The following is a 56,489-nucleotide window of genomic DNA, read 5'->3' on the forward strand; positions in this document are numbered from 1 at the left end:
TCCGCTTGCGCGTCCGCCTGGCGCGGCGCACCACGACGGCCGTACCGATACGCCGGCGCAGCACGCACGGCACGACGGACACCGCGCTTGACGCGCGTCAGCCGCCGATCGTCCCGCGATCGATCTTGCGCGACAGGATGATCGACGTCGTCGTGCGTTCGACGCCTTCGAGCGTGCCGATCTGGTCGAGCAGGTCGTTGAGCCGTTCGGGGGAATCGGCGCGCAGCCACGCGACGTAGTCGTACTCGCCGCTCACCGCGCACAGCAACTGCACTTCGGGCATCCGGTCGAGCTTGCGCAACACGTCCTTGCCGAACTTCGGCGTGAGGATGATGCCGACATACGCGTAGATGCTCGCGTCGAGCACGTCCTGCCCGAGCCGGACGCTATAGCCGGCGATCACGTTGGTGCGTTCGAGCCGCGCGATGCGTGCGACGACCGTCGTGCGCGCCACGTCGAGCTGGCGCGCGAGATCCGCGACGCTGGCGCGCGCATCGGCTTGCAGCAGCGCGACGAGTTGCCGGTCGAGATCGTCGAGTTGGTCGAGGCGGGGTGGACGCATGAGGCTGGGCCGGGGCACGACGCGCCGGCTGAGTGGAAGGTGACGCGATGATAGCGCCGAACGCCGGCGCGCCCAAACGACCTTGCCCGGATCCGATACGAACCTTTCAATTTCGATTCGTATCGGATGTAAGCAAGTGTCGCATTCACTGCTGCGCCGCACGCAACGTGCTACTAATAACGGGCGACGCGAGAAGCGCGCTTGCGGCACTTGCCGCCGCGCCCGCTCGCAAGACACCACCCCGGAGAGCCAACCATGAAGAAAATCTCGCTCACCCTCGCTACGCTCGTCGTTGCAGCCAGCGCGTTCGCGCAAACCCCGGCGCAGCCGCAAGCGCCCGCCCAGGCCACGACGGCCGCGGCTTCGGCGCCGAGCGCCGAGCAGCGCGCGGAACGTCACGAAGCGCGCGTCGAGCAACGCATCAAGTACCTGCACGACCAGCTGAAGATCACGTCGGCGCAGGAACCGCAGTGGAAGACGTTCGCCGACACGATGCGCGACAACGGCGACACGATGGGCCGCCTCTATCGCGAACGGATGGCGAAACACGACGTCTCCGCGCTCGACGACATGAAGCAGTATGCGGAACTGTCGCAGGCGAACGCCGACGGCGCGAAGAAGCTCGCCGACGCCTTCGCACCGCTGTACGAGAGCTTCCCGGCCGACCAGAAGGCGCTGGCCGACACGACGTTCCGCAGCTGGCTGCACCACGGCGGCGAGCACCGCGGCAAGGGCAAGACGAAGGGCAAGGACGGCAAGGCGGCAGCCGCGCCGGCCGCCAGCGCCCCTGCGCAGCAGTAACACCCGCCCCGCCGGCGCCGTGCCGCCCGTCCGGGCCGAACGGCGCCGCGCCCTAACGGTGACCGGCGCGTCACACGGCGCGCCGGATTCGGGATAAGCTGCCGGCTTTTCCAGCTTTCCCGCACTTCCCCGCCATGCTCGAACTCAAGCACATCGACCTGCGTACCGACCCGCAGGCCCGTCGCGTCGTCAAGGACGAAACCGTCGCTGTTTCCTTCGCGGATGCCGACGGCGAACTGATGAGCCTCGAAGGCCCGAACCGCTATGTGGCAGGCGACGCGCTGATCACCGGCTCGACCGGCGACCGCTGGGTCGTGTCGCGCGCGCGCTTCGACGCCAAATACCTGCCCGCCGATCCGGCACTCGCACACGGCGCACCGGGGGCTTACCGGAACCGGCCGGCCGTCGTGCTCGCACGCCGGATGGACGAGCCGTTCACGATCGCCCGCTCGGAAAACGGCGACACGCTGCGCGGCGTCGCCGGCGACTGGGTGATGCAGTACGCGCCCGGCGACTACGGTGTCGTACAGGCGCAGCGCTTCGCGCAGGTCTACCGCGACGCATGATGCGGCGCGCCGGCATCTCGCCGGCGCAAACCATCACGCGAAGTCTTCGTCGAGTTCGAGTTCGGCATCGCGCTCGACGGCCTCGCCGGCCGCGTGCCGCTCCTCGAGCGACCCGAGCATCGCTTCCGTATACGCATGCAGCACCGCATGGCTGCGTGCCCGCTGCATCGGCTTGAGCGCCAGATAGCGCGCGAGCGCGGCCGGCACGATACGGATATCGAGCGTCATTCGCTTCGGCGCCGAGCCGAAACGCATCGCGAGCCACTGCACGGACAGGAACCGCCCGCGCGCGTCGCTGCTTTCGGCGAAACGCGTCTGCTCCGGAAAGAGATCGCAGATCACGCGTGCGAGCGCATCGAATTCAGCGCTCTGGCATTCGATCAGATAGTCGTCCATCCCGTCTCTCCCGTCAGGCTGCCGCTTGCGACGGCCGGCACGTCTTCACCAGCACGACGACCAGGATCGCGGCCAGCACGAAATACGCGGCCTCGACCCAGCCGGCCGGCAGCACGCGCACCTGGTACAGCAGCGCCGGCGCAGCCGCGAGCGCATGCAGCACGATCGCGAGCGGCAATACGCCCGCACGGCCGGCGCGCACGCCGCGCCAGACCAGCACCGACAGCGCGAGCTGCAGCACGAATGCCGCGCAGCGTTCGAGCAGCAACAGCAGGATCGACTGTGCCGACAACGTCGCGAGCATCACGTGCAGCCGCACGACGGTATCGCCCGGCAGGTCGGCGAGCTGCGTCTCGAGCTGGCCGCGGCTCGCGAGCCACGCGAGATACGACCACTGGCCCCACACAAGCACGCCGACGAACCACGCTTCGGCACCGCCGTGACCGATCCCGTAGCCGATTCCGCGGCTGTCGCCGGCCGACGGGCCGTAGCGACGGCTTAGGAAACGCATCCCGAGATAGCGACCGACTTCCTCGAACACGGCGGTCGCGAGCGCGCTGTACGCGACGAACGCGAGCGGCTGCGTGAGCCAGCCATCCGGCGGCGTCTGGCTCAGCACGAGCCCGTGGAACGCGCGTTCGAGGATCATCGCGAACAGCGTGAAGACGGTCACGCCGACGATCGTGTCGCGGCGGTTCAGCGCCAGCGGCTTGCGCAGGAGTCGGTAGAGGACGAGCGGCAGGAGCGCGATGATCAGCGTGGCGGCGATCAGCACCGCCAGCGTGACGGGAGCGACAGTCATGTATTTCCTTGTTCGGGGCAGCGCACCTGGCGCGCTGCGTGCCCCGAATGATACTCAGCTTGCGGTCGACGCGCGCGCAACCAGCTCGCCCGGCAACAGCGAGACGCGTACATCGCCCGCCGCGCCGTCGATCCGCTCGTGCACGAATTCGACGGCCTTGTAGCCGATATCGTAGGTCGGCTGCCGGATCGTCGTGATGCCGATCAGCTCCGCCCACTCCGGATCGTCGATCGACAGCAGCGCCGCCTTCTGCTGCCATGCGGTGCCGAAACGCGCGCGCAGGTGGCGCGCGATTGCGAGCGCGACCGGCGCGTTCGCGGCGAACAACGCCGCGCGCACGCCGCGCCGTGCCGCGTCGTCGATGCGGACATCGATGTCGGCAAGCGCCGCCGCGGTCGCGTCGGACTCGTTCAGGTCGAGCACGACCGTCGACGGCACCGTCAGCCCGCGCGCCGCCAGTGCCGCGCGGAACGCGGCCTCGCGCAAGCGCCGCGAGCTGACGCGCTCGAACGGCTGCACGACGAAATGGATCGCGTCGAAGCCGTGTTCGACCAGGTGCGCGAGCGCGGTCTCGATCGCATCCGCGTTGTCGAGGCCGATCAGGTCGGCCTCGAAACCTTCGACCGTCCGGTCGACGAGCACGGCCGGGATGCCGGCGCCACGCAGCGGGCGCAGCACGTCCTCGTCGGCGCCGAGCGCGTTGACGATCAGCCCTTCGACGCGGTACGTCGTGAGCAGCTGCAGGAAGCGGCGCTCCATCTCGACTTCGTTTGCCGCGTGACAGATCAGCGGCATGTAGCCGAGCGCGTGGCATGCGGCCTCGACGCCCTGCAGCACTTCGATGGTGTACGGATTGGTCAGGTCGGCCGCGAGCATGCCGAGCAGCCGGTTGCGGCCGCGCTTGAGCCCGCGCGCCATCTGGTTCGGCCGGTAGTTGAGCCGCGCGATGGCCGCTTCGATCCGCTGGCGCAGATCGGTGGACAGCACGTGCGTCTCGCCGTTCAGGTAGCGCGACACGCTGGTTTTGCCGGTGCCGGCCTCGCGCGCGACATCGCTGATCGTCGCCGGACGCGTCGTGGTTGGTTGCGAATCGGTCACTGTCGTGCCTCGCGACGTACGATCCGCGCCGCTTCGTGAGCAGACGGACCTTTGTTGTTGGAAACGTAAGCCACCCGGTGGAATCTCCTGTCGGTCAGCGTTAGCGCTTTAGCGCTTACGCTGACCCCATGCTTCACGGTCGACCAGCGTTAGCGCTTTAGCGCTTACGCGGGCCCCATGCTTCGCGGTCGGTCAGCGGTAGCGCTTTAGCGCTTACGCTGACCCCATGCTTCGCGGTCGACCAGCGTTGACGCTTCAGCGCTCACACCGCCCCCCATGCTTCGCAGTCAACCAGCATAGCCCTTCAGCGCTTGCGCCGATCCCCTGCTTCGCGACGATCGGCGCCGGCGCGTCGGCACCCGCCCCGGTCACGTGCAAAAGCAGTCGGCCGCACCGGACCTGGCGCGGATACCCGTCGCGGGACGCGGCCGGCAGCGATGCCGGCCCGTCGATGCGACGCGCGGGCGATCATAACGCAGCCAGCCCTCCGGCACCAAGACCATCGACTCTAACGAAGCCGGCGCCCTGCCGGCCGGACGTCGGCCCGTGGTTGGCCCGTGGTTGGCCCGTTACCCGCCGCCGCTCAGGCGCGCGCGAGCGCATCCGGATTGACGAGATTCGTGCGCAGCGTGCCGGCCAGCGCGCCGACCAGGTTTTCCGCGGCGCAGCGCGCCATCGCGTGGCGTGTCTCGTGCGTCGCCGAGCCGATATGCGGCAATGCGACGACATTGTTCATCTGCAGCAGCGGCGAATCCGCCGGCAGCGGCTCCTTCTCGAACACGTCGAGCCCCGCGCCGCGGATCGCGCCCGCACGCAGCGCATCGACCAGCGCGGCTTCGTCGACCACCGGCCCGCGCGACGCGTTGATCAGGATCGCGCCGCGCTTCATCTTCGCGAATTCGGGCGCACCGATCAGGTGACGCGTTTCCGGCGACAGCGGCACTTGCAGGCACACGAAATCCGATTGCGCGAGCAGCTCGTCGAGCGTGACGCGCCGCGCGCCGTATTGCGCCTCGGCTTCCGCATGCGCGGACCGGTTCGCGTACAGCACCTGCATCCGGAAACCGAGCGCTGCGCGGCGCGCGACCGCGCCGCCGATCCGCCCGAGCCCGACGATGCCGAGCGTCTTGCCCTGCACGTCAGTGCCGTACAGGTCGGGGCCGATGCTGTGATGCCAGTTGCCGGCCTTCACCCACTCGGCCAGCTCGACCACGCGTCGCGCCGACGCGAGGATCAGCGAGAACACCGTATCGGCGGTCGACTCGGTCAGCACGTCCGGCGTATGCGCGAGTACGATCCCGCGCCGCGTGAGATCCGCGACGTCGAAGTTGTCGTAGCCGACCGAGATCGTCGACCACGCCTTCAGCCGCGGCGCGCGGTCGAGCATCTGCGGCGTGACCTTCAGGCTCGCGCCGATCGCGCCGTCCACGTCGCCGAGCGCATCGGCGAGGGCTGCGGCGCCGTCGGCCTGCACGACGTCCGCATGCTCGCGCAGGTACGCGAGGACGTCATCGGGCAGCGGCTTGTACGCGACGATACGGGGCTTCATCGGATTCATTTTCCTTGCAGCGGCGTCGCGAGCGGATGCGGATCGCGCGCCTGGGGTTTGACGGACAGCGTGAGGATCACCGCGGCGACGAGCGCGGCGCTCATGAATGCGTACGACGCGACGGGCGAGCCGGTCGCCCCGTTCAGGTAGCCGACGAAGTACGAGCCGACGAACGAGCCGAGCGCGCCCATGCTGTTGATCAGCGCCATTGCGCCACCGGCGACGTTCTTCGGCAGCAGTTCCGGCACGATCGCGAAGAACGGGCCGTACGGCGCGTACATCGCGGCGCCAGCCACGACCAGCAGCGCATACGAGATCCAGAAATGCGACGAGCCGAGTGCGTACGATGCGGCGAACGCGGCCGCGCCGATCAGCAGGAACGGCCACACGAAACCGCGCCGCGAGCCGACCTTGTCGGACGCCCACGACGCGGCGAGCATCGCGATCGTCGCGGCGAGATACGGCAGCGCGGACAGCCAGCCGGTCGCGACCATCCCGAGGTCGGAGCCGTTCTTGACGATCGACGGCAGCCACAGCACGAAGCCGTACACGCCGATGCTCCAGCAGAAATACTGTGCGCACAGCTTGATCACGGCCGGCGAGCGGAACGCCTCGCCATAGTTGCGCATGGGCTTGATCGCGGCCTGCTCGGCCGCAAGTGCGGCGTCGAGGTCGCGCTTTTCCTGCGCGTTGAGCCACGGCGAATCGGCGGGCTTGTCCTGCACGAGGAACCACCAGCACACGGCCCAGAGCACGGCCGGCACGCCTTCGGCGATGAACATGTGGCGCCAGCCGAATTCGTGCACGAGATAGCCCGACAAAATCGACATCCACAGCACGGTGACCGGGTTGCCGAGAATCAGGAACGTGTTCGCGCGCGAGCGCTCGTTCTTCGTGAACCAGTTGCTGATGTAGATCAGCATCGCCGGCATCACGGCCGCCTCGACCACGCCGAGCACGAAGCGGATCGCCATCAGCGACGGGATGTTGCTGACCACGCCCGTGAGCGCCGCGCAGGCGCCCCACAGGATGAGGCTGACGAACACGAGCTTCTTCACGCTGCGGCGTTCCGCGTAGATCGCGCCGGGAATCTGGAAGAAGAAGTAGCCGAGGAAGAACAGCGCGCCGATCAGCGACGACAGGCCCTTGCTGATCCCGAGGTCCTGGTTGATGCCGGCCGCGGCCGCGAACCCGTAGTTCGCGCGGTCGAGGTAGGCGAGGCTGTACGTGATGAAGACGATCGGCATGATCGTCCACCAGCGGCGGGCAGCAAGCGTATTGGCCATCAGAATGTCTCCTATGTCGACCGGAGTTAGCGCTTTAGCGCTTACTCCGGTCCCATGCTTCGCGGTCGACCAGTGTTAGCGCTTCAGCGCTTACTCTGGTCCTATGCTTCGCGGTCGGAACGCACGCTTCGGCGCGCGTCCCGGTCCCGGATGTTGCCGTGCGCAAGCACGACGAATTGAGTCCGAGGATTGTGCCGTGTCCGGCCTCTCATTACGCGGTGAAGGTTTCCTCTAAGCGATCCGCGCGATTGCTGACGTTTTCGATTCGATCGAGCGCGGCGCGGGTCGGCAGCCCTTCCGAGTCGCCGATCACCTGGATCGCGAGCGCGCCGATCCGGTTGCCGCGCGCCACGGCCTGCTCGATCGTCTTGCCTTCCAGCAGCGCGCTGACCACGCCGACCGCGAAGCCGTCGCCGGCACCGACCGTGTCGACGACGTGCTGCACGCGCTCGCCCGTCACGGTTCCGTCACGGCCGTCGGCCGTCCGGTAGTACGCGCCTTCGGCACCGAGCTTGATCACGACGCCGCGTGCGCCCTGCGCCAGATAGAAGCCCGCGATGTCGGCCGGCGTGTCGTGCCCGGTCAGTTGCCGCCCTTCGGCGATGCCCGGCAGCACCCAGTCGGCCAGCGACGCGAGTGCGTTCAGCGTCTTCGCCATCACGTCGGCGGACGGCCACAGCGTCGGGCGCAGGTTCGGGTCGAACGAGATCGACTTGCCGGCCGCGCGCATTTCACGCGCCAGCCTGAACGCGAGCTCGCACGACGTCGCGGAAATCGCCGGGGCGACGCCCGTCAGGTGCAGGTGGCGTGCGCCGAGCACGTAGTCGGCCACATAGTCGTCGCACGACAGGTGGCTCGCGGCCGAGCCCTTGCGGAAATATTCGACGGTCGGGTCGCAGCCGTCGTCGTTGCGCGACTTGAGCTGGAAGCCGGTCGGGTAACGCGGGTCGACGGTCACGCACGACGCGTCGATGCCCTCGCGCGCCAGCGTGTCGAGCACGTAGCCGCCGAACGAATCGCGGCCGACGCGGCTCATCCAGCCGACCCGGAAACCGAGCCGCGACAGGCCGATCGCGACATTCAGGTCGGCGCCCGCGATCCGCTTCGCGAATTGCGTCGCATGCGCGAGGTGGCCGGGCTCGTTCGCGACGAACATGGCCATCGCTTCGCCGTAGGTCACAACATCGAGTGCTGCTTTCATGAATGAACTCTCCAGGATCCTGCCGCCGTCACGCGGTGGCGAGCCACGCGACGCGTCGGCACGCATCGCCCGCCAGGTCGGCCGCGTCGAACGGAAACTCGATGCCGCGCGGCGCCTGCTGCGGCAGCGCCGCGAGCACGCCGGTCACGAGCGGATCGTTCGGCGCCGGTGCGGCGGCGAAACGACGCGCACCCTCACCCTCGACTGCCTTGCAATGAATGTATTCCACATGCGGCGCGAGCACTTGTGCGCAATCAAGCGGCGCTTCACCCGGCCACTGCCAGTTGCCGATGTCGAAGGTCATCCCGAGCGCATCGGGCATGCCGGCCGCGGCCAGCGCGTCGAACAGCCCGCGGAACTGCGCGAGCGCGCCGCCGACCGGAAGCTGGCCGTTCTCGACCACCACGCGGGCCCGCGCGCCGCGCGACAGCGCGACGATGTCGGCCGCATGCGCGTCGCCGGCGAAACCGCCGAGCTGGAATTTCACGAAACGCGCGCCGAGCGCGTCGGCTTCCACGAGTGTGCTGCGTAATGCGTCCGCATCGAGCGCGCCCGTTTCCGTATACAGGTTGGCCGGCGTCGAATAGACCGACCACAGCCCGTGGCTGGCCAGTTGCGCACCGAGCGCGGTCAGCGCGCCGGGTGCCGCGTCGTCTTCCGACGCGAATAGCTCACGCCGCACCTCGAAACCGGTCGCACCGGATGCCGCCGCGGTCGCGACGAATGCGCTGTGGCCCTCCTGACGCACGCGGTCCATCCCGAATGCGCTCGCCACGATCACGATGTCTGTCATGTTGCCCTTTTCACCGGATTGGAACCGGTTCCATTTGCTTGAGACGGATGGTGCGCTTCGTGTCGGACCCACACCATAGAGGAAATCCCTAAGACGGAACCCGACGCGAACGCGCACCCGATGGCCCGCATCGCGCGTGCCCGGGCCGGGTTCGGCCGCTCAGGCGAGGTCGTGCGCGAGGCTCATCTCGAGGAATTGCGCGGCGACCCGCGACGGCGCGCCGCCGTGCGGCACGAGGATGGAGAAGTGACGTGTGAGCGGCGCGGGCGCGAGCGAGCGCAGCACGAGCGCGGCATCGTCGTGACGCAGCGACATCGCGGACACGAACCCGACCCCCATCCCGGCGCGCACGGCTTCCTTCACGGCCTCGACGCCCGCGATCTCGAACGCGACGCGCATCGGCGCCGCGCCATGCGCAAACGCGCGCTCGACGAGCTGCCGCACGGCGGAGCCCGCCTCGCGCAACACCAGCGGATGGGCGGCCAGCGCTTCAAGCGTGACCCCCGACGCGTATTCGGGCGCGGCCAGCGGATGCCCGGTCGGCACGATTGCCACGATCTCGTCCTCGCGCCACGCATGCACCGCGGTGCCCGGCGGCAGCGCCTCGCCGGGCGGCCCTTCGATCATCGCGATATCGAGCGTCGGCAGCGCCGCGACCACGTCGGCCGTATTGCCGCTCATCGTGTGGATCGCCACGCGCGGCGCGCGCGGCTGGAACGCGGCGATCAGGTACGGCAGCAGGTAGCTCGCGGGCGTCGTGCTCGCACCGATGCGCAGCGTGCCGGCCTCGAGGCCGCGCACCGCGTCGCGGAACGCGCGCGCCTGTGCAAAGGTGTCGCGCTGCGCCTTCGCGTACTGCGCGAGCTGTTCGCCAACCGGGGTCAGGCGGATGCCGCGACCTTCGCGCTGGTACAGCGGCTCGCCGAATTCGTCCTGCAGCAGCCGCAACTGGCCCGACACGGCCGGCTGCGAAAGATGCAGCGCCACGGCGGCGTGGCTGATGTTCAGGTGCTCGGCGACGGCGGCGAACGTTATCAGTTGATCCGGGGTCATGGGGATAAATTATCGGCTTTCCGGATAGTTTACGTCACAAATCACAATTTTTCATATCGATATAACGAAATTAGGATTACAGCATCGCAACACGCTCCATCACGGTGCTTCCATGTCCACTGCTCCGACTCCCCATCTCAGCCCCGCCGCGCCGTCGATGCGCGGCCAGTTGAACGGCGTGCTGTTCGTCGCGCTGTTCGCCGCCGCCGTCACGAGCCTGTCCCAGCTTCCCGCGATCGCGGGGCTCGGCCTGTCGCCGCTGATCGTCGGCATCGTCGCCGGTGCCCTGTACGGCAACGCGCTGCGCGACGGCATGCCGGCCAGCTGGGCGGCCGGCGTCAACTTCTCCGCGCGCAAGCTGCTGCGCATCGCGGTCGCGTTCTTCGGGCTGCGCGTGAGCCTGCAGGAAATCGCGCAGGTCGGCCTGCCGGGCCTGACGGTGTCGGTGCTGGTCGTCGTCAGCACGCTCGTGATCGGCACCTGGGCCGGCATGAAGATCATGAAGCTCGACCGCGATTCGGCCCTGCTGACCGCCGCCGGCAGCGCGATCTGCGGCGCGGCCGCGGTGCTCGCGTTCGAGTCGACGCTGCAGTCGAAGCCGCATCAGAGCGCGATGGCCGTGGGCAGCGTCGTGCTGTTCGGCACGCTGTCGATGTTCCTGTACCCGATCGCGTATCACGCCGGGCTGTTGAATCTCGATCCGGCCGGCCTCGGTCTGTTCTTCGGCGGCACGATCCACGAGGTCGCGCAGGTGGTCGGCGCGGCGAGCGACATCAGCCCGCAGGTCGCGCACATCGCGACGATCGTCAAGATGACCCGCGTGATGCTGCTGGTTCCGGTGCTGCTGGTGCTCGGCTGGTGGCTCGCCCGCTCGGCACGCGCCACCGCCGGCGGCGCGCAAGGCAAGCGCAAGGTGGCCGTGCCCTGGTTCGCGCTCGGTTTCCTCGGCTTCGTGATCGTCAATTCGCTGAACGTGCTGCCCACCGACGTCACCCACACGCTGAACGTGCTCGACACCTTCGCGCTGACGATGGCGATGACCGCGCTCGGCATCGAAACCCGCGTCGCGCAAATCCGCGCAGCCGGCCCGCGTGCGCTGATGACCGGCCTGATCCTGTACGTGTGGCTGATCGCCGGCGGCTACGGGATCACCTGGGCCGTGCAGCACTGGCTTGGCTGAGTTGCCCGCCCGTGACACTTCGCGCGCCGCGCCCGACGGGATGGTCCCGCGGGCGCGGCGCAGTGCTATGCTTCGCGTCGTTTTCCATCGCCCTCGTTCAGCCGTGCTCTCGTTCCTGCTGAAGCTGCGCACTCGCGCCCAAACGCTGTTCCGCCTGTCGGACGCCCATACGATGCTGATCTGGTCAGCCATCGTCGGCGTCGGCGGCGCCTTTGCCACGATGGCGTTCCGCGAAGGCATCGACCTGATGCAGCACCTGATCTCAGGGCAAAGCGGCAGCTTCGTGCAGATGGCCAAGCGCCTGCCGTGGTACGTGCGGTTCTGGATGCCGGCGGCCGGCGGCTTCCTTGCCGGCTGCGTGCTGCTGCTCGCGACCCGCGGCGACAAGAAAGCCGGCAAGACCGACTACATGGAATCGGTCGCGCTCGGCAACGGCGTCGTGCCGGTCCGCCAGAGTCTGTGGCGCAGCGTCTCGTCGCTGCTGACGATCGGCAGCGGCGGCTCGATCGGCCGCGAAGGCCCGATGGTGCAGCTCGCGGCGCTTGCCGCGTCGCTCGTCGGCCGCTTCGCGCACTTCGACCCGCCGCGCCTGCGCCTGCTGGTCGCGTGCGGGGCGGCGGCCGGCATTACGTCCGCGTACAACGCGCCGATCGCCGGCGCCTTCTTCGTATCGGAGATCGTGCTCGGCGGCATCGCCATGGAAAGTCTCGGGCCGATGATCGTCGCGTCGGTCGTCGCGAACATCGTGATGCGCGAATTCGGCGGCTACCGGCCGCCGTACGAGATGCCGGTGTTTCCGGCCGTCACCGGCCCCGAAGTGCTGCTGTTCGTCGTGCTCGGCGCGCTGTGCGGCGTGCTCGCGCCGCAGTTCCTGCACCTGCTCGATGCCTCGAAGAACCAGTTCAAGCGGCTGCCCGTGCCGCTGCCCGTGCGGCTCGCGCTCGGCGGCCTCGTCGTCGGCGTGATCTCGGTATGGGTGCCGGACGTGTGGGGCAACGGCTACAGCGTGGTGAACCACATCCTCCATTCGCCGTGGACCTGGCAGGCACTCGTCGCGGTGCTCGTGTTCAAGGTGATCGCGACCTCCGCCACCGTCGGCTCCGGCGCGATCGGCGGGGTGTTCACGCCGACGCTGTTCGTCGGCGCGGTGTTCGGCTCGCTGTTCGGGCTCGCGATGCAAGCCGTGTGGCCCGGCCATACGTCGGCGTACTTCGCGTACGCGATCGTCGGGATGGGCGCGTTCCTGACGGGCGCCACGCAGGCGCCGCTGATGGCGATCCTGATGATCTTCGAGATGACGCTCAGCTACCAGGTCGTGCTGCCGCTGCTGGCGTCCTGCGTATTCGCGTACTTCGTCGCGCGCGCGACCGGTACGACGTCGATGTACGAGATCACGCTGCATCACCACCAGGATGCCGAGGAACGCAGCCGGATCCGCACCACGCAGATGCGCGAGCTGATCCAGCCCGCGCAGACGGTCGTGCCGCTCACGGCGAGCGTCGCCGACATGACGCGCGTGTTTCTCGAATATCCGGTGAAGTATCTGTACGTGACCGACGACACCGGGCGTTTTCGCGGTGCGGTCGCACTGAAGGACATCACGTCCGACCTGCTCGACAAGCGCGACACGACCGACAAGACGGCCGCGCATTACGCACACACGCCGTTTCCGCTGCTCACGCCCGACATGCCGCTCGCCACCGCGCTCGAACGCTTCATGGCGTTCCAGGGCGAACGCCTGCCGGTAATCGAAAGCGAAGCCGAGCCGACGCTCGCGGGGGTCGTCTACAAGACGTCGCTGCTCGATGCGTACCGGCGGATGACCGGCGAGCGCTGACCGGGCGATTCGCCCCCGGCAGCGCGAGCACGGCTCGAGGCCGGGGCTGGCTCAGTCCGGCGCGCGCCCGAGCACCACGCGCGCGAAGAACCCCGCGAGCACCGATTCGGCCACCTCGGCCGACACGTGCTGCGGATCGGCCGTGTAGTACGACTGCACGCCGTCACACAGGCACATCAGCCCGAATGCCAGCGTCTCCGCCGGCAACAGCAGCGGCGTGCCCGCGCGCTCGGCGAAACGCTTGATGAACTCGGCCATCTGCAGGCGCTTGCCGTGCAGGAACTGGTTGAAGCGCACGCGGAACTTCGCGTCGCGCGCCGCCTGCAGCTTCGCCTCACCCCACAGCAGCGAATATTCGTCGTCCTGAAACAGCGTCCGGTAATACGCGAGCGCCATCGACTCCATCTGCTCGCGCGATCCGCCCCCGTCGAAGATCGCCTGGAAGTCGGCCTGCACTTCCGCGTGGTCGCGCTCCAGCAACTCCAGCAACAGGTCGGACTTGCTGCTGAAATTCGAGTAGAACGCGCCGCGCGTATAGCCGGCCGCTGCCGCGATGTCCTCGACGCTCGCGGCCACATAGCCTTTCTTCAGAAAAATACGGTGCGCGGCAATCAGCAGACGTTCGCGCGTCTGGTCCCTGCTCTGCTCGCGAGTTAAGCGCTGTGGTTTCATGGCGCGCAGTCTAGCACTATTTACCTTTCGGATTCATCTTTGCATTCGGATACAGGTGTGTATTAGAATTCGCCACAGTTTCCGAAAGATCTTGTCCGCGCGCCCGTGCCGGCGCCGCTCGGGGCAAGCGCCCGTCGCGCTTGCCGGCTTCGTTCCGCTCTCGCTCTCACCTCATCTGGGGGTTTCGTGAATCGCTCCGGTTCCCGCGCCGCGCTGCTGATCGGCGCCGCGCTCGTCCTGTCCGCCTGTCATCCGAAAGAGTCCGCGCCGCCCGCCCCGCGCCCGGTCGTCGCGCTGCCCGCCCATGCCGACGACGCCGCGGTCGCCCGCACGCTCCCCGGCGAAATCCAGCCGCGCTACGCCACCCCGCTGTCGTTCCGCATCGCCGGCAAGATCATCGAGCGCAAGGTGCGCCTCGGCGATACGGTCAAGGTCGGCCAGGTCGTCGCGCTGCTCGATCCGTCCGACGTCGAGAAGAACGCCGCGAGCGCGCAGGCGCAACTCGATGCCGCGACGCACAGCCTCGCGTTCGCGAAGCAGCAGCTCGACCGCGATCGCGCGCAGGCACGTGAAAACCTGATCGCGACCGCCCAGCTCGAGCAGACGGAAAACAGCTACACGTCGGCGCTCGCGCAGCGCGACCAGGCGCAGCAGCAGCTCGCGCTCGCGAAGAACCAGCTCCGCTACGCGACGCTCGTCGCCGATCACGCCGGCTACATCACCGCCGAACAGGCCGACACCGGCCAGAACGTGTCGGCCGGCCAGGCCGTCTACCAGCTCGCGTGGTCGGGCGACGTCGACGTCGTCAGCGACGTGCCTGAAGCGGCGCTCGCGTCGCTCACGCCCGGCCACACGGCCACCGTCACTCTGCCGTCGCTGCCGGGCCGCCAGTTCGCCGCGAAGGTGCGCGAAGTGGCACCCGCCGCCGATCCGCAGAGCCGCACCTATCGCGTGAAGCTCACGCTCGCCGCGCCCGATCCGGCAATCCGCCTCGGGATGACGGCCAGCGTCGCGTTCGACGGCGCACCGGCCGCCGGCGACGCGCCGTCGATCACGCTGCCCGCGACCGCGCTGTTCCACGACGGCCCGCAACCGGCCGTGTGGGTCGTGCGCGCGAAGGACGACACGCTCGAACTGCGCCGCGTCGACGTCGCGCGCTTCAACGAGCGCACGGTGACGGTGTCGCACGGGTTGCAGCCCGGCGAACGCGTCGTGCTGCAGGGCGTGCACACGGTCAGCGCGGGCGAGAAGGTCCGCGCGATCGCGCCGCTGCATCCGGAGGACTTCGCATCGTGAGCGTTTCCTACGAAGAAGGCCGCTTCAACCTGTCGGCGTGGGCGCTGCGCCACCAGGCGCTGGTCGTCTACCTGATCGCGCTCGCGACGCTCGCGGGCATCCTCGCGTACACCCGCCTCGCGCAGTCCGAAGACCCGCCGTTCACGTTCCGCGTGATGGTGATCCGCACGTTCTGGCCCGGCGCGACCGCGCGGCAGGTGCAGGAACAGGTGACCGACCGGATCGGCCGCAAGCTGCAGGAAACGCCGGCCATCGACTTCCTGCGCAGCTATTCGCGCCCCGGCGAATCGCTGATCTTCTTCACGATGAAGGATTCGGCGCCCGTGAAGGACGTGCCCGAGACCTGGTACCAGATCCGCAAGAAAGTCGGCGACATCGGCTATACGCTGCCGCCCGGCGTGCAGGGCCCGTTCTTCAACGACGAATTCGGCGACGTCTACACCAACATCTGGACGCTCGAAGGCGACGGCTTCACGCCCGCGCAGCTCCACGACTACGCGGACCAGCTGCGCACCGTGCTGCTGCGCGTGCCGGGCGTCGGCAAGGTCGACTATTTCGGCGACCCCGACCAGCGGATCTTCATCGAGGTCAACAACGCGCAGCTCACGCGCCTCGGCATCTCGCCGCAGCAGCTCGGGCAGGCGATCAACGCACAGAACGACATCTCGTCGGCGGGCACGCTGACGACCGCCGACGATCGCGTGTTCGTGCGGCCGAGCGGCCAGTTCGACAACGTCGACGCGATCGCCGACACGCTGATCCGCATCAACGGCCGCACCTTCCGGCTCGGCGATCTCGCGACGGTGAAGCGCGGCTACGACGATCCTGTCGTCACGCAGATGCGTGCTGGCGGCAAGGCTGTGCTCGGCATCGGCGTCACGATGCAGCCGGGCGGCGACGTGATTCGGCTCGGCAAGGCACTCGACGCGGAATCGAAGGACCTGCAGGCGCAACTGCCCGCCGGTCTCAAGCTGACGCTGGTGTCGAGCATGCCGCATGCGGTCGAGCATTCGGTCGACGACTTCCTCGAGGCCGTCGCCGAAGCCGTCGCGATCGTGCTGGTCGTGAGCCTCGTGTCGCTCGGCCTGCGCACCGGGATGGTGGTCGTGATCTCGATTCCGGTCGTGCTCGCGGTCACCGCCCTCTTCATGTACCTGTTCGACATCGGCCTGCACAAGGTGTCGCTCGGCACGCTCGTGCTCGCGCTCGGGCTGCTCGTCGACGACGCGATCATCGCCGTCGAGATGATGGCCGTGAAGCTCGAACAGGGCTACACGCGCGCACGCGCCGCCGCGTTCGCCTACACGAGCACCGCGTTCCCGATGCTGACCGGCACGCTCGTCACCGTGTCGGGCTTCCTGCCGATCGCGCTCGCGAAATCGAGCACCGGCGAATACACGCGCTCGATCTTCGAGGTGTCGGCGATCGCGCTGATCGCGTCGTGGTTCGCGGCGGTCGTGCTGATCCCGCTGCTCGGCTTCCACCTGCTGCCCGAGCGCAAGCGGCACGCGCACGAGGCGCACCTGCCGGAAGACCACGAGCACGACATCTACGACACGCGTTTCTACCGGCGGCTGCGCGGCTGGATCGACTGGTGCATCGAGCGGCGCTTCGTCGTGCTGCTGATCACCGGCGCGCTCTTCGTCGTCGCGCTGATGGGCTTCTCGCTGGTGCCGCAGCAGTTCTTCCCGAGTTCCGACCGCCCCGAGCTGCTCGTCGACCTGCGGCTGCCCGAAGGCGGGTCGTTCGCGGCGACGCTGCGCGAGACCGAACGCCTCGAGAAAGTGATCGACAAGCGTCCCGAGATCGATCATTCGGTGAACTTCGTCGGCAGCGGCGCGCCGCGCTTCTACCTGCCGCTCGACCAGCAGCTTCAGTTGCCGAACTTCGCGCAGTTCGTGATCACCGCGAAATCGGTGAAGGACCGCGAGAAGCTCGCGACCTGGCTCGAAACCACGTTGCGCGAGCAGTTCCCGGCCGTGCGCTGGCGGCTGTCGCGGCTCGAGAACGGCCCGCCGGTCGGCTACCCGGTGCAGTTCCGCGTCAGCGGCGACAGCATCGCGACGGTTCGCTCGATCGCCGAGAAAGTCGCGGCGACGATGCGCGGCGACGCGCGCACGGTCAACGTGCAGTTCGACTGGGACGAGCCGGCCGAGCGCTCGGTGCGCTTCGAGATCGACCAGAAGAAGGCACGCGAGCTGAACGTCACGTCGCAGGATGTATCGAGCTTCCTCGCGATGACGCTGTCCGGCACGACCGTCACGCAGTACCGCGAGCGCGACAAGCTGATCGCGGTCGACCTGCGCGCGCCGCGGGCCGACCGTGTCGACCCCGCGAAGCTGGCGGGCCTCGCGCTGCCGACCCCGAACGGCCCGGTGCCGCTCGGCTCGCTCGGCCGCTTCAAGCCGACGCTCGAATACGGCGTCGTATGGGAGCGCGACCGCCAGCCGACCATCACCGTGCAGTCGGACGTGCGGGCCGGCGCGCAGGGCATCGACGTCACGCACGCGGTCGACGCCAAGCTGAACGCGTTGCGCGCGCAGCTGCCGGTCGGCTATCAGATCAACATCGGCGGCTCGGTCGAGGAAAGCGCGAAGGCGCAGAAGTCGATCAATGCGCAGATGCCGCTGATGGCGATCGCCGTGTTCACGCTGCTGATGATCCAGCTGCAGAGCTTCTCGCGCGTGCTGATGGTCGTGCTGACCGCGCCGCTCGGGCTGATCGGCGTGGTCGCCACGCTGCTGCTGTTCGGCCAGCCGTTCGGCTTCGTCGCGATGCTCGGCGTGATCGCGATGTTCGGGATCATCATGCGCAACTCGGTGATCCTCGTCGACCAGATCGAGCAGGACATCGCGGTCGGCCACCGGCGTATCGACGCGATCATCGGCGCGACCGTACGGCGCTTCCGCCCGATCACGCTGACGGCCGCGGCCGCCGTGCTCGCGCTGATCCCGCTGCTGCGTTCGAACTTCTTCGGGCCGATGGCGACCGCGCTGATGGGCGGCATCACGAGCGCGACCGTGCTGACGCTGTTCTACCTGCCCGCGCTGTATGCGACGTGGTTCCGCGTGAAGCACGACGAACGCGACCCGCAGGACGGCCCGCCGCCTGGCGGCACGCCTGCCGCGCCGTCGGGAGCCTGACCATGGATCGATCGATGAACCTGAAAACCCAAGCCGTGCGGGCACTCGCCGTGGCGAGCCTCGCCGGCCCGCTCGCGGGCTGTTCCTGGTTCGCGCCGAGCGGCGAGCCGCCCGCGATGCCGTCTCCCGCGCACTACGGCACCACGCCGCAAGTCCAGCAGACGGTGTCCGCGCAAGGCGTCGCGCAGCAGTTCGAGGTCGGCGCGCAGCCGGTGCCCGACTGGTGGAAACAGTACCGCTCCGATGCGCTGAATGCGCTCGTCGATGAAGGGCTGCGCAACAGCCCGACCTTGAGCGCAGCATCGCACTCGCTCGATGCCGCGCGCGAACAGCTGCGCGGGCAGATCGGCAGCTCGATGCTGCCGTCGATCGAAGCGGGCGGCCAGGCCACGCGCCAGCGCGCACTCGGCGTGCCGATTCCCGCGCTCGGCGCGCCGACACTGCTGTACGACACGTTCGTCGGGCAGCTGCAGGCGAGCTACACGATCGACCTGTTCGGCGTGTCGCGTTTCGCGAACCGCGCGCTGGCACGACGCGTCGACGTCAGCGCGTTCCAGCTCGAATCCGCGCGGCGCGCGCTGGCCGCGAACATCGTCACCGCGTCGATCACGGTGTCGGTGCTGAATGCGCAGATCAACACGACCGAGCGGCTCGTCGCGCTCGCCAATGACCAGGCGCACGATGCCGAACGCCGCTACGCGCTCGGTTCCGCCTCGCGCAGCGACGCACTGAACGCGCGGCAAAGCGCCGACACGTTCGCGGCGAGCCTGCCCGCGCTGCGCCAGCAACGCGACTCGGCACGCCATGCGCTCGCGGTGCTGGTCGGCCGCACGCCCGACCGGCCGCCGGCCGACCTCACGCTCGCCGATCTGCACTTGCCCGAACAGGTGCCCGTCGTCGTGCCGTCGGACCTGCTGCAAAGCCGCCCGGACATCCAGGCGGCCGACGCGGGGCTGAAGGCGGCCGCGGCCGAAGTGGGCCTCGCGACCGCGCAGATGTTCCCGCAGCTGTCGCTGTCGGCTGCGATGGGCAAAGGCGGCTTCAGCTGGCCGACGATGCTGTCGGGCGCCGGTTCGATCTGGAACATCGGCGCATCGCTGAGCCAGCCGATCTTCCACGGCGGTGCCCTGCTCGCGCAGCGCCGCGCGGCGAAGGCGACCTACGAGGCCGCGGTCGACCAGTACAAGCAGGCCGTGCTCGGCGCGTTCCAGAACGTCGCCGATGCACTCGCGGCGCTCGAACACGATGCGGAGGCGCTCGACGCGTCGTCCCGCGCCGCGCTGTCCGCGCGCGGCGCGTACGACGACGCGGCGGCCCGCGTGCGGCTCGGCGCGCTGCCGCCATCGGCCGCGCGTGCCAGCGAGCTGCAGTATCGCAACGCGCGGCTCGACGAGATCCGTGCGACCGGCGCGCGGTTCGCGGATACCGCACGGCTTTACCAGGCGATGGGCACGCCGCCGGTCGACCAGGCCGACAAGTCCGGCCCGTCCGGCAAGGCCGACAAGGCGGCCGACAACGCAACCGGCCAGCAAGCACGCGCCGCCACCGCCGACACCCCGCCTGTGCCGCAATAAGCCGGCCCTGCCATCGGGTGCGCGCGAAATTCCCCCGCGCACCCGATTCCCGATCTTCCGCTTGACCCTCACGTAGCGTAACGTTCGAGACTCCAGTGTGCGTACCGAACGGAGGAACGAATGCGACTGAAAGTGGGAGAACTGGCGAAACGCAGCGGGCTGACCGTCCGCACGCTTCATCACTATCACGCGATCGGTCTGCTGACGCCTTCGGCGCGCGCCGACAACGGCTACCGGCTGTACGACCGCCACGACATCGCCCGGCTCCACCAGATCCAGGCGCTGCGTCGCTTCGGCCTGTCGCTCACCGAAATCGGCGACCACCTGAACCAGCCCGACACCCCGCTCGTCGAGCTCGTCGCGAAGCAGATCGCGCTGCTCGACCGTCAGCTTGCGCAGACCGCGCAGCTGCGCGAGCGGCTCGTCAGCCTGCATGCGCAGCTTGCCGCGGGCACGGAGCCGGAGCTGGCTGATTGGCTCACCACACTGGAGTTGATGACCGTGTACGACAAATATTTTTCCGAGGAAGAACTCGCGCGCCTGCCGATGTACCAGAAGAGCCAGGCGGGCGACGCCGAATGGATCGCGCTCGTCGATGAAGTTCGCGCGCTGCACGACGCGGGCGTGCCCGCCGAGGACGACCGCACCCGTGTGCTCGCCGGCCGCTGGATGGCGCTGCTCGTGCGCGACACGAACAACGACCCGCGGCTGCTGGCGAAGCTGAACCTGATGCACGAACACGAACCGGCGATGCAGTCGAAGATCGGCATTTCGACTGCGCTGCGCGACTATGTGCTGCGCGCGTCGTCGGAAACGAAGATGCGGATCTTCGAGAAGTATCTCGCGCCGGACGAGATCCGCTTCATGCGGGCCCACTACGGTGAAAGCGCGATGGCATGGCCGCAACTGATGGGCGACGTGCGCGATGCGATCGATGCGGGCGCCAGGCCGGATTCACCGGAAGGCCGCGCGCTCGCGCAGCGCTGGCTCGCGCTGTTCTGCAGCTATGCCGGCACCGATCCGGCCACGCATGCGAAATTCCGCCACGCGATGATGAACGAGCCGTCACTGACGCAGGATTCGTGGATCGACGACACGTTGATCGGTTTCGTGCGGGACGCGATGGCGCAGCTTGCGCCTGCGCAATGAACACGTCGAGCGCGTTGAGCGCATGACGGTACGGGCGGCGGGCGGATTGCCCGCGCGCCGCCCGCTTCACCCTTTGCAACCCGTGCACGGCGCGCGGCCGGCGCAACGACGCGCGACCGGCGCCGCCCCGCCACCTCGGCACCTGGCGGTTGCGACGTGTCAGTCCGGCTCACCGACGCCGTCATCGCTGAACGCGAGCAGGTCGCCGGGCTGGCAGTCGAGATAGCGGCAGATCGCCTCGAGCGTCGCGAAACGGATGCCCTTGACCTTCCCTTGCTTGAGCAGCGACAGATTCTGTTCGGTGATGCCGACGGCCGCCGCGAGATCCTTCGAGCGGACCTTGCGCGTCGCGAGCATCACATCGAGCTTGACCACGATCGACATGGCGCGCCTCAGACGAACTGGCGATGCTCGGCATCGAGCGTACTCGCCTGCCGGAGGATGTGTGCGATCACGGCAATGCAGGCCGCGGTGAACAGCGCGACGACGTACGGCAGGCCGAAGCCAATGCTGACCATGCGCTGGCCGACCGGTTCGAGCATCGTCGCCCACATACTGAGGAGCGGTTCGCACAGTACGCTCAGCAATACCCACAGGCCGATCGCGCGCCCGGTCTTGCCTAGATGGCCGGCCGCTTGCGCGGAGAAGTAGTCGCGGTGCGCATACGTGCGGAACAGCAGACGCAGGTGACGCAGGCCGTGCACAAGCGCGACGAGCGGTACGCCCGACAACAGAAAGCCGCCGACCTTCTGCCACCACGGGAACGCAGCGACGTCGACGTTCAGGTTGGAGATCACCGAGTCAGACAAGCCGAATGCAAACCCGGGCCCAGTACGAGTCAGGATCAACGACGGAAAGGCCCAGAACGCTGCGTTAAGCACCAACAGGCCGACGATCAACGACATCGTGACGGCAGCCATGCACTGGCTGATACGGGCAATGCGATCGGAATGCATGCGAAGTCCTCGACGGGGAATGAACGTGCGTCGAGTGTACACCGATAATTATCGTAAAACGATAATTAATCGTCGCACTGACATGATTTCTTATCGTGCGGCATGTTCGACCCTCCTCGACAGGCGCGTATCGCACGCACCGTCGCGACCGCCGAGCGCGTGCCTATTGATAGTCACGCACGCTGATCCCGTGCCAATGCTTCGTCATGTAGCGCAGGAACGCGGGTTGGGCTTTCAGGTCCGCATTCGGCACGGGCGCCGCGCCGCCGTCGAAACGCTTGCCCCGGTGCGTCAGCACTTCCTCGCCGCGCAGCACGTACTTTTTCCCCTGGTCGATCAGGAAGTACTTGACTGCATCGGGGCTGACGTCACCGCGGCAGCCGATCTTGTACGCAAACAGGAACTGCCTGCGGCCGTTGCCGAGCAGGTCCGGCATCTCGACCGACGCGGGCACGACGTCGAGCACCTTGTCCTCACCGCATTCGGTCACGTCGTCACGCACCGACCAGTCGGGCTGCCGGTTCAGCGTGCCGACCACCCGGAGATGCACGTCGTCGCCCTGTTCGGTGGTCGCGAACGTGACGGCATGTGCGCCGGCCGCGTCGGTCCACTTGGTTTCGGCAGCCTGCACCGGGTTGAGCCACGACGCGACGGCGGCAACGGCGAGCCAGCGGCTCGCGGCAAAGACCTGTTTCATGAATGAAGACGACCCCGGATTGAACGCGCCATTATCCGCATGGGCACATCGCGCCGCCACCCGTTCGATGCGCCCCGCTCACCCGCCGCGCGACCCGAGCCCGAGCGCCTTCAGGCGGCGGTACAGCGTCCGCTCGCTCATTCCCGTCCGTTCGGCCAGTGCCTTGCGCGTGCCGGCGAACCCGCTTGCGATCCGCACGAGTTCGGCATCCGTCAGCACACCAGCCGCCCCCTCCTGCGGTAGCGCCGATGGGACAACCAGCTCGGCCGGCAGATGCTCGACGCGGATCGTCCCGTCGTCCGCGAACAGGCACGCGCGCTCGAGCACGTTGCGCAGCTCGCGGATGTTGCCCGGCCACGCATACGCATCGAGACACGCGCGCGCGCGCTCGGTCAGCACGAACGGCCGGGCCGCGAACGGCCGCGCGCCCGCGTCGCCCGCACTGGCGCGCGCGTTCGCGATCCGCCGCAGGATCGACTCGGCCAGCAGCGCGACGTCCCCGCGCCGGTCGCGCAATGCCGGCAGCGGAATCGGAAACGCATTGATCCGGTAGTAGAGATCCTGCCGGAACCGGCCGTCGTCGATCATCTCGCGCAGCGGCTTGTGCGTCGCCGCGACCAGCCGGAAATCCGCGCGCAGCGCCTCGACGCCGCCGACACGGCGGAACGTGCCCGACTCGATCAGCCGCAGCAGCTTCACCTGCATCGGCAGCGGCACGTCGCCGATCTCGTCGAGAAACAGCGTGCCGCCCTGCGCGGTCTCGACGAGGCCCGGCTTGCGCTGGTTCGCCCCCGTGAAGGCACCCTTCTCGTAGCCGAACAGTTCGCTCTCGAACAGCGTCTCGGCAATCCCCGAGCAATCGACGACGACGAACGGCCCCATCGCGCGATCGCTCGCCTCGTGCAGCGCACGGGCGAACAGCTCCTTGCCGGTGCCCGATTCGCCGAGCAGCAGCACCGGCAGCATCGAGGGCGCCACGCGCTGCAGTGCGCCGAGCGCCGCATTGAACGCGTCGGCACCGCCGACGAGCCCTTCCGCACTCGGCTGCGCGGATGCGCTGCGCACCGTCGTCAGCCGCTCGACGTACGCGATCACGTTGCCGTGCGCATCGAAGATCGGCCGCAATTCGACGTCGACATGCTCGGGGCCGCGCGGCGTGTGGTGGATGTGCAGCACGCGGTTCAGCCCGCGCGATTCGAGCGCCTGCTTCATCGGGCAATGCTCGCCGGCCTGGTCGCACGGCACGTCGTAGTGATGCGAGACCTCGAAGCAGTGCCGGCCCACGTGCTCGACGCCGGCCACGCCGAACTGGCGCCGGTACGCATCGTTCGCCGCGAGGATGCGGTAGTCGGGATCGACGACGATCATCGGCTGCGGATCCTGCTCGAGATACGCAACGAGCGCGCGCACGTCGGGCATGACGTCGTGGCGCGGCGCGGGGACGATCGGGATGGTGTCGTGCGGATTCATGCGGACGCTCGGTGAAGGGGCTGCCTGACGAACTGCCAGGCGGACTGCCAATTCTGCCACGACACTGCCAGTTATGGCAGTCCACAGTGTCGGACGGATGCCGCCGACGCCCGCGCATCGCTGCGGCCGCGCCCAAAACCCGAACCAAATCAAGTCCCTGGCAGATCCGCCGGCACTGCGATGCAGGCTGGCACGCTTCTTGAATTACCGATCACGATGAAAGATGCAGAACCCGATCGAGGACACCCCGTGAGCGATGCCACCACCCTGTCGGTCGAAGGCTTTTTCGACCCGGCGACCCACACCGTCAGCTATTTGCTGCTCGATACCGCGAGCCGCGCGTGCGCGCTGATCGACAGCGTGCTCGACTACGACCCGAAATCCGGCCGCACGCACACGGCCAGCGCCGACCGTCTGATCGCCCGCGTCGCCGAACTCGGCGCGGACGTGCACTGGCTGCTGGAAACCCATGTGCACGCCGACCACCTGTCGGCTGCGCCGTACCTGAAGGAACACGTCGGCGGCCGGATCGCGATCGGTTCGCACGTGCGCCGCGTGCAGCACGTGTTCGGCACGCTGTTCAACGCGGGCCCCGGCTTCGCGCAGGACGGCCGCCAGTTCGACCGGCTGCTCGACGACGGCGACACGCTCGCGCTCGGCGCGCTGACGATCCGCGCGCTGCATACGCCGGGCCACACGCCCGCGTGCATGACGTACTGCGTCGACGACGCGACGCAGCGCGCGGCCTTCGTCGGCGACACGCTGTTCATGCCTGACTACGGCACGGCGCGCTGTGACTTCCCGGGCGGCGACGCGCGCACGCTGTACCGCTCGATCGCGCGCGTGCTCGGCCTGCCGCCCGACACGCGCCTGTACCTGTGCCACGACTACCAGCCAGGCGGCCGCGACGTGCAATTCGAGACGACCGTGGCCGAGCAGCGCCACGCGAACGTGCACGTGAAGGACGGCGTGACCGAGGACGATTTCGTCGCGATGCGCACCGCGCGCGACGCCACGCTCGCGATGCCGGTGCTGATGCTGCCGTCCGTGCAGGTCAACATGCGCGCCGGCCACCTGCCCGAGCCCGAAAACAACGGCGTGCGCTACCTGAAGATCCCGCTCGACGCGATCTGAGCCGCGCGCCCCACCCGGAGAACCCCGACATGACCATCCGCAAGCTGACCGACGCGCTGTCGGTCTCGCCGCAGATCGCGGCGGCCGACCTGCCCGCGCTTCACGCGGCCGGCATCCGCGCGATCATCTGCAACCGCCCCGACGGCGAAGGCCCCGACCAGCCGACCGTCACCGAGATCCGCGCGGCCGCCGCGCCGCTCGGCATCGACGTGCATTACCTGCCGGTCGATACGGGCAAGGTGACCGACGACCAGGCCGCGCAGTTCGGCGCGCTCGTCGCGTCGCTTGAAGGCCCGGTGCTCGCGTACTGCCGCAGCGGCACGCGTTCGGCCACGCTGTGGGCGCTGTCGCAAGCCGGCCTGCGCCCGCTGAACGACATCGTCGCGACGGCTGCTGCGGCCGGCTACGACCTGCGCGCGCTCGCCTCGCGGGTCGTGCAAGGCGGCAGGCAGGCGGCACCGGCCGTCGACGCGCGGCACGACATCGTGATCGTCGGCGCGGGCGCGGCCGGCATCGCGGTCGCGTCGAGCCTGCTCGCGCGCGACGCATCGCTCGACATCGCGGTGATCGATCCGGCCGACGTCCACTACTACCAGCCGGGCTGGACGATGGTCGGCGCGGGCGTGTTCCGGCCCGAGACCACCGCGCGCCGGATGACCGACGTGCTGCCACGCGGCGTGCACCGGATCCAGGCCGCCGTCGCGGGCTTCGAGCCCGACGCACAGACGGTCGTGCTCGACGGCTGCCGCCGCATCGGGTATCGCAAGCTCGTCGTGTGCCCGGGGCTCAAGCTCGACTGGCACGCGATCGACGGCCTCGCCGACACGCTCGGCCGCAACGGCGTCACGTCGAACTACCGCTACGATCTCGCGCCGTACACGTGGGAGCTCGTGCGCGCGTTCCGCGGCGGCAACGCCCTCTTCACGCAGCCGCCGATGCCGATCAAGTGCGCCGGTGCGCCGCAGAAGGCGATGTACCTGTCGTGCGACCACTGGCGGCGCGCGGGCCGCCTCGAGGCCGCGAACGTCGAGTTCCTGAATGCGGGCGGCGCGCTGTTCGGCGTCGCCGACTACGTGCCCGCGCTGATGGAGTACGTGAAAAGCTACGACATCGCGCTGTCGTTCGGCCACAACCTCGTCTCGATCGACGGGCCCGCACGCCGCGCGACGTTCGCGCGCGCGCTGCCGGACGGCGGCAAGGAAACCGTCGTGCGTTCGTTCGACATGATCCATGTCGTGCCGCCGCAGAAGGCGCCCGACTTCGTGCGTTCGAGCCCGCTCGCCGACGCGGCCGGCTGGATCGACGTCGATCCGGCGACGCTGCGGCACCGGCAGTTCCCGGACATCTACGCGCTCGGCGACGCGACCAACACGACCAATGCGAAAACGGCCGCGGCCGCCCGCAAGCAGGCGCCCGTCGTCGCGCACAACCTGCTCGCGTCGCTCGGCCGCGCGCACGGCGATGCCGCGTATGACGGCTACGGCTCGTGCCCGCTCACCGTCGAGCGCGGCAAGATCGTGCTCGCCGAGTTCCTGTACGGCGGCAAGGTCGCACCGACCTTCCCCGCGTGGCTGATCGACGGCAAGCGCCCGTCGCGGCTCGCGTGGCTGCTCAAGGAACGCGTGCTGCCGCCGCTCTACTGGAAGGCGATGCTCAAGGGCCGCGAATGGCTCGCGAAGCCCGCGATCGCACGTTGACCGGAGCCCGCTGACGTCATGCTGATTTCCCTCGTACTGGGCGGTTTCGTCGGTGCCGTGCTCGGCCTGACCGGCGCCGGCGGCGGCATCCTCGCGGTGCCCGCGCTCGTCGTCGGCATGGGCTGGCCGATGCAGCAGGCCACGCCCGTCGCGCTGGTCGCGGTGGCCGGCAGCGCCGCGCTCGGCGCGCTCGAAGGTTTCCGCCGCGGGCTCGTGCGCTATCGCGCGGCGCTGCTGATGGCCGTGGCCGGCGTGCCGCTGACCACGCTCGGCGTGCGGCTCGCGCACGTGCTGCCGCAACGCCTGCTGCTCGCGCTGTTCGCACTGACGATGCTGGTCGTCGCCGGCCGCCTGTTGCGGCAGGCGCTGCGGCACGCGCCGGTCGACGCCGACGCGTCGCCGCTGTGCGTCGGCCGCGTGAATCCCGATACGGGCCGGCTCGTGTGGTCCTGGCCGGTCGGCGTCGCGCTGGCGTCAACCGGCGCGATGACGGGCCTGATGACAGGGCTGCTCGGCGTCGGCGGCGGCTTCGTGATCGTGCCGATGCTGCGCAAGTTCACGAACGTGTCGATGCATGGCGTCGTCGCGACGTCGCTGATGGTGATCGCGCTCGTCGGCACCGGCGGCGTGTTCGCGACGCTCGTATCGGGCACGCGCGCACCGCTCGACGTGACGCTGTGGTTCACCGTCGCGACCGCGCTCGGCATGGCCGCCGGCCGCGGCGCGTCGCACCACCTCGCGGCGCGGCACGTGCAGGCCGGGTTCGCGGCCGTGCTCGTGTGCGTCGCGCTCGGGCTGCTGGCGAAGGCGGCGTTCGGCGCGTAACGCGGCATACGATCGGGCGCGGGCAACGAACCCGCGCACGATCGCGATGAGCCCGCCATGCCGAAATCTTCACAATTCGCCGGGAGTCCCGTGCTAGATTCGTGTCGCGTCGCCATCGCGACGGGTATCGAATCTAACAACTAGTAAGGATTCCTGTAATGGCCATCAGCACACGAGGATGCGCGGCGATTGCCACGCTGCTGTTCGCACCGCTCACCGCTTTCGCCACCCCTGCCTACACCGCCGCACTGACGCTCGCCACGCTGTCGCCATCGGTCGGCGGAACCGACAAGGCCACGCTCAAGCTCACCAACACCGGCACCGCGCCCGCAGCCGCCGGGCTGTTCATCGGGATGCCGGTCGGCTTCAGCGCGAACGGTCTCACCAGCACCTGCGGCGGCACGCTCACCGACGACGGGGCGTCGCGCGCCGCACTGTCGGGCATGACGGTGCCGGCCGGCGGCACCTGCACGCTCGGCTTCACGCTCGACGTGCCGCCCGTCGCGGCGTTGCCGCCGGCGGGGGCGCGCAGCTTCACGATCGCGGCCGACACGGCCGCGGGGCTCGCGACGCTGTCCGCCGCCACGGCACCCACGCTCTCCGGCTTCCTCGGCGCAACGCCGGGCCTCTACAGCAACACGTGGTTTCCGTCGACGGTGCGCAGCGTCGGCACGCTCGACCTGTTCATCACGCCGCAGACGGACCCGGGCCCGAACTCGAACGTGTTCTGGTCGAACCAGGTCAATTCGCTGCACGGCTATACCGGCCTGCAGTCGACCGAGCTGGTGTCGGCCAGCGAAGGCGTCGGCAAGCAATTCCTGTTCAGCCTGTGGGGCGCGACCGCCGCGAAGCCCGGCACGCCCGCGAGCGCCGGCATCGGCGCGGGCAGCTATTGCACGGTCAGCGGCTCGGCGACCGACGGCAGCGCGGGCGCGCAGTGCCGCTATCGCTACGACTGGCAGGCCGGCCACACCTACCGGTTCCGCATCACGCCCGACGCGAACCAGGGCCCCGGCTGGTTCAAGAGCAACGTCACCGACGTGACGCCCGGTTCGGCCGGCGACAGCTTCGACATCGGCAGCATCTATGTCGGCACGACGCAGACGCAGGTGCCCGTCTCGTCGATCAGCCAGTGGGTCGAATATTTCGACTGGAACTCGAGCCGCACGAGTTGCACGTCGATCGCGTACACGGACGCGCAGTTCAGCATTCGCGCGTACGACGCGATCGGCAACGCGGTGACGGTGCCGGCGCCGTCGGTCACGGTCAACAAGACCTGCCCGGCCAGCGATGCGAATGCGTCCGTGTCGAACGGCGCCGCGACGCTGATCGGCGGCCCGCAGCAATCGGCGGCCGGCCTCGTGAAAGCGAACGGTACCTGCCTGACCGCGTCCGGCGGCCTGGCCGAAGGCCATCCGGCCGTGCTCGGTGCGTGCCCGACGCTCGCATCGGTGCGCACGTCCGGCGGCACGCACTTCAATCCGCAACTGTGGGTCGTTGCGGGTGACGGTACGCTGCAGACCAAGTACAGCTACTGCCTCACCGCGCAAACCAACGGCGCGCTGCTGCGCACGTGCGCGGCCGGTGCGGCGGCTCAGCAATGGCGGGTGAACGCCGGTACGGCACCCGGTTCGGCGCAACTCGTGTCGCAGTCGACAGGCCGCTGCCTGGCGCCTGCCGCCGGCGGCGCGTTGACGCTCCAGCCGTGCACGGCCGCCACGGCAGTCTGGACAACGCCTGGCAAGAGCTTCGCGTACTGACCGGCTCAGACCAGCGCGCAGCGCCACCGAACAAAACGCCCGGCCCGACTCGTCGTCGGCACCGGGCGTTTTTTACTGCAACGGGCACCACCGGCCAACGAAACGATAGGCCGTCGTCATCAAAACAGCTGCGGCGTAACCGTCATTTGAGCCATTCACGCAGCCTGCCGGCAATGCTGGATCGCTCGACATACCCCAGTGCCGAAACCGCACACATCGCTCCGATTGCCGCATACAGCAACACCATTTCTCCGTGCCTTCCGAAGTCCGGCCATGCAGCATTGGTCAAAACCGCAAGAACGATCGATCCTGCAACGCCGCCCACGATGACCAGCATCGGCAAGACTGCCTTCCGCGGAAGTCGCGTGCCAGCCCAATAGACCGGATACGAAAGCAGCATGGCCACCGGCAATGCGACCGCGAAAGCAACCGCGGAAAAAACGATCGACACACCGCCGAAATCCCTGACGGACAAAATGCCGATGAGCAAGCCGGCCGCGATCGCGGCAGTCAGACTTGCGCCGAGCCAATCAGAAATCTTCAATTTTTTCTCCCGTGGCGCCCGCCGGCAATCCGGAGCGGCTTCGGCACTTTTGCGAGGCATATCTGCAAGCCCGTCTCGTCAAACAAAACGCCCGGCCCGACTCGTCGTCGGCACCGGGCGTTGTCCATCGCGATCACAACCTGAACGTCAGGTCGCGAATCCTGCCATCCGCTTGCGTTCCTGCCGCAGCATCACGAAGTTCGCGATCACGACGCCGGCCGTCACCGCGACGATGAACAGCGTCGCAAGCGCATTCATCTCCGGATTCAACCCGAGGCGCACGCGCGAGAACACCACGAGCGGCAGCGTCGTCGAGCCGGGACCCGACAGGAACGCCGACAGCACGAGGTCGTCGATCGACAGCGTGAACGACAGCAGCCAGCCCGCGATCAGCGCTTGCGAAATCAGCGGCAGCGTGATCGTGAAGAACACCTTCAGCGGCGTCGCGCCGAGATCGAGCGCGGCTTCCTCCAGCGACGGGTTCAGCTCGCGCACGCGCGACTGCACGATGATGGCCACGTACGAGATGCACAGCATCACGTGGCCGAGCCAGATCGTGAACACGCCACGCTCGGCCGGCCAGCCGATCCACTTCGCCAGTTCGATGAACAGCAGCAGCAGCGAGATCCCCTGGATCACCTCGGGAATCACGAGCGGCGCGTTGATCATCCCGCTGAACAGCGCGAAGCCACGAAAGCGCCCCATCCGGGCGAGCACGAAACCGGCCCAGGTGCCGATGATCACCGACGCGAACGCGGTCAGCACGCCGATCTTCAGCGACAGCCACGCGGCCGTCAGCAGCTCGTCGTCCTCGACGAGCGCCGCGTACCACCGGAACGAGAAGCCCGACCACACGGTGACGAGCTTCGACTCGTTGAACGAATAGACGATCAGGCTGACGATCGGGATATACAGGAACGCGAAGCCGGCAAACAGCGCCGCGAACTGCAGGTAACGATTCGGCTTCATCGGCGGCCTCCCTGCTCCTTCGCCTGGAAGTGCTGGAACATCGCCATCGGCACGAGCAGCAGCAGCACCATCGCGCAGGTCACGGCCGACGCCATCGGCCAGTCTGCGTTGTTGAAGAACTCATTCCACATCACGCGGCCGATCATCAGCGTGTTCGCGCCGCCGAGCAGCTCCGGAATCACGTACTCGCCCACCGCCGGGATGAACACGAGCAGGCAGCCCGCGATGATCCCGTTCTTCGACAACGGCAGCGTGATCTGCACGAACGCCTTCCACGGCTTGGCGCCGAGGTCGTAAGCGGCTTCGAGCAGGCGCAGGTCCATCTTCACCAGGTGCGCGTACAGCGGCATCACGAGGAACGGCAGGTACGAATACACCATCCCGATGTACACCGCGTAGTTGGTGCGATACAGCTCGATCGGCGTATGGGTCAGGCCGATCCACATCAGGAAGTTGTTCAGCAGCCCGTTGTTCTTCAGAATGCCGATCCACGCGTACACGCGGATCAGGAACGACGTCCAGAACGGCAGCATCACGCCCATCATCAGCAGGTTGCGGGTCGCCGGGTTCGAGCGCGCGATGTAGTACGCCATCGGATAGCCGATCAGCAAACACAGCAGCGTCGTGATCGCGGCCACCCACACCGAGTTCACGTAGGTCGCGAAATACAGGCTGTCCGTGAACAGGAACGCGTAGTGCGACAGGTTCAGCGCGACGTGCACGACGCCGTCGGTGTACGACGCAAGCTCCGTGTACGGCGGGATGCCGAGCTGCAGCTCCGCGAAACTGATCTTGACGACCAGCACGAACGGCACGAGGAAGAACAGCACGAGCCACGTGAACGGCCCCGCGACGACCGCCGTGGCGCCCGTCAGGTTGAAGCGCCGCACCGGCCACGAGAGCATGGACTTGAACGTGGTCATGACGTCAGCACCACGCCGGCCGTCGCGCTCCAGCGCACGTAGATCTCGTCGCCGAGCGACGGCGTGTCGAGCTCGGAAATCGCGAGGCTCGACACGTTCGCGATCACCGTCTTGCCCGCGTCGAGCCTCACGTGATACAGCGAGTAGCCGCCCATGTACGCGACGTTGCTGATCCGGCCGCGCGCCCAGTTGAACGCGCCTTCGGGCGGCTTGCGCGTGAGCGCGATCCGTTCGGGGCGCACCGACACCGTGACCGGCATCCCGAGCGGGCCCGAGATCCCGTGGCTCACGTACAGCCGGCTCGGCAGCTCCGGCGATTCGATGTACACGTGGTCGGGCTCGTCTTCGACGGTCACGCCTTCGAACAGGTTCGTCGAGCCGATGAATTCGGCCGAGAAGCGGCTGTTCGGATATTCGTACACTTCGTTCGGCGAGCCGATCTGCACGATCTGCCCTTCGCTCATCACCGCGAGGCGATTCGCCATCGTCATCGCCTCTTCCTGGTCGTGCGTGACCATGATGCAGGTGACGCCGACCCTGTTCAGGATGTTGACGAGCTCGATCTGCGTGCGCTGGCGGATCTGCTTGTCGAGCGCGGACATCGGCTCGTCGAGCAGCAGCAGCTTCGGCCGCTTGACCAGCGAGCGCGCGAGCGCGACGCGCTGCTGCTGGCCGCCCGACAGCTGATGCGGCTTGCGCTTCGCGTACTTGCTCATCTGCACGAGTTCGAGCACCGATGCGACGCGCTCCTTCAGCTCGGCCTTCGGCGTGCCTTCCTGCTTGAGACCGAACGCGACGTTCGACTCGACCGACATGTGCGGGAACAGCGCATACGACTGGAACATCATGTTCACGGGCCGCTTGTACGGCGGCATCTGCGCGAGGTCCTCGCCGTCGATCAGGATCTTGCCCGACGTGACCGTCTCGAGGCCCGCGAGCATCCGCAGCAACGTCGACTTGCCGCAGCCCGAGCTGCCGAGCAGCGCGAACAGCTCGCCCTGGCGCACGGTCAGGTTGACGCTGCGCACGGCTTCGGTGTCGCCGAATTTCTTGACGACGTCGACGATCTGGACAAAGGTCTCGGCGCGCGCATCGGCGCCGGAGGAGGAAACGGAGGACGGCGCGCCCGCGACCGGCGCACCCGACTGGCTATTCATGATGTGCTGCTTCTCTCCTGCGTTGAACGAACAAAGCCCCCGGGGGTACCAGGGGCTTCATGACTGCTGGGAACATCGGTGCGTGTCAGCGGCCCGACTTCAGCTCGGTCCACAGACGCGTCTGCAGACGCTGGATTTCAGGCGGCAGCGGCTTGAGCAGGAACAGCGTCTTCACGACGTCGGCCGGCGGATAGACGGCCGGGTCGTTCGCGACGTCGGGCCGCACGTACTTGCGGGCCTCGGCGTTGGCGCTCGGGTAGTACACCGCGTTCGTGATCGCCGCGTGAACCTTCGGATCCTCGATGTAGTTGATCCACTGCAGCGCGGCATCCTTGTCCTTCGCATCCTTCGGGATCGCCATCACGTCGAACCACACCGGCGCGCCGCCCTTCGGAATGTAGTACTCGATCTTGTACGGCTTCTTCGCTTCCATCGCGCGATGCTTCGCGATCACGACGTCGCCCGACCAGCCGAACGCGAAGCAGATGTCGCCGCCGACCAGGTCGTTGATGTAGCCCGACGAGTTGAATTGCGTGATGTACGGGCGGATCTTCTTCAGCACTTCCATCGCCGCCTTGTAGTCGGCCGGGTTCGTGCTCATCGGATCCTTGCCGATGTAGTGCAGTGCGGCCGCGAACATCTGGTCGGGTGCGTCGAGCACCGACACGCCGCAGGTCTTCAGCTTCGAGATGTTTTCCGGCTTGAACAGGATGTCCCAGTTGTCGAGCGGCACCTTGCCGAGCGCCTGCTGCGCCTTCGTCAGGTTGTACGCGAGACCGGTCGTGCCGTACGCCCAGGGTACCGAGAACTTGTTGCCCGGGTCCGCGCCGGCGACGAGCGCCATCAGTTGCGGATCGAGGTACTTGAGGTTCGGCAGCTTCGACTTGTCGAGCGGCGCGAAGATGCCGGCGGCGATCTGCTTGCCCGCGTAGTTGCTGGTCGGCACGACGATGTCGTAGCCCGAGCTGCCCGTCAGCAGCTTCGCCTGCAGCGTGTCGTCGCTGTCGTAGTTGTCGTAGCGGACCTTGACGCCCGTCTGCTTCTCGAAGTTCGGGATCGTGTCCTTCGCAATGTAGTCCGACCAGTTATAGACATTGAGCTGCGTATCCTTCGCCGATGCCGCCGATGCACCCACGCACAGCGCGAGCGCTGCGAACCGGCCCACTACCTTTGCTTTCATCCCGTTCTCCCTCCGACCGGACACGTTGCCCGGCTGCCGTCTGCCTCGTCATGGCGGCGCATTCTGGCGCGCCACCCCTCGAAAACCCCGAAAACTACCATCATTCGTGCCCCGTCACAAAAAAATCATGGCGGTGTCGCGCAAACGGAACAGATTCCCGCCGCCGGCCAGGCAGGCCGCCCGTGCGACGGGGCGTTCCCGGGGAATTCTATCGGTTAATCGGCGGCTGTCCACCGGGAAAAACAGGCGGCGGCTCGCGCGTTCGCCGGCCGGACGCGCGGGCCGCCCGGCGGCTGCGCCCGGCACCCGGCCGTACTGTCACGCCGCTGCACCAGTACGGCATGCTGGCCGCGCCCGCCCGACCGACCGGCCGCGATGCATTAAAATGGCGGCTGACGATTCAACTGCGTGAACCCTTCCGATGGCCTCCAATCTCCACGACCTGCCCGACAGCCCCTGCATCGGCGTGTGCTCGACCCTCTTCGACGAAGTCTGCAAGGGCTGCGGCCGCACGGCCGCCGAAGTGTCGAACTGGGTGTTCCTGAGCGACGACGAAAAGCGCGCGATCTGGGAGCGCATCTCGCGCGAAGGCACCGCGATGCGCTTCCAGTACGACAAGCTGTAAATCCGCCGCGCAAAAAAAGAGCGGCATGCCGACCGCCATGCCGCCAACCCCAACTCTGTTCTTTTCGCGCCGCGTCTAGAACTTCATCCCGACGCCCACGCCGACGATCAGCGGATCGATGTGCAGCGTGCCGATGCCCTTGTCGCCGAGCGTCGCATCGGTGCTCATCCAGATCTTCTTCACGTCGACGTTCACGAAGACCTTCTTCGTCACCTGCACGTCCACGCCGTACTGCAGCGCGGGGCCGATGCTGCTCTTGTTGATCGACACGCCCTGCCCGCCGACGTTGAGCCCGTTGTTGTAGAAGTACGTGTAGTTCACGCCCGCGCCGACGTACGGACGCACCTTGCCGGCATGATTGAAGTGGTACTGCAGCAGCAGCGTCGGCGGCAGCACGCCCACGCCGCCGAGATTGCCGACGCTCGACGTCATCTGGTGCCGCGACGTGCCGAGGATCAGCTCGACCCCGAGGTAGTCGCGGATCATGTACGTGAAATCGAGCTCGGGCACGATCGCGTTGTTCACGCCGACGTTGAGCGCACCCAGCGTGTCGCTCGCGCGTTCGTTCGGCTGGATGCTGATCGCGCGCAGTCGAACCAGGACATCGCCCTGATTGATGCCGTCGCCCGGCGAGGCCGCGTGCGACAGCGAAGGCATCGCGGCGAAAGCGGCTGCGACGGCCGCAGCGGTGACACAAGTTCGAATCGTTTTATGCATGGTACGGACCCCCAAAGAATGGTTTCCATTCTCCCTGTAGGGTCTTTTCGTCATCTTGATATCCGTCAAGCCAGCGTAAACGTGGGACGGTTTGCCGCAGGCTCCGCCGCACCGCCCGTCAGCAGCAGGTCGAGCAGATCGCGCACGCTGCGGATCGCACGGCCGAACGGCAACGCTTCGCGGCCGCGGAAGAACAGCCCGTTCGCGACGTCGCCGCGCAGCGCGGCCGCCATCCGCGTGTCGATGCAGAAATGGCCGAACTTCTCGATGCCGTCGCGCAAGCCGCATACGCTCAGGCATTCGAGCGCGGTCGGACAGCGCTGCTTCAGCGCGCCGAGCTTGGTACGGATGCGCGTCTCGTTGCGCAGGTAACGATCGAGCCACGGCGTTTTCACCGCGCGTGCGGGCAGCCCCGTCACGCTGACGAATTCGACGATGTCGTCGGGTGTCGCGTCGGCGAGCACGCGCTTGAAGTGCGGATGCGCATCGCCCTCTTCCGTCACCGCGAACGGTGTCCCCACCTGTACGCCGTTCGCGCCGGCCTCGAACACCGCGCGCACCGTGTCGTGACTGTTGATCCCGCCCGCAACGATCAGCGGGATCGTTTCGCGCGCGAGCCCGAGCGACGCCATCACCTGCGCGGTCTCGTCGAGCACGCGCGCGAAATCGAACCGGCCGTCGTGCATGTCGTCGATCTGCGTGACGCCGAGATGGCCGCCTGCATGCGCCGGATGCTCGATCACGATCGCGTCGGGCAGGCGCCCCTTCTTCATCCACTTCTTCAGCACCAGCGCGATCCCGCGGCTGTCCGACAGGATCGGAATCAGCGCGATGTCGTGTCCTTGCGTGAGATCGGGCAGGTCGAGCGGCAGGCCCGCGCCCATCACGATCGCATCGGCCCCCTCGTCGCATGCGACCCGCACGTAATCCGCATGTGCGCTCACCGCCTTCATCACGTTGACCGCGATCATCCCGCGCCCTTCGCCGTAGGTCTTCGCGAGGCGGATCTCGCGTGCGAGCGCCTCGAGGTTCGCGGCTTCGAGCGTCGCGCGATCGGGTTGTGCGCGGCAACGCGCGAGCAGGTCGGCATGATGGTGGCGCAGGTCGATGCTCGCGATCGTGCCGACCGCGCCTTCGCGCGCGACGCTGCCCGCGAGCCGGTGCGCGGAAATGCCGACGCCCATGCCGCCCTGCACGACAGGCAGCAAGGTGCGGCCGCGAATCGTCAGCGGCGGAAAGGAAGTGCGTACGGTCATCGGTTACCTCATCGGAACATCGGAACCGCGATGATCGACGATCCACCGACGCGCACCTTGACGGCCGTCAATAAAAAAACGGCACGCGAGCGTGCCGTTTCCGGTTCAGGCCGTGATTGAGGCCGTGAGCAACGCTCAGGCCGGCTTCGCGGGCTTGAGCTGCATCGACTTGTACTCGAGATATTCTTCGAGCCCGTACACGCCGTTCTCGCGGCCGTGCCCCGACTGCTTGTAGCCGCCGAACGGCGCGGCCATGTTCCACGTGCCGCCGTTGATGTCGACCTGCCCGGTGCGGATGCGGCGCGCGATGCCCATCGCGCGTTCGTCGCTGCCGGCCCACACCGCGCCGCCGAGCCCGTACGGCGAATCGTTCGCGATCCGCACGGCCTCGTCTTCATCGCGATACGTGATGATCGACAGCACCGGCCCGAAGATCTCTTCCTGCGCGATCGTCGATTTCGGATCGACGCGGCCGAACACCGTCGGCTTCACGAAGAAGCCCTTCGCGAGCCCCTCCGGCAAACCGGTGCCGCCCGTCACGAGCTCCGCGCCTTCGTCGATCCCGCGCTGGATGTAGTCCTGCACACGCTGCTGCTGCACGGCCGATGCCAGCGCGCCGAGACGCGTCGCATCCTGCCGCGGATCGCCGGCGACGTAGGTTTCGGCCGCCGCCTTTGCGATCGCGCGCGCCTCGTCGTAGCGCGCTTCCGGCACCAGCATGCGCGTGTGCGCCGAGCAGGTCTGCCCAGCGTTCAGGTAGCACGCGTTGACCGTGCCCTTCACCGCCGTCGCGAAATCGGCATCGTCGAGGATCACCGAGGCCGACTTGCCGCCCAGCTCGAGCGCGACGCGCTTGACGCCCGCGGCCGCCAGCTCGGCCACGCGCTTGCCGGCGCGCGTCGAACCCGTGAACGACACCATGTCGACGTCCGGATCGGTGGCCAGCACCTCGCCGACCACCGGGCCGTAGCCGCACACGAGGTTGAACACGCCGGCCGGCAGCCCGGCTTCGTGAATCGCCTCGGCGAGCATGAACGCGTTGAGCGGCGCAACCTCGGACGGCTTCAGGACCACCGTGCAGCCGGCCGCGAGCGCCGGCGCGACCTTCAGCGTCACCTGGTTGAGCGGGTAGTTCCACGGCGTGATCGCCGCGACGACGCCGACCGGCTCGCGCACGACGAGCGAATTGCCGACCTGTGCCTCGAATTCGAACGACTCGGCGAGCTTCGCGTACGCCTTCCAGTTGTAGATCGGGCCGCCGACCTGGATCGCGCGCGACAGCTTGATCGGCATCCCGACTTCGCCGGTGATCGACTGCGCGAGTTCCTCGCTGCGCGCCTGCAGATGCTCGACGATCTTGCGCAGGTAGCCCGCGCGCGTGGCGGGCGGCGTGGCCGCCCATGCGTCGAAGGCTGCGCGCGCCGCGCGGATCGCATCCTGCGCGTCGGATGCGACGCCTTCCGGAATCCGGCCGATCACGGCTTCGGTGCCCGAGTCGATCACGTCGATCGTGCCGGTGCCGGCCGGTTTGCGCCACGCGCCGTCGATATAGAACTGGTCGTAGATTTTCATCGTTTTCCGCCTCCAGGAAAGCCGACATTCTAGCGAGCGTTTCGGTCGGCCGGTATGACGATTGACAGCCATTCGAAAGCTCTTTAGCCTCGGCGCCTCATTCATCATAAGAAAGGAGAATGCCTTGAGCATCCTGACCAAAATCGAGGGCGGCTATCTTCAGGTACTGCGCGTGATCGTGCTGTTGTTCGCGACCGCGGTCCTGATCGGCGGGGTCATATTCGGCGCGGTCGCACTCGATGCGCGCCTGTCGAAACCGCCGAAGGTCGATTCGGCCATCCAGGTCGATCCAGCATCGTTCGCGTGGGAGAACGACGCACCCGCCAAGGCCACGCCGGCCGCCGACGGCGCGGCAGCCAAGGACGACAACGCGTCGCCCGCGCTGCGCCTGTCGACGCAACTGTCCGGCATCGTGCAGAAGCACGGCCGCGCGGCCCTGTCGTCGGACTACGCGGTCGATCGCGACGCATACGAGCCGTCGTTCCAGCGCGTGCTCGGCGACGACGACCATCCTGACGTCGCGTACTACGAGCAGCAGATCGCGTATCTCGACAAGGTGCTGTCGCGCGCGGACGTCGCGGCCAGCGTCAAGAAGAAGGTCACCGGACACGGCGACGAATATGCGCGCGAGCAGGCGTACACCGACGTCGTGTCGGCGGTCATGCGCGACTTCTCCGAGCGCTACGACGCACGCCGCACCGCGATCGACAACGAGAAGAAGGCCGCGGAAGAAACGGCGGCCGAGAACGGCCAGACCGCGCGCTACGCCGGCGTCGCCGCACTCGTCGCGCTGTACTCGTTCGTGTCGCTCGCGGTGCTGATCATCCTGATCCGCGTCGAGCGCAGCATCCGCTCGATCGCGCGCGCCACGCACACGACGACCTGAACCGCCTCATCCGCAGCCCGCGCGCCGGGCTGCGGCGAGCCCGGCAACGGGCCCGCTTCGCAGCGCAAGCGGCCGTTCCCCGGCCGCATCCTGGCGCGTGGTTCGTCACGCGCTCCCGCACTTTCCGTTCCCGCTGCCCCCCTCACTTCGCCGTCGGCCATCCACGCCCGCGCAGCGTCCGTTTCGTCACCGCCATGTCAGCATCCGCCCGGGTGCGCGGCCGGGCCCGCATCGTGCTATGTTTTTATTATCGGCACCGGCTCATTGCAACCGGCGCCGCCCGGAATCGACGTATTTCGTGAGCGCTGCCATGTCCGACGCACCCCATATCCTCGGCTCGCAAGACCGCCTCGAGCTGCTTTGCTGGCTCACCTGCGGCAACCTCGGCGCGTTTTACCTCAACGAATCGTGGCCGGACGCCACGTTCCAGGTCCAGGCCGCGCACCGCTGGCTCGACCGCCATCACCGTCAGGCCGACTGGCTCGTGGTCGCCAGGCTCGCCGCGCTCGCGCAGGACATCGCGAAGCGGCATGCCGGGTTCGTCGATGCGTCGTGGGCGCGCGACGCGGTCGAGGAAATCGTCGATACCGACGATCTCGACTATCGGGCGAAACTCGTGCAATGGGTCTATGAAGACTGCTGCAAGGCGCTCGCCGACAAGCGGCTGGCCGATTGAGTCCATGCGCGCGGGCCGCGGCATCGCGCGGCCGCCCGTCTTTGCGTCGATGATGTGCGCGTGACAGCCGGCATGACCTGCGCAGGTACGTCGCGCACCCGGCACCGCCACGCGCCGGAAAACTTACAGCAGCGACTTCGCCTGCGTCAGCACCTTGTCGCAGATCTGCTTGGTCACCTGCTGCTTCAGGCCGCCGCCGCTCAGGTCGAGCTTGCTGCCGTTGCCGGCGTCGAGGACGCCGCTCGCGCCGCTGGTATAGCCGCTGTCGGACGACGCGTTGCCGCCGAGCTTGCCCATCAGCGCGTCCTTCACCGACGACGCGCCGCCGGACGCCCCGCCGAGATAGTTGTTCTGGATGCAGAACTGCAGCAGGCCCGCGACGTTGCCGGTGCTGCCCGGCATCAGCGACGCACCGCCACCGCCCGTCAATGCGCCGCCGAGGCCGCCAAGGTTGCCGAGCGCACCGCCTGCGCTGCTGCCTGAATCGCCGCCGCCGCCGACCTGCTTCAGGACGTCGCCAAGTTGTGCATGCGCCACCGAAAACGGCGCGAGCAATCCGATCAGCGCGCCGGCAAGGGTCGCGCGGTATAGACGTGCATTCATGTGAAGCCTCCCGGTTGTGATTGCATGAGTACCGCGAATCGAATTCAAGGATACTCAATCAACCGGGGCATGACAGCCTTCGGACGCGGCCTGAAACGTCAGGCATCGTGATATCGCCACAATTTGACAAAGCTTGACGTCACGCGTCGGCTCTCCGGCCCTCGTTCGCGCCGCACGTATCGCGGCGAGTCGCCCGGCGCGCGCAGGTGCGCCGCTATGCGTCCGCCGCACGCGCTCCCGGCCATGAAGCGGCAACGGAAACGAGTGCCAGCATCACGCCGATCGACGCGAACGGCATGGCCGGATGCAGCTCGTACAGCATCGCGCCGGCCAGCGGCCCGATCACCATGCTGAGCCCCTGGGCCATCGACATCGCGCCCGCGCACGCAGCCTGCTCGTGCGGCGCCACCCGCGCACTCGCCAGTGCCGCCACGGCCGGAAACGCCGCGCCCATCCCGCATGCCGCGACGAGATAGCTCGCACACAGCGTGAGCGGCTGCGTGGCCTCGGCCATCAGCACCGACGCGAATCCGGCGCCGCCCGCGAGCGCGCCCCAGCGCAGCCACTGCACGGGCGCAACCGACCGGAAGCGCCCGACCAGCGCCTGCGTCACGATCAGCCCGAGGCCCGCGCTGCCGAGCGCATACCCGGTCGTGAGCGGCGCGGCCTGCGCGCTCACGCCCAGGCGGTCGATCACGTAGAACCCGAGTGCGCTGTTCGCGATCATGACGGCGCTGTAAAGCGCCAGCGCGCCGAACCAGGGCAGCCGCAGGCGCGGCTCGGTCGGTTTCAGGCGAGGCGGTGCCTGCCGTACCGCGCCGTCGTGACCGTCGCGCCGGCCGCGCAACCCGGCCAGCCCGGCGAGCGGCAACACCGCGAACACGGCCAGCGCAAGCGTCATGTCGTACCCCGCGATCCAGCCCGCGAGCGGCGGTGCGATCACCATCCCGACGGCGCCCGCGGCACCGAACCGGGCGATCGCCGCCGCGCGCCCCGCCACGGCCGTGCGGTCCGCGATCCACGCGGTCGCGGCGACCGGCAAGCCCGCATAGCAACCGCCCATCGCCGCACGCGTGACGAGCAGCGCGACGAAGCCGACCCAGACGGCCGGCACGGCCGTACCGCCGTCGCGCAGCGCCCAGCCGACGTACGCCGTCAACAGCAGCGAGCTCGCGATGAAGCCGCCGATCGCCGCGCGCATGGCCGGCAGCCGTCCGCGCAGATCCGCGACCCGCGCCCAGCGCGGCGCGACCAGCATCCACACGAGCCCGACAATGCCGATGATCGCACCGACGTGCAGCGGTTCGAGATGCATGCGCCGCGCCATCGGGCCCGCGATCGTGACGAACGCATAGGTTCCCGCCACCATCGCGAAGTTCGCGAGCAGCAGCGGCAAAAATGACGCGCCGGCCTCGGCCGGCGGGTTCAGGGTGTCAGCGGAAGGGGTCGACATGATTCGTTCGTGTTGGAGTCGCGTTGGAGAAATGAAGGAGGCCGGCCGGTGCCGGCCACGGTCAGCCCGCTCGCGCGAGCAGGCGGTTGCGTGCATGCAGCAACGCATCCGCGGTCGCGTCCCAGCCGATGCACGGATCGGTCACCGAGCAGCCGTAGCGCAGCGCGCCGCCGAGCGGCTGCGCGCCCGTCTCGATGAAGCTTTCGAGCATCACGCCGCGAATCGCGTCGTCGCCCGCGCGCATCTGCTCGACGACGTCGTCGAGCACGGCGAGTTGCCGCATCGCCTGCTTGCCGCAGTTCGCGTGCGAACAATCGATCAGCACGTTCGCCGGCAAGCGGCTGGCCCGCAACGCGTCTGCCGCGGCCGCGACCGATGCCGTGTCGTAGTTGGGTCCGTGTCGGCCGCCGCGCAGCACGAGATGCGCATGCGGATTGCCGGCGCTGTGCAGCAGCGCGGGACGGCCGGCCCCGTCGATCCCGATGAACGTGTGCGGCCGCATGCTGGCCAGCATCGCGTGAGCCGCGACGTCGATCTGGCCGTCCGTCCCGTTCTTGAAACCGACCGGCATCGGCAAACCCGAAGCCATCTCGCGATGGATCTGCGACTCGGTCGTGCGGGCGCCGACCGCCACCCAGCTCACCAGATCGCCCAGATAATGCGGCGTCATCACGTCGAGCGCTTCGGTCGCAGCCGGCAACCCGATCGCATTGATGTCGGCGAGCAGCTGCCGCGCGGTGCGCAGGCCGTCCTCGATGCGATGGCTGCCGTCGAGCCCCGGATCGTTGATCAGCCCTTTCCATCCGACCGTCGTGCGCGGCTTCTCGAAGTACACGCGCATGACGACGCAGAACGTGTCCCGCACCGCATGCGCGAGCGCGGCGAGACGCCGTGCGTAGTCGAGCGCGGCGTCGGGATCATGGATCGAGCACGGGCCGACGACGACGATCCGGCGCGCATCGCGCCGCTCGAGGATCGCCCGCAACTGCGCGCGCCCCGCGTCGACGGTCGCCCGCGCGGCGAACGAGGCCGGCACGTCGCGGCGCAGCGCGTCGGGTGACGGCAGCGGCGCGCCGACGCGCAGCCGCTCGTCATGATGCGGCTGCACGAATGCGCCCGCCGCGCCCTGTTCGGTAGTGGCAGTGAAGTGTTTCATGACGAGGGCTCCGGAAACCGTTCGCGCGTCATGCGCCGAGCGTCGCGCCGCCGTCCACGCACAGCGTGTGCAGCGTCACGTGACGCGACGCGTCGGACAGCAGGAACAGCACGGCTTCGGCGATATCGTCGGGAATCGCGATGCGGCCGAGCGGAATACCGTTCCGGTAGGTGTCGAGCGCCCCCGCGATGACGCCCGCCGGGCCTTCCGGGCCATGCCAGAGCTGACGCTGCATCGGCGTGTCGGTCGATCCCGGCGCGACGATGTTGCAGCGAATGCCGTGTCCGGCCAGTTCGAGGCCGAGGCAACGGGTGAACTGATGGGCTGCCGCCTTCGATGCCGCGTACGCCGCCATCTGCGTGCGCGGCACGAGCGCCGCATTCGATCCGACGGTCACGATGGCGCCCACCCGGCGCGCGACCATCAGCGGCGCGACCGCGCGCGACAGATGAAACACGCCGTCGGCATTGACCGCGAAGCAGTGCGCCCAGTCATCGTCCGTCAGCGACGCCGCGCTTGAAAGCCGCAGCACGCCGGCAACGTTGGCGAGCATGCCGATCGGGCCGACAGATGATTCCACCCGTTCGACGGCCGCCTGCACCGCACGCGCGTCGGCGACGTCGACCGAAAACGCGTGCACGCGCCCGGGCATCGGCGGGTGGTCGGCGATCGTACGCGCCAGCGCGTCGCCGTCCATGTCGAAGGCGGCCACGTCCACGCCGTGCGTGGCAAGCGCGCGCACGACCGCGGCGCCGATGCCGCGCGCCGCACCGGTCACGACGGCGATACCTGCCGGGAAAGTCAGGTTCGGATTGCTGTTCATCGATTCGAATTCCGTGATTGAAGATCCGGGCCCGCCGTTGCGGCGAGCCGTTCGGTGAGGATGGCGCCGATCGCCGCCATCGATTCGGGGTCCGACATGCCGTCGTGCGAGCAGTCGAGCGCATGGCAGGTCAGCGTCCCCGCAGGCCGATGCGCATGCCAGCGCTCGGGCGTCGGCATGCCCTGCCGCTTGCGGGTCGCGTTGAAGAGCAGCAGTTCGCCGTCGTAGCGCGGCGTCGATGCCGCGCGAAACAGGCGCATCTGCCGCAGCGTCGCCGCGACGAACGCATCGAGGCCGGCGCCGCCGAGCGCCGCGAACGGGCTGTTCGCGCGCAGCAGGCGTTGTCGCAGCACGGTGTCGGACAGGTCGGCCGTATCGAAGTCGCCATTGACGGTCAGCAGGATCCGCAGCGCGTCGCCGCAGGCCGGCATCGGCTGCGCCGTCCATGCCGACGACGGATAGCTGTCCATCAGCGCGAGCGTACCGACCGCGTCGCCGTCGCACGCCAGCGCCGCGGCGACGCCATACGCCAGCGCGCCGCCAAGCGACCAGCCCAGCAGGTGATACGGCCCGTCGGGCTGCAATGCCCTTACGCGCCGCACATAGGTTTGCACCAGTGCGTCGAAATCGGCTGCATCGCGCGTGTCGTCGACCGAAAGCTGCAACCCGTCGATCGTCGCGTCGGGCAGATAGGCGGCCAGCCGCAGGTAACTCCACGCGAGGCCATCGGCCGGATGGATGCAGATGAGCCGCGGCGCAGCGCCCGAGCCCGACTGGATCGCCAGGTGCGGCGCGAACGCGTTGCGCTCGGTGCGCGGCCGGTACGCCAGCGGCGTGCGCAATGCGGCTGTCAGCATCGCGATCGTCGGATGCCGGAACAGCATCGAGACGGGCACGTCGCGCCCGAGTTCCGCCGCGAGCCTCGCGCTCGCCTGCATCGCTTGCAGCGACTTGCCGCCGATGTCGAAGAAATTGCTGCCCGGCGTCAGCGCGACATCGCCGAGCACGTTCCGCCACACGGCCATCACCTGCCGCTCGAGCGCGCCGGCGCGCGGATCGTCGGCCGCCTCGTCGCGGCGCGCATCGGCGCGCTGCAGCGCGTTGCGATCGATCTTGCCGTTCGCGTTGCGCGGCAGCCGTTCGAGCACGTGCCAGCGGTCCGGAATCGCCGCTGCCGGCAGCCGCTGCGCCAGTTGCATGCGCAACGCGGCCGGCTCGGCCGACCCGGCGACGAACGCCGCGAGCGTCACCGTGCCGGCACCGCTGCGGGAAGCGACGACCGCCGCCTCGCGCACGTCCGGTTCGCGCAGCAGCGCGTCCTCGATCTCACGCGGGTCGATGCGCACGCCGCTGATCTTCACTTCGTGATCGATCCGGCCTTCGAAATAGAGCCGGCCGTCGCGCAGCGTCGCGAGATCGCCGGTGCGGTACGCACGCTGCCCGCCGCGCGGCAACGTGACGAAGCGTTCCGCCGTCAGCGCGGGGTTGCCCGCATACGCGAGCGCCAGCCCGTCGCCGCACAGCACCAGCTCGCCAGTGCACCCCGCGGCGACCGGGTACGCGCGCCCGTCGACGATGCACGCGTCGACGCCCGCACGCGGCGTGCCGATCGGCACCGGCTCGCCCTCCTGCCAGACTGCCTGCGGGCCGCCGACGCATGCCGCGGTCGCGATGATCGTCGCCTCGGTCGGTCCGTAGGTATTGAGCAGCACCCGGTCCGGCAGGTGCGCGCGCCAGCGCCGGATCCGCTCCGGCAACGCGGCCTCGCCGCCGATGATCGTCAGGCGCACACGGTCGAGGCGCTGCGCATGGCGTGCGTCGAGCGCATGCGCGAGCACGTGCCAGTAGGCGGTTGGCAGGTCAAGCACGGTGATGCCGCGCCGCTCGACTTCCGCCGTGAACGTGTCGACCGAATCGAGCATCGCATCGTCCCGCAGCACGAGCGTCGCGCCATGGCACAGCGTGGCGAAGACTTCCTCGAAGCTCGCGTCGAAATGCAGCGGTGCGAACTGCAGCACGCGATCGCCCGGCCCGATGCAATACAGGTCGCGTGTGCTCGCGACGAACTGGCCGAGCGCGCCGCGCCCGGTCAGCACGCCGTTCGGGCGGCCGGTCGATCCCGACGTGTACAGCAGATACGCGGGCAGCGAATCCGGCACCGGTGCGTCGCCGGTCGGCGCATGCCGCGTCGCCAGCGCGCGCGCCGCGTCGAGATCGAACACCGGGCACGCGCCCGCACATGCGCGGTGCGCGCCACGCGTGATGACGATCGCCGGCGACGCGTCCGCGAGCATCGCAGCCGTGCGTTGCGGCGGCCCGTCCGGGTCGAGCGGCACGATGACGGCGCCCAGCTTCAGGACGGCCAGCATGGCAGCGATCACGTCCGGCGCACGCGGCGCCGCGATCGCGACGCGCGTCTGCTGCGTCACGCCACGCCGGGCGAGCGCGTCCGCCAGCGCCGCGGCGTCGGCGAGCAACGTGCGATAGTCGACACGACGCTCCCCGGCTTCGATCGCCGTGTGCGCAGGCGCGTCGCGTGCCGCGCGTTCGATCAGCGCGATCACGTCGTCGTGCGGCCCGGGGAGCGGCGCGCCACGCACGATCGACGGCGGCGGCATGTCGTCGAGCAGGCGCGCGACCGGTTCGTCGGCCGCGCACGCGGCGAACGTGTCGAGCCAGTCCACGAAGCTTTGCACGTACGCCGCCAGCGTATCAGCGTCGTACGCATTTGGATTGGCCTCGAGCGTCAGATGCCACGCGCCGCCGCGCACGGCGAGCGTCACGTTCAGGTCCTTCACCGGCCCGCCGCTTACCGCGCGCGTATCGCTCGCCAGCCCGCGAAACGCGACCTGCCGCTCGAACGGCATCACGTTGACGGCCTGGTTGAACAGGAACACGTTGCGCTCGAGCAGGCCCAGATCGCCGCGAATCCAGCCGTACCGGTAAACCAGGTGCGGCCGAATCGCGCGCAGCTGATCCGAGCAGGCACGCGCGAGATCGCGCGGCGAATGGCCTGCGTCGACATGCACGCGAAACGGCACGATATTCATCGCCATGCACGGCACGCCGAGCGCCGGCGTGCCGAGCCGGTTCATCACCGGCAACCCGAGCGTCAGGTCGCGCTGCCCGCCCTGTCTTGCCAGCCAGATCCCGGTCGCGCACAGCAGCCACGCGTTCCAGTCGACGCCCGCATGCGCCGCCGCATCCCTGAGCCGCGCCAGCCGGGCGCCGTCGATCACGCGCGTGGCCCGCGACGCATCGGGCGCCACGTCCTGCTTCGGCGCGAGCTCGAGCGGCGCGGGCAGGTCGCGCAGATATCCGCGCCAGAACGCGCGATCGGCTTCGAAGCCGCCGTTCGCGCGATAACTCGCCTCGGCTTCGACCACGCGATCCACACGCCAGTCGGGCAACGTCGGCACGGGCGCCTTGCCGACACGCGCGTTGTAGCGTGCCGCGACGGCTTGCTGCAGGAGCCCGTAGCCGAAGCCATCCAGCACGATGTGATGGACCTGCAGATACCACCAGTGCCGCGTCGGCGAGAGTCGCAACAACGCCGTGCGATACAGCGGATCGGACGTGACATCGCAGCACACCGACAGCGAGGCCTTCATCCAGTCCCGCGCCGCCTGCCCGGGATCAGCCTGCATCGACAGGTCCACGAGCGGCAGCCGCGTGGCCGGCGCGCGGCGATATTGCCAGAGCGTATCGTCGGCCCACGCGAAACGCATGTGCAGCGCGTCGGCATGATCGAGCACCGCCTCGACGCTCCCGGTGAGCGCATCGACGTCGAGCGCGCCGTCAAGTTCGACGGTTTCGGCTGTCAGGTAGCCCGGATCGTCGGGATCGACCTGTTGCGCGACCCAGATTCCGTATTGCGCGGATGTCGCGCGTATCGGCCGTTCCATCGGTCGTTCTTCGAGTTGCATGAATGGAGATATCGCGAATAAGCGTTGAACCGGAAATGCACGCCGTCACTCGGCCTGCTGCCACGCAATCACGAGTTCGCGATTGCGGGACATCAGCACCAGGTGCTCGTCCATCACGTACTGGATCTGCGCGAGCTTGTCGGCCGTATCGGCTTCGCAGCGCATCCGCAACCGATCGTCGGTCCGCTGCATCCGGCAGGTGCCGTACGGGAAGTCGACGGTCGCACGGTGCGCGTCGAACACGACGGGCACCTTGATCGCGTAGTGCTTGCACAGCTTGAACAGCACGCGATCGGCCTGCGCCAGCGTGACTTCCGCCGTGCTGGCGAACGGCGCCGGACGGATGCCGGGCATGTCGTGCCCGGTCATGCGGGCACCTGCGCGGTGCGTTGCAGCAGGCGCGTCCACGCTTCCAGCGTCGGCTGTTCGGCGAGTTGCACGAACGTGACGTCGTGCCCGTCGGCGCGCCACTGCTCGACGAACGTCATCATGCGAATCGAATCGACGCCGCAATCGACGAGGTTGGCGTCCGCGCTCAGCGTCGCGGCCGGCATGCGCAGGCTTTCGGCGACCAGCCGCGCGACGTCGTCGAGGGTCGGCGTCGCGAGATCGTCGTGGGCAGCACTGACGAGCGTGTCGACCGACACGACGCTGCCGCAGCGTCCCGCGACGTACTCGAGCGCCATCCGGTGCTCGCGCTCCGAGAAATCCGCGAGCGCATCGCCGACGAAAAACGGCTTGATGTCGCGCATGAAGGCGTCGCACGCAGTCATCAGGCAGCCGATGTGCGCGTAGATCCCGCAGATCGCAAGCTGGTCGCGCCCCTGTGCGCGCAGCCGGGCATCGAGATCCGAGCGCCGGAATGCGCTGTAGCGCCATTTGTCGAGCACCGTGTCGCCGGGCGCCGGTGCGACGATCTCGCTGATCGCCGCGCGCGCCGGCTGCGCGGTCAGTCCCGGGCCCCACATGTCGGTCAGGAGCGCGCGATCCGCCGGCGCCTGGGTCGCCGGCTGCGCGGTGTAATAAACGGGCATCCCCGTCGCATGCGCGAAATCGATCAGGCGCCGCACGCCGGTCAGCAACGACGGCACCGGCGCCGCGCCGCGATCGTAGAAGTCGAGGAAATAGTCCTGCATGTCGTGCACGAGCAGCGCCGCGCGGTGCGGCTCGAATTGCCAGGTCACGCGGTTGGCCGGCAGGTCGGCCGGCATCGGATAGGAAGCGATTTTCGGAATGGCCATGTTGGAATGCGTCGTGAAGCGACGTAACAATGAATGGATCGGGAATTGCCTCGGCACCGGACGTCAGGCAGGCAGGTCGGCCAGGCAATCGGCGATGCGTTGCCGCAACGCCCGCTTGTCGATCTTGCCCACCGGGGTCTTCGGGAACGCGTCGACGAACTCGATCCGGTCCGGCACCTTGTAGGTCGCGACGCCCTGCTCGCGCACGAACCGCACGAGATCCGCCGCGCTCGGTGCCGTCGTACCGCGAATCACGTACGCGCAACTGCGCTCGCCGAGATACGGATCCGGCATCGGCACGAGTGCCGCGTCGGCAACCCCCGGATGCGCCAGCAGCAGGTGCTCGATCTCCTCCGCGGGAATCTTTTCGCCGCCCCGATTGATCTGGTCCTTCGCGCGCCCCTCGACGACGAGATAGCCGCCGTCGGTGATCCGCACGCGATCGCCGGTGCGATAGAAGCCGTCCGCGGTGAACGCGCGCGCGTTGTGCGCCGGCGCGTCGTAGTAGCCACGGATCGTGTACGGGCCACGCGTCAGCAGGTGACCGACCTCGCCCGGTACGACCGGCCGATCGTCGTCGTCGACCACGAGAATCTCGTCGTCCGGCGAGATCGGCCGCCCCTGGGTCGCGATCACGACGTCGCGCGGATCGCCCAACCGCGTGTAGTTGACGAGCCCTTCCGCCATCCCGAATACCTGCTGGAGCTGCGCGCCGAAGCCGTCCGCCGCGCGCGCGGCCAGTGCCGGATCGAAGCGCGCCCCGCCGACCTGCACGAGTTCGAGACTCGCCGGCGCGCCGCCGCGCCGCGCCACGGCCGTCAGCCACACGAGCACGAGCGGCGGCACGAGCGCGACCACGGTCACGCATTCACGTTCGATCAGCTCGAATGCAACGTCGGGGCTGGCGCTGTCGCACAGCACGACCGTGCCGCCCGCGTCGAAGACGCCGAACGAGCCCGGCGAGCTGAGCGCGTAGTTGTGCGCGGCCGGCAGCGCGGCGAGATAGACGGTGCGTTCGCTCAGCCCGCAGATGCGTGCGCTCTCCCGCACGCTGTACAGATAATCGTCGTGCGTGCGCGGGATCAGCTTCGGCGTGCCCGTGCTGCCACCGGACAACTGCAGGAACGCCACCTCGTGCGCGAGCGGCCCGGGCGGCAATGCGGCGTCCGGCGCATCGGGCAGATCGAGCCCGGCGTTGCCCGGCGTCGTGAACAACACGTGCTTCAGCGTCGGCGCGTCGGCCTGCACGTCGCGCGCGAGCGACCGGTAGTCGAAACCATCGTGAGATTGCGCCGCGATGTAGGCGACCGCGCCCGCGTGCTGGCAGAAGAAACCGATCTCGCGACGCCGGTGCGCGGGCAATGCAAAGACCGGCAACGCGCCGATGCGGAACAGCGCGAACGTCGTCGCGAAGAAGGCCGCGCAGTTCGGCAATTGCAACACCACGCGATCGCCTGGCGCGATGCCCGCCGCACTCAGCGCGCGCGCAATGCGTTGCGCCTCGCGCGCAAGCGTCCGGTACGACCAGCGCAGGTCGCCCTGCACGAGCGCCGTCCGTTCGCCGAATTGCGCGACGCGCGCATCGAACCACCGGGCGAACGATTCGCCGCGCCAATAGCCCTTTTTCCGGTACGTGTCGGCCAGCGCGGCCGGCCACGGCGTGCCATGCGCGATCGTCATGCCGCCTCCCGGGCGCCGCCCGATGCCGCGTCGTGGCGAATCCCCAGCGCATCCAGCATCGTCCTGAACTTGGCCGCCGTTTCGGCCCGCTCGCCTTCGGGCGTCGACTCGGCGACGACACCCGCTCCGGCATAGAGCCGCAGCGTGCGATCGAACGCCTGCGCGCAACGGATCGTCACGATCCATTCGCCATCGCCGCGCGCATCGACCCAGCCGAGCATCCCCGCGTAGAACCCGCGGTCGAACGGCTCGGCCGCGCGAATGCACGCGCGGGCCGCATCACGCGGCGCACCGCAGACCGCCGGCGTCGGATGCAGCGCAAGCGCGAGCGTCAACGCGTCGGCTTCCGTTTCGCCGCGCACTTCGGTGGACAGGTGCCACATCGTTTCGGTGTGCATCAGCGACGGGCGCGCCGGCACGTCGAGATGCCGGCAGTACGGCGCGAGGCTGTCGCGCACCGCCTCGACGACGACCCGGTGCTCGTCGAGATCCTTGGCCGAATCCAGCAGCGCCTCTGCGCGACGGCGGTCCTCGACGGGGTCGCGGCTGCGCGGCGCGGAGCCGGCCAGCGGATTCGCGCGCACGATGCCGCCGAAGCGGTTCACGAGCAGCTCCGGGCTCGCGCCGAGCAGCGTGCGCCCCTCGCCGAGATCGACCGAAAACGTATAGCCGTGCGGGTTGCGGGCCGCGAGACGCGCGACGAGCGGCGCGACCTCGACCGGCTGCTCGCCGTCGACTTCCAGCGTGCGCGCCAGCACGACCTTGTCGAGCTCGCCCGCGCGAATGCGCGCGACCGCGTGCGCCACTGCATCGGCATAGGCATCGGCCGCCGGCACCTCTCGCGTCGCATAGCGCAGCCCGGACGGTTCCGGCGCCCGCGGCACGCCGCGCGGTGCCGCACGCAGCATCGTGTGCGCCACCCGCAGCGCGGCCGGCGCATCGGCGTCGAACGGTACGGCGCCGACCACCGCCGCGCCGGCATGCCCTTGCGCCTGCGCACGGCGCAGCGCCTCCGTCACGCGCGCGGCCAGCGGCGTATCCGCATGCGGAATCGCTTCCGCAGGATCGGCTGCGAGCAGCGTATGGGCCGGTGTCGCGAGAAACAGCGGCGCATCCGCGCGATACAGATCCCACATGTTTTGGGGTGCTAATAGATCGGCAGGACGGGATATTGCATTCATCGCATTCATCTCCAGATTGAAGGGCCGGCGCGGCGTCGCCCCGGCCGTGTCGTCACATTTCGGCGGTGAGGCTCACCGCGACGCGGCGCCCCTGATCGACCAGCCAGTTGCCGTTCAGGCCGGTCGTGCGCGTGCGATCGTCGATCGGAACCATCTTGTTGGTCAGGTTCAGCACCGCGAAGTTGACGGAGAAACGCTTGTCGATCCGGTAGCGGCCGCCGAGATCGAAGGTCGTCGTCGACGGCCGTTCGCGGACACCCTGCGCGCCGTTGCGGAACGCCGCCCAGGACTCGCTGCCGATGTAGTTCGCCGTCGCGTACAGGTCGAGCTTGGCGGTCGGCGTCCAGTCGACCTGCACGTTGAATTTGTGCTTGGGCGTCTTGTCGAGCGGATAGCCGTCGAGCGAGCTGCCGTTGAACGCCTTCTCGCCGCTGCCTTCGCGACGCGACTGCGTCAGCGTGTAGGTGCCCGACACCTTCAGCGTGCGCATCACGCGCGTGCCCGCGCCAAGTTCGAGGCCGTACAGCTTGACCCGGTCGATGTTGTCGTACACGTAGATGTTGCGGCCCGGCGAGCGCGGATCGGCCTTGCCCGTGTCGTAGCTGGCCACCTTGTTCTTGAACAGGTTGTTGAAGAGTGTCAGCCCTGCATACGTGTCGCCGAGGTCGTAGCGCACGCCGAGTTCCTCGGTCAGGCTCGTCTCGGGCTTGAGATCCGGATTGCCGCACAGCGTGCCGGGCATCGCCCCCGCCGCGCCGCCCGACGTCATGCAGTAGCCACCCGTGCTCTGGCGCAACGACGGCGGCCGGAAGCCCGTCGACACGCCGCCACGCACCGTCCACGCCTGGCTGAGCTGGTAGACGCCGTAGATGCGCGGGCTCACGTGGCTGCCGTAGCGATCGTCGTGATCGAGCCGCACGCCGGTCGTCAGCGTGAACCGGTCGTTGAAGAAGTAGTCGTTCTCGCCGAACAGCGCCCACGCATTGCGCCGGATCCGGTCCGAGTTCGCCGCATGGCCCTGCGGCACCGCATCCTGGCGCGCCACGCCCGACAGCGTCGACCAGATATGCTGGCCGCCGACCGTCAGGATGTTGCGCTCGCCCCACCACGGCACCTCGGCCTTGCCTTCGAGGATCGTGTCGGTCAGCGCGGGCCGGATCGCGTCGCGGCCGGTGGGCGTCCACTGGTCCTGCACGCCGCGCTCGCCATAGAGCGACAGCGTCGTGTTGCCGAAACCCCAGCGACCGTCGTGCGTGATGCCCCAGTAGTCGCGCACGTGACGCGTCTCGGTCAGCGCCGTCGCGGCGGTGCGTGGCGTGAGCGGCGCCGCGCTCTTGCCCGGCGTGCTCAGGTAGGTGAGCTGCTCGCGCCCGATGTTCACGCTCACGTCCTGGTTGCGCGTGGGCTTCGCCGCCAGCTTCACGTCGAAGCTGCCGATCCGCTGCCCGTTCGCGCCGCCCGTGCCGCTTTTCGCGTAGAAGATGTCGTCCTCGCCGCGATGCAGGAGCCGGCCGGACGCCTGCAGCCCGAGCACGTCGGATTTCAGCGGGCCGCCGAGCCAGAAGTCGACGCTCTGCGTATCGCCCTGGTTCGATTCGAGCTGCCACACGCTGCCGGCCGTGATCGTGCCGCCCCAGCGCTTCGGCACCTTGCGCGTGATCACGTTGATCACGCCGCCCATCGCATCGGCACCGTACAGCGACGACATCGGCCCGCGCACGACCTCGATCCGCTCGATCGCGGACAGCGGCGGCATCAGGTTCGACTGCACGCCCGAGCTGCCGCGGTTCATCGTTTCACGTGTGTTCTGGCGACGGCCGTCGACCAGCAGCAACGTGTATTCGCCGGGCATCCCGCGGATCGAGATGTCCTGGTCGTTCGGCGAGGCACCGACGACGCTCACGCCCTCGACGTTGTTGACGATCTCGGCAACCGACGTATAAGGCTTCGCCTCGATGTCGTCGCGGGTGATCACGGAGATGCTCGCGGGCGCTTCGCGGATCGCCTGCTCGCGACGGCTGGCCGTCACGACGACCGCCTTCAACGTGGCCGGATCCGGCGGATCGCCGGCAACCGCCTGAACCGGGACGGCAGGTGCGCCGGCGGGCCCGGCGGGCTGATCAGGCGTCTGCGCCCACGCGCTCGACACGCCCATCAGGTACAGGCCGGCAACGACGGCCGGCTTCAATGCAAAGTGTGCAGCTTGACTCGACATGGTGGCGCTTTCGATGTTTCATGATGTGATTGATTCTCATTTGCATTATGAAACATGTAATACGCTGAAACCTTTGCGTAAGCTACAAACTCGTTTGAGCCGCGGCGGCGGCCTCGTCAGCGATGGTCGCTACGGCGCGCGAGCGTCGGCGTGACGCCGAAGCGGCGCTTGTAGGCCGTCGCGAAATTCGCGGCGCTCGTATAGCCGGCCAGCGCCGCAGCCTGCTTGACGCTCACCGCGTCGCGCTCGAGTGCGAGCCGCGCGCGCTGCAGGTGATGTTCGCGGATGAAGTCGAATACCGTCGTGCCGTAGGCTGACCGGAACTGCCGCTGCATCGCGTTCGTGCTCATGCCGGCATGGCGCGCGATATCGTCGAGTGACAAGTCCTGCGCCGCATCGCTCGCCAGGAACGCGCGCAATTCCGCCATCCGGCGGTAGTCGCGCGATCCGAGCGCCGCATCCTGCGCCGGTGCGGCGTCCATCGCCTCCGCCTCGAGCGGCGCGAACGCCTCGGCCAGCAATTCCAGCACGCGACTTTCGAGATAGATCGCCTGCAGCATCGGCTGATAGGTCGGCGGCCGCACGATCTGCTCGGCCAGTGCCGTCGCACGCGGCGTCGGCTGCCAGAAGCGGATCGCCAGGTGCGCGGACAGCATCGCATCCAGCCGCTCCGGCAGCATGCCGCGGCTCGCAGCCTGCAGATGCCCGAGCCACTCGCCCGACATCGCGAGACTGAGCCGCCGTGCATAGCCGCCCTTGCTGAGCCGCCGGCGGAACGTATCCGGCTGCACCGCGTTGAGCAGGAACGACTGCATCCGCACCGCGGGCCGCGGCACCGGGGCCCGGCTCGCGCGGTGCGCATCCGTCGTCAGCACCACGCGCCGGTCGCCGTACGACACGTCGAGCGCGCCTTCGAGCAGCAGCACGAGATGCAGGCCCGGCGTGCACTGCCCTGACATCACCGCGTCGAATTCGTCGGTCGCGTCGTCCGCGTGGATGCGCAGGCCCGGTCGCACCTCGCGGATTCGCGCGACGTGCGCGTCGTGGCGGTGGCCGTCGGATTGGAAAGCAGCTGCAGTCTGCGCTGTCATGTCTTGATACCCCGTTGCGTGTGTCGGGCGCCATGGGCCCGCACAAACTATTTCGTCGTTGGAACAAACAGACGGCATCCCGCGATGTCCGACTGCTCGGTTACAATTAAATGCGAATTGTTCTCATTTACATCGTATCGGGAGTCGCGTGAGAAAGACAAGTGGAATGTGGGCCATGCTGGTCGCATGGCTGTGCAGCGGGTTCGTCGCGCAGGCGGCATGCGCGGACACCACCGTGACCGACCTCGCCGGTCGGCAAGTCCGGATTCCCGCGCGCGTCGAACGCGTGCTGCTCGGCGAAGGGCGCCTGCTGCCCGCGCTGGCGGTCGTCGACGCCGATCCCACCCGTCGCCTCGTCGGCATGATGGGCGATTTCGAACAGCTCGATCCGGCCAGCTACGGGCAATGGCTCGAGCGGTTTCCGCGCCTGAAGGACGTACCGCGCATCGGCCGCTCGCAGGCCGGCAGCTTCAGCGACGAACGCGCGCTCGCGCTGCGCCCGCAGGTCGCGATCTTCGGCCTCGGCGGCGGCCACGGCCCCGGCGAGCGCGACCGCGAGACGCTCGCGCGGCTCGAAGCCGCCGGCGTTGCGATCGTCTTCGTCGATTTCCGGCACGACCCGCTCGTCAATACGACGCGCAGCATCGCGCTGCTCGGCCAGGTCTTCGGCGCGCCGCAGCGCGCGGCGGATTTCAACGCGTACTGGCAGGCGCAGTTCGATCTCGTCCGTACGCGGCTCGCGAACGCGCACGCGGTCGCGCCGAGCGTGTTCCTCGAAAGCCGAGTCGGCCTGTCGAGCGACTGCTGCGACACGATGACGGGCATGATGGGGCACCTGCTCGACGCGGCCGGCGGCAACAACATCGCGAAAAGCCGCGTGCCCGGCGAGCACGGCACGCTGAATCCGGAATACCTGCTCAGCCGCCAGCCCGATTTCTACATCGGCACGGGGATCGGCTCGACGCAGACACTGCAAAGTGCGCCGCTGCGCATCGCGCTCGGCGCCGGCGTGTCGCGCGACACCGCTACCCGTTCGTTCGACCGGTCGCTGCAGCGCCCGCAGATTGCGCCGCTGCGCGCGGTGCGCGAGCGCCGCGCCTATGCGATCTGGCATCACT

At 68.4% G+C, this 56,489-nt stretch carries 50 protein-coding genes (2 of these 50 cut by a window edge); 17 read left to right on the forward strand and 33 right to left on the reverse strand.

Annotated elements, in window-relative coordinates:
* A protein-coding gene (locus ACN8ZM_RS09240; protein ID WP_420209850.1) for a sensor histidine kinase crosses the window boundary here: on the forward strand, nt 1–91 show its 3' portion. It extends 1,334 nt beyond the left edge of the window; only the last 91 of its 1,425 coding nucleotides appear in the window; the start codon falls outside the window, past its left edge; it ends in the stop codon at nt 89–91.
* Nucleotides 92–97: 6 nt separating this feature from the next.
* On the opposite strand, the gene ACN8ZM_RS09245 is transcribed toward ACN8ZM_RS09240, so the two are convergent.
* Nucleotides 98–562 carry an Lrp/AsnC family transcriptional regulator gene (locus tag ACN8ZM_RS09245; RefSeq protein WP_006481526.1) on the reverse strand — a complete coding sequence of 155 codons (465 nt, stop codon included), beginning with the start codon at nt 560–562 and terminating at the stop codon, nt 98–100.
* Nucleotides 563–817: 255 nt separating this feature from the next.
* On the opposite strand from ACN8ZM_RS09245, the gene ACN8ZM_RS09250 reads away from it, so the two are divergent.
* Together ACN8ZM_RS09250 and ACN8ZM_RS09255 are read left to right on the forward strand one after the other, a co-directional pair.
* Nucleotides 818–1,363, forward strand: a complete 546-nt coding sequence (locus ACN8ZM_RS09250; RefSeq protein ID WP_089450559.1) for a Spy/CpxP family protein refolding chaperone — start codon at nt 818–820, stop codon at nt 1,361–1,363.
* 134 nt (nt 1,364–1,497) lie between these two features.
* A complete protein-coding gene (locus ACN8ZM_RS09255) occupies nt 1,498–1,929 on the forward strand; it encodes a PGDYG domain-containing protein (protein WP_021160921.1) in 432 nt (143 codons plus the stop codon).
* Between the two features lie 33 nt (nt 1,930–1,962).
* On the opposite strand, the gene ACN8ZM_RS09260 is transcribed toward ACN8ZM_RS09255, so the two are convergent.
* The 8 genes from ACN8ZM_RS09260 to ACN8ZM_RS09295 all read right to left on the reverse strand — a co-directional run bounded on the left by ACN8ZM_RS09260 (nt 1,963) and on the right by ACN8ZM_RS09295 (nt 10,107).
* Nucleotides 1,963–2,325, reverse strand: coding sequence for a DUF3022 domain-containing protein (locus ACN8ZM_RS09260; RefSeq protein WP_043182999.1), 363 nt, complete (start codon nt 2,323–2,325; stop codon nt 1,963–1,965).
* 13 nt (nt 2,326–2,338) lie between these two features.
* Nucleotides 2,339–3,127 carry a YhfC family intramembrane metalloprotease gene (locus ACN8ZM_RS09265; protein WP_043183000.1) on the reverse strand — a complete coding sequence of 263 codons (789 nt, stop codon included), beginning with the start codon at nt 3,125–3,127 and terminating at the stop codon, nt 2,339–2,341.
* A 54-nt stretch (nt 3,128–3,181) separates the two neighbouring features.
* On the reverse strand, nt 3,182–4,225 hold the full coding sequence (locus tag ACN8ZM_RS09270) for a LacI family DNA-binding transcriptional regulator (protein WP_043183001.1): 1,044 nt from the start codon (nt 4,223–4,225) through the stop codon (nt 3,182–3,184).
* Nucleotides 4,226–4,808: 583 nt separating this feature from the next.
* Nucleotides 4,809–5,774, reverse strand: coding sequence for a 2-hydroxyacid dehydrogenase (locus tag ACN8ZM_RS09275; protein ID WP_420209851.1), 966 nt, complete (start codon nt 5,772–5,774; stop codon nt 4,809–4,811).
* Nucleotides 5,775–5,779: 5 nt separating this feature from the next.
* Nucleotides 5,780–7,060: an MFS transporter gene (locus tag ACN8ZM_RS09280; protein ID WP_420209852.1), complete on the reverse strand. Its 1,281-nt coding sequence runs from the start codon at nt 7,058–7,060 to the stop codon at nt 5,780–5,782.
* Between the two features lie 211 nt (nt 7,061–7,271).
* Nucleotides 7,272–8,261 carry a sugar kinase gene (locus tag ACN8ZM_RS09285; RefSeq protein ID WP_043183194.1) on the reverse strand — a complete coding sequence of 330 codons (990 nt, stop codon included), beginning with the start codon at nt 8,259–8,261 and terminating at the stop codon, nt 7,272–7,274.
* A 28-nt stretch (nt 8,262–8,289) separates the two neighbouring features.
* Nucleotides 8,290–9,054, reverse strand: coding sequence for a sugar phosphate isomerase/epimerase (locus tag ACN8ZM_RS09290; protein ID WP_420209853.1), 765 nt, complete (start codon nt 9,052–9,054; stop codon nt 8,290–8,292).
* Between the two features lie 159 nt (nt 9,055–9,213).
* Nucleotides 9,214–10,107: a LysR family transcriptional regulator gene (locus tag ACN8ZM_RS09295; RefSeq protein ID WP_089450564.1), complete on the reverse strand. Its 894-nt coding sequence runs from the start codon at nt 10,105–10,107 to the stop codon at nt 9,214–9,216.
* Between the two features lie 112 nt (nt 10,108–10,219).
* Here ACN8ZM_RS09295 and ACN8ZM_RS09300 point away from each other — a divergent pair, with 112 nt between their 5' ends.
* Nucleotides 10,220–11,287 (forward strand): YeiH family protein, encoded by a 1,068-nt coding sequence (locus ACN8ZM_RS09300; protein WP_011352183.1) that lies wholly within the window; start codon nt 10,220–10,222, stop codon nt 11,285–11,287.
* Between the two features lie 103 nt (nt 11,288–11,390).
* Entirely contained in the window at nt 11,391–13,124 is a 1,734-nt protein-coding gene (locus ACN8ZM_RS09305; RefSeq protein WP_043183008.1) for a ClcB-like voltage-gated chloride channel protein, read from the forward strand.
* 51 nt (nt 13,125–13,175) lie between these two features.
* Here the strand turns inward: ACN8ZM_RS09305 and ACN8ZM_RS09310 are convergent, their stop codons facing one another.
* Nucleotides 13,176–13,796 carry a TetR/AcrR family transcriptional regulator gene (locus ACN8ZM_RS09310; protein WP_043183009.1) on the reverse strand — a complete coding sequence of 207 codons (621 nt, stop codon included), beginning with the start codon at nt 13,794–13,796 and terminating at the stop codon, nt 13,176–13,178.
* Between the two features lie 186 nt (nt 13,797–13,982).
* Here ACN8ZM_RS09310 and ACN8ZM_RS09315 point away from each other — a divergent pair, with 186 nt between their 5' ends.
* From ACN8ZM_RS09315 to ACN8ZM_RS09330, 4 genes are all read left to right on the forward strand, one after another.
* The gene (locus tag ACN8ZM_RS09315; RefSeq protein WP_089450565.1) at nt 13,983–15,092 is read left to right on the forward strand and encodes an efflux RND transporter periplasmic adaptor subunit; all 1,110 of its coding nucleotides are present in this window, start codon (nt 13,983–13,985) and stop codon (nt 15,090–15,092) included.
* The gene (locus ACN8ZM_RS09320; RefSeq protein ID WP_089450566.1) at nt 15,089–18,235 is read left to right on the forward strand and encodes an efflux RND transporter permease subunit; all 3,147 of its coding nucleotides are present in this window, start codon (nt 15,089–15,091) and stop codon (nt 18,233–18,235) included. The genes ACN8ZM_RS09315 and ACN8ZM_RS09320 overlap by 4 nt, the downstream gene beginning before the upstream one ends.
* A gap of 2 nt (nt 18,236–18,237) precedes the next feature.
* Nucleotides 18,238–19,809 carry an efflux transporter outer membrane subunit gene (locus ACN8ZM_RS09325; protein ID WP_420209854.1) on the forward strand — a complete coding sequence of 524 codons (1,572 nt, stop codon included), beginning with the start codon at nt 18,238–18,240 and terminating at the stop codon, nt 19,807–19,809.
* A 120-nt stretch (nt 19,810–19,929) separates the two neighbouring features.
* A complete protein-coding gene (locus tag ACN8ZM_RS09330; RefSeq protein WP_043183013.1) occupies nt 19,930–20,958 on the forward strand; it encodes a MerR family transcriptional regulator in 1,029 nt (342 codons plus the stop codon).
* Nucleotides 20,959–21,117: 159 nt separating this feature from the next.
* On the opposite strand, the gene ACN8ZM_RS09335 is transcribed toward ACN8ZM_RS09330, so the two are convergent.
* From ACN8ZM_RS09335 to ACN8ZM_RS09350, 4 genes are all read right to left on the reverse strand, one after another.
* Nucleotides 21,118–21,342 (reverse strand): helix-turn-helix domain-containing protein, encoded by a 225-nt coding sequence (locus tag ACN8ZM_RS09335; protein WP_027787308.1) that lies wholly within the window; start codon nt 21,340–21,342, stop codon nt 21,118–21,120.
* 8 nt (nt 21,343–21,350) lie between these two features.
* Nucleotides 21,351–21,914, reverse strand: a complete 564-nt coding sequence (locus ACN8ZM_RS09340) for a DUF2975 domain-containing protein (protein WP_420209855.1) — start codon at nt 21,912–21,914, stop codon at nt 21,351–21,353.
* A 163-nt stretch (nt 21,915–22,077) separates the two neighbouring features.
* Complete coding sequence (locus tag ACN8ZM_RS09345; protein WP_420209856.1) at nt 22,078–22,611, reverse strand: M949_RS01915 family surface polysaccharide biosynthesis protein; 534 nt, start codon at nt 22,609–22,611, stop codon at nt 22,078–22,080.
* 78 nt (nt 22,612–22,689) lie between these two features.
* Entirely contained in the window at nt 22,690–24,081 is a 1,392-nt protein-coding gene (locus ACN8ZM_RS09350; protein ID WP_420209857.1) for a sigma-54 interaction domain-containing protein, read from the reverse strand.
* A 216-nt stretch (nt 24,082–24,297) separates the two neighbouring features.
* On the opposite strand from ACN8ZM_RS09350, the gene ACN8ZM_RS09355 reads away from it, so the two are divergent.
* The 4 genes from ACN8ZM_RS09355 (at nt 24,298) to ACN8ZM_RS09370 (ending at nt 29,497) form a co-directional block, all read left to right on the forward strand.
* Nucleotides 24,298–25,215, forward strand: coding sequence for an MBL fold metallo-hydrolase (locus tag ACN8ZM_RS09355; protein WP_089450572.1), 918 nt, complete (start codon nt 24,298–24,300; stop codon nt 25,213–25,215).
* A 29-nt stretch (nt 25,216–25,244) separates the two neighbouring features.
* Complete coding sequence (locus ACN8ZM_RS09360; protein ID WP_089450573.1) at nt 25,245–26,912, forward strand: bifunctional protein tyrosine phosphatase family protein/NAD(P)/FAD-dependent oxidoreductase; 1,668 nt, start codon at nt 25,245–25,247, stop codon at nt 26,910–26,912.
* Nucleotides 26,913–26,930: 18 nt separating this feature from the next.
* Nucleotides 26,931–27,737, forward strand: coding sequence for a sulfite exporter TauE/SafE family protein (locus tag ACN8ZM_RS09365; protein WP_043183024.1), 807 nt, complete (start codon nt 26,931–26,933; stop codon nt 27,735–27,737).
* A 158-nt stretch (nt 27,738–27,895) separates the two neighbouring features.
* A complete protein-coding gene (locus tag ACN8ZM_RS09370) occupies nt 27,896–29,497 on the forward strand; it encodes a ricin-type beta-trefoil lectin domain protein (protein ID WP_420209858.1) in 1,602 nt (533 codons plus the stop codon).
* Between the two features lie 142 nt (nt 29,498–29,639).
* Here ACN8ZM_RS09370 and ACN8ZM_RS09375 read toward each other — a convergent pair whose 3' ends face one another.
* The 5 genes from ACN8ZM_RS09375 to ACN8ZM_RS09395 form a co-directional block, all read right to left on the reverse strand.
* On the reverse strand, nt 29,640–30,041 hold the full coding sequence (locus ACN8ZM_RS09375; RefSeq protein WP_043183028.1) for a hypothetical protein: 402 nt from the start codon (nt 30,039–30,041) through the stop codon (nt 29,640–29,642).
* A gap of 147 nt (nt 30,042–30,188) precedes the next feature.
* Nucleotides 30,189–31,010, reverse strand: a complete 822-nt coding sequence (locus tag ACN8ZM_RS09380; protein ID WP_043183029.1) for an ABC transporter permease subunit — start codon at nt 31,008–31,010, stop codon at nt 30,189–30,191.
* The gene (locus tag ACN8ZM_RS09385) at nt 31,007–31,933 is read right to left on the reverse strand and encodes an ABC transporter permease subunit (RefSeq protein ID WP_043183030.1); all 927 of its coding nucleotides are present in this window, start codon (nt 31,931–31,933) and stop codon (nt 31,007–31,009) included. The genes ACN8ZM_RS09380 and ACN8ZM_RS09385 overlap by 4 nt, the downstream gene beginning before the upstream one ends.
* Complete coding sequence (locus ACN8ZM_RS09390; protein ID WP_043183031.1) at nt 31,930–33,090, reverse strand: ABC transporter ATP-binding protein; 1,161 nt, start codon at nt 33,088–33,090, stop codon at nt 31,930–31,932. The genes ACN8ZM_RS09385 and ACN8ZM_RS09390 overlap by 4 nt, the downstream gene beginning before the upstream one ends.
* Nucleotides 33,091–33,175: 85 nt before the next feature.
* Entirely contained in the window at nt 33,176–34,270 is a 1,095-nt protein-coding gene (locus tag ACN8ZM_RS09395; protein WP_420209859.1) for a polyamine ABC transporter substrate-binding protein, read from the reverse strand.
* A 421-nt stretch (nt 34,271–34,691) separates the two neighbouring features.
* Here ACN8ZM_RS09395 and ACN8ZM_RS09400 point away from each other — a divergent pair, with 421 nt between their 5' ends.
* The gene (locus tag ACN8ZM_RS09400) at nt 34,692–34,895 is read left to right on the forward strand and encodes a DUF1289 domain-containing protein (RefSeq protein ID WP_043183034.1); all 204 of its coding nucleotides are present in this window, start codon (nt 34,692–34,694) and stop codon (nt 34,893–34,895) included.
* A 75-nt stretch (nt 34,896–34,970) separates the two neighbouring features.
* Here ACN8ZM_RS09400 and ACN8ZM_RS09405 read toward each other — a convergent pair whose 3' ends face one another.
* The 3 genes from ACN8ZM_RS09405 to ACN8ZM_RS09415 form a co-directional block, all read right to left on the reverse strand.
* Nucleotides 34,971–35,612, reverse strand: coding sequence for an OmpW/AlkL family protein (locus tag ACN8ZM_RS09405; protein ID WP_420209860.1), 642 nt, complete (start codon nt 35,610–35,612; stop codon nt 34,971–34,973).
* Nucleotides 35,613–35,677: 65 nt separating this feature from the next.
* Nucleotides 35,678–36,868, reverse strand: coding sequence for an NAD(P)H-dependent flavin oxidoreductase (locus ACN8ZM_RS09410; RefSeq protein WP_420209861.1), 1,191 nt, complete (start codon nt 36,866–36,868; stop codon nt 35,678–35,680).
* Between the two features lie 135 nt (nt 36,869–37,003).
* Nucleotides 37,004–38,440 carry an aldehyde dehydrogenase family protein gene (locus ACN8ZM_RS09415; protein WP_043183038.1) on the reverse strand — a complete coding sequence of 479 codons (1,437 nt, stop codon included), beginning with the start codon at nt 38,438–38,440 and terminating at the stop codon, nt 37,004–37,006.
* Nucleotides 38,441–38,564: 124 nt separating this feature from the next.
* Between ACN8ZM_RS09415 and ACN8ZM_RS09420 the strand changes: the two genes are divergently transcribed.
* Nucleotides 38,565–39,326, forward strand: a complete 762-nt coding sequence (locus ACN8ZM_RS09420; RefSeq protein WP_043183040.1) for a hypothetical protein — start codon at nt 38,565–38,567, stop codon at nt 39,324–39,326.
* A gap of 310 nt (nt 39,327–39,636) precedes the next feature.
* Complete coding sequence (locus ACN8ZM_RS09425; RefSeq protein WP_043183042.1) at nt 39,637–40,002, forward strand: hypothetical protein; 366 nt, start codon at nt 39,637–39,639, stop codon at nt 40,000–40,002.
* A gap of 123 nt (nt 40,003–40,125) precedes the next feature.
* Here the strand turns inward: ACN8ZM_RS09425 and ACN8ZM_RS09430 are convergent, their stop codons facing one another.
* The 11 genes from ACN8ZM_RS09430 to ACN8ZM_RS09480 form a co-directional block, all read right to left on the reverse strand.
* The gene (locus ACN8ZM_RS09430) at nt 40,126–40,605 is read right to left on the reverse strand and encodes a DUF2501 domain-containing protein (RefSeq protein ID WP_420209862.1); all 480 of its coding nucleotides are present in this window, start codon (nt 40,603–40,605) and stop codon (nt 40,126–40,128) included.
* A gap of 214 nt (nt 40,606–40,819) precedes the next feature.
* Complete coding sequence (locus tag ACN8ZM_RS09435) at nt 40,820–42,058, reverse strand: MFS transporter (protein WP_420209863.1); 1,239 nt, start codon at nt 42,056–42,058, stop codon at nt 40,820–40,822.
* Nucleotides 42,059–42,119: 61 nt separating this feature from the next.
* Nucleotides 42,120–43,214 (reverse strand): 3-deoxy-7-phosphoheptulonate synthase, encoded by a 1,095-nt coding sequence (locus ACN8ZM_RS09440; protein ID WP_420209864.1) that lies wholly within the window; start codon nt 43,212–43,214, stop codon nt 42,120–42,122.
* A gap of 28 nt (nt 43,215–43,242) precedes the next feature.
* Complete coding sequence (locus tag ACN8ZM_RS09445) at nt 43,243–44,037, reverse strand: 2,3-dihydro-2,3-dihydroxybenzoate dehydrogenase (RefSeq protein ID WP_420209865.1); 795 nt, start codon at nt 44,035–44,037, stop codon at nt 43,243–43,245.
* Nucleotides 44,034–47,942, reverse strand: coding sequence for an amino acid adenylation domain-containing protein (locus tag ACN8ZM_RS09450; protein WP_420209866.1), 3,909 nt, complete (start codon nt 47,940–47,942; stop codon nt 44,034–44,036). Before ACN8ZM_RS09450 ends, ACN8ZM_RS09445 begins: the two co-directional genes overlap by 4 nt.
* 66 nt (nt 47,943–48,008) lie before the next feature.
* Nucleotides 48,009–48,332 carry a DUF2218 domain-containing protein gene (locus ACN8ZM_RS09455; protein WP_051889844.1) on the reverse strand — a complete coding sequence of 108 codons (324 nt, stop codon included), beginning with the start codon at nt 48,330–48,332 and terminating at the stop codon, nt 48,009–48,011.
* Complete coding sequence (locus ACN8ZM_RS09460; RefSeq protein ID WP_420209867.1) at nt 48,329–49,204, reverse strand: isochorismatase family protein; 876 nt, start codon at nt 49,202–49,204, stop codon at nt 48,329–48,331. Before ACN8ZM_RS09460 ends, ACN8ZM_RS09455 begins: the two co-directional genes overlap by 4 nt.
* A gap of 63 nt (nt 49,205–49,267) precedes the next feature.
* Entirely contained in the window at nt 49,268–50,884 is a 1,617-nt protein-coding gene (locus ACN8ZM_RS09465) for a (2,3-dihydroxybenzoyl)adenylate synthase (protein ID WP_420209868.1), read from the reverse strand.
* Nucleotides 50,881–52,065, reverse strand: coding sequence for an isochorismate synthase (locus ACN8ZM_RS09470; protein WP_420209869.1), 1,185 nt, complete (start codon nt 52,063–52,065; stop codon nt 50,881–50,883). The genes ACN8ZM_RS09465 and ACN8ZM_RS09470 overlap by 4 nt, the downstream gene beginning before the upstream one ends.
* Before the next feature lie 52 nt (nt 52,066–52,117).
* The gene (locus ACN8ZM_RS09475) at nt 52,118–54,280 is read right to left on the reverse strand and encodes a TonB-dependent receptor domain-containing protein (protein WP_420209870.1); all 2,163 of its coding nucleotides are present in this window, start codon (nt 54,278–54,280) and stop codon (nt 52,118–52,120) included.
* 116 nt (nt 54,281–54,396) lie between these two features.
* Nucleotides 54,397–55,371: a helix-turn-helix transcriptional regulator gene (locus ACN8ZM_RS09480; protein WP_420209871.1), complete on the reverse strand. Its 975-nt coding sequence runs from the start codon at nt 55,369–55,371 to the stop codon at nt 54,397–54,399.
* 166 nt (nt 55,372–55,537) lie between these two features.
* On the opposite strand from ACN8ZM_RS09480, the gene ACN8ZM_RS09485 reads away from it, so the two are divergent.
* Nucleotides 55,538–56,489: the 5' portion of an ABC transporter substrate-binding protein gene (locus tag ACN8ZM_RS09485; protein ID WP_089450584.1), read on the forward strand. It continues 164 nt past the right edge of the window; only the first 952 of its 1,116 coding nucleotides appear in the window; the start codon lies at nt 55,538–55,540; the stop codon falls past the right edge of the window.

It is taken from the genome of Burkholderia aenigmatica (genome assembly GCF_048627025.1).
Lineage (GTDB): Bacteria > Pseudomonadota > Gammaproteobacteria > Burkholderiales > Burkholderiaceae > Burkholderia > Burkholderia aenigmatica.

Coding starts and splice junctions, on each gene's coding strand:
- ACN8ZM_RS09335 (WP_027787308.1), bottom strand. CDS start 21,342: ATGTCGATCGTGGTCAAGCTCGATGTGATGCTCGCGACGCGCAAGGTC.
- ACN8ZM_RS09340 (WP_420209855.1), bottom strand. CDS start 21,914: ATGCATTCCGATCGCATTGCCCGTATCAGCCAGTGCATGGCTGCCGTC.
- ACN8ZM_RS09405 (WP_420209860.1), bottom strand. CDS start 35,612: ATGCATAAAACGATTCGAACTTGTGTCACCGCTGCGGCCGTCGCAGCC.
- ACN8ZM_RS09440 (WP_420209864.1), bottom strand. CDS start 43,214: ATGAAACACTTCACTGCCACTACCGAACAGGGCGCGGCGGGCGCATTC.
- ACN8ZM_RS09265 (WP_043183000.1), bottom strand. CDS start 3,127: ATGACTGTCGCTCCCGTCACGCTGGCGGTGCTGATCGCCGCCACGCTG.
- ACN8ZM_RS09290 (WP_420209853.1), bottom strand. CDS start 9,054: ATGACAGACATCGTGATCGTGGCGAGCGCATTCGGGATGGACCGCGTG.
- ACN8ZM_RS09325 (WP_420209854.1), top strand. CDS start 18,238: ATGGATCGATCGATGAACCTGAAAACCCAAGCCGTGCGGGCACTCGCC.
- ACN8ZM_RS09415 (WP_043183038.1), bottom strand. CDS start 38,440: ATGAAAATCTACGACCAGTTCTATATCGACGGCGCGTGGCGCAAACCG.
- ACN8ZM_RS09465 (WP_420209868.1), bottom strand. CDS start 50,884: ATGACGATCGCGCATGGCACGCCGTGGCCGGCCGCGCTGGCCGACACG.
- ACN8ZM_RS09330 (WP_043183013.1), top strand. CDS start 19,930: ATGCGACTGAAAGTGGGAGAACTGGCGAAACGCAGCGGGCTGACCGTC.
- ACN8ZM_RS09370 (WP_420209858.1), top strand. CDS start 27,896: ATGGCCATCAGCACACGAGGATGCGCGGCGATTGCCACGCTGCTGTTC.
- ACN8ZM_RS09285 (WP_043183194.1), bottom strand. CDS start 8,261: ATGAAAGCAGCACTCGATGTTGTGACCTACGGCGAAGCGATGGCCATG.
- ACN8ZM_RS09425 (WP_043183042.1), top strand. CDS start 39,637: ATGTCCGACGCACCCCATATCCTCGGCTCGCAAGACCGCCTCGAGCTG.
- ACN8ZM_RS09345 (WP_420209856.1), bottom strand. CDS start 22,611: ATGAAACAGGTCTTTGCCGCGAGCCGCTGGCTCGCCGTTGCCGCCGTC.
- ACN8ZM_RS09360 (WP_089450573.1), top strand. CDS start 25,245: ATGACCATCCGCAAGCTGACCGACGCGCTGTCGGTCTCGCCGCAGATC.
- ACN8ZM_RS09385 (WP_043183030.1), bottom strand. CDS start 31,933: ATGACCACGTTCAAGTCCATGCTCTCGTGGCCGGTGCGGCGCTTCAAC.
- ACN8ZM_RS09400 (WP_043183034.1), top strand. CDS start 34,692: ATGGCCTCCAATCTCCACGACCTGCCCGACAGCCCCTGCATCGGCGTG.
- ACN8ZM_RS09250 (WP_089450559.1), top strand. CDS start 818: ATGAAGAAAATCTCGCTCACCCTCGCTACGCTCGTCGTTGCAGCCAGC.
- ACN8ZM_RS09410 (WP_420209861.1), bottom strand. CDS start 36,868: ATGACCGTACGCACTTCCTTTCCGCCGCTGACGATTCGCGGCCGCACC.
- ACN8ZM_RS09355 (WP_089450572.1), top strand. CDS start 24,298: ATGAAAGATGCAGAACCCGATCGAGGACACCCCGTGAGCGATGCCACC.
- ACN8ZM_RS09260 (WP_043182999.1), bottom strand. CDS start 2,325: ATGGACGACTATCTGATCGAATGCCAGAGCGCTGAATTCGATGCGCTC.
- ACN8ZM_RS09450 (WP_420209866.1), bottom strand. CDS start 47,942: ATGGAACGGCCGATACGCGCGACATCCGCGCAATACGGAATCTGGGTC.
- ACN8ZM_RS09300 (WP_011352183.1), top strand. CDS start 10,220: ATGTCCACTGCTCCGACTCCCCATCTCAGCCCCGCCGCGCCGTCGATG.
- ACN8ZM_RS09480 (WP_420209871.1), bottom strand. CDS start 55,371: ATGACAGCGCAGACTGCAGCTGCTTTCCAATCCGACGGCCACCGCCAC.
- ACN8ZM_RS09390 (WP_043183031.1), bottom strand. CDS start 33,090: ATGAATAGCCAGTCGGGTGCGCCGGTCGCGGGCGCGCCGTCCTCCGTT.
- ACN8ZM_RS09275 (WP_420209851.1), bottom strand. CDS start 5,774: ATGAAGCCCCGTATCGTCGCGTACAAGCCGCTGCCCGATGACGTCCTC.
- ACN8ZM_RS09245 (WP_006481526.1), bottom strand. CDS start 562: ATGCGTCCACCCCGCCTCGACCAACTCGACGATCTCGACCGGCAACTC.
- ACN8ZM_RS09445 (WP_420209865.1), bottom strand. CDS start 44,037: ATGAACAGCAATCCGAACCTGACTTTCCCGGCAGGTATCGCCGTCGTG.
- ACN8ZM_RS09310 (WP_043183009.1), bottom strand. CDS start 13,796: ATGAAACCACAGCGCTTAACTCGCGAGCAGAGCAGGGACCAGACGCGC.
- ACN8ZM_RS09435 (WP_420209863.1), bottom strand. CDS start 42,058: ATGTCGACCCCTTCCGCTGACACCCTGAACCCGCCGGCCGAGGCCGGC.
- ACN8ZM_RS09295 (WP_089450564.1), bottom strand. CDS start 10,107: ATGACCCCGGATCAACTGATAACGTTCGCCGCCGTCGCCGAGCACCTG.
- ACN8ZM_RS09455 (WP_051889844.1), bottom strand. CDS start 48,332: ATGACCGGGCACGACATGCCCGGCATCCGTCCGGCGCCGTTCGCCAGC.
- ACN8ZM_RS09255 (WP_021160921.1), top strand. CDS start 1,498: ATGCTCGAACTCAAGCACATCGACCTGCGTACCGACCCGCAGGCCCGT.
- ACN8ZM_RS09380 (WP_043183029.1), bottom strand. CDS start 31,010: ATGAAGCCGAATCGTTACCTGCAGTTCGCGGCGCTGTTTGCCGGCTTC.
- ACN8ZM_RS09470 (WP_420209869.1), bottom strand. CDS start 52,065: ATGAATGCAATATCCCGTCCTGCCGATCTATTAGCACCCCAAAACATG.
- ACN8ZM_RS09475 (WP_420209870.1), bottom strand. CDS start 54,280: ATGTCGAGTCAAGCTGCACACTTTGCATTGAAGCCGGCCGTCGTTGCC.
- ACN8ZM_RS09365 (WP_043183024.1), top strand. CDS start 26,931: ATGCTGATTTCCCTCGTACTGGGCGGTTTCGTCGGTGCCGTGCTCGGC.
- ACN8ZM_RS09430 (WP_420209862.1), bottom strand. CDS start 40,605: ATGAATGCACGTCTATACCGCGCGACCCTTGCCGGCGCGCTGATCGGA.
- ACN8ZM_RS09280 (WP_420209852.1), bottom strand. CDS start 7,060: ATGGCCAATACGCTTGCTGCCCGCCGCTGGTGGACGATCATGCCGATC.
- ACN8ZM_RS09350 (WP_420209857.1), bottom strand. CDS start 24,081: ATGAATCCGCACGACACCATCCCGATCGTCCCCGCGCCGCGCCACGAC.
- ACN8ZM_RS09460 (WP_420209867.1), bottom strand. CDS start 49,204: ATGGCCATTCCGAAAATCGCTTCCTATCCGATGCCGGCCGACCTGCCG.
- ACN8ZM_RS09395 (WP_420209859.1), bottom strand. CDS start 34,270: ATGAAAGCAAAGGTAGTGGGCCGGTTCGCAGCGCTCGCGCTGTGCGTG.